The sequence below is a fragment of the Imbroritus primus genome (assembly GCF_964332355.1).
In the GTDB taxonomy this organism is placed as follows: domain Bacteria; phylum Pseudomonadota; class Gammaproteobacteria; order Burkholderiales; family Burkholderiaceae; genus Imbroritus; species Imbroritus primus.
The window spans coordinates 2,331,975-2,386,815 of sequence record NZ_OZ201293.1 but is presented as its reverse complement, the minus strand read 5'-3'; the positions used below and the strand labels follow the sequence as shown (position 1 = coordinate 2,386,815).

Genomic DNA, 54,841 nt, shown 5'->3' with positions numbered 1-54,841 from the left:
CGCAAGATCGGCGCCGTGGTGCAGAACTACATGGTGATGGCTGCGGTCGCCGCCGAGGCCGGCTATCTTTGCCATGTGCCACGCCTACTGGTCGACAAGATTGCCCCGGTGCTCGACCTCGTACCGTACGAAGCGCCGGTGCCGATCAAGTCGTCGCATCTGATCGTTTCCTCGCACGCCACATTCAAGGCCGACCCCGCCGTGAACTGGCTCAAGACGCAATTGCGTGAAGTCGTCGAGGCGCGGCGCAACGGTCCATTCCGCTGAAAATCCAGGTGGCGATTAATTGCCCCAATATCGGATATGGGATTATCCAGATAATTAATTCCGTTCATATCTGGAATGAGAAAACGTCATTCCAGCCAGTTTTCCCGATGCTAACATTTCCATGAAATCGATGCCGCACCGGCCTCGTCATCGAAACAGCAGACGTCGGAGAGCAACAGTATGGGGAAAAATTCGCAGGTCCGCGTGGGATGGTTTTGCCCAACCAACGGCGATCGCTCGGCATTTGGCGATCCGGAGAAAATGATTCCGCGTAGCCTGGATAATTTCCTCGACGTCACGGCCGCCGCCGAGCAGGCCGGCATGGAATACATGCTCATTCCCGTCGGCCCGACATGCTGGGATGCCTGGACTGCGGCTTCCTTCATTGCCGCACGCCAGCCAAAAATCAAGCCACTGGTTGCTATGAAACCCGGATTTATCCATCCGGTGGCGCAGGCGAAAATGATTGCGTCATTCAGTCAATTTACCGGCGGGCGCATTTACATTAATCTGATCGCCGGCATCAGCGAGAAAGAAGCTGCCTCCGAAGGCCAGCTCGCTTCCAAGGAAGCCCGTTACCGTCAGCTCGAAGAAGAGGTGGTACTCATCAAGCGGCTGCTGACCGAAAAGAATGTCAAGTTCGACGGCGAGTTCTACCACGTCGACGCGCCCGCGATCATCCCCGAACTGCCGGGCGGCGCTCCGGATTTTTTCCTTGGCGGCGGCTCCCAGCAGGCACTCGAGATCTCGGCCCGCCATTCCGCCGTCCACCTGTTCTGGGGCGATTACCCGGAAGTGATCGCTGGACAGATCAAGCAGATCAAGGAACTCGCACGCAGCTATGGCCGCGAACAGGCCATCGAATTTGCCATGCGGTTGCAGATCATTTGCCGGGAGACCGAAGAGGAAGCCTGGGAGTTCGCACACCAGCTGGTCGCGGGCGCCGATGAGCAGCGCGCAAGCAAATCCGTGCGCGACGGGCATGTGGATTCCGTGGCCAACCAGCGGCAGAAGGAGCTTGCTGAAGTCGGTAGCAAACTCACACCGCATCTCTGGACCGGAATCAATGAGGTGCGACTGGGCGCCGGTGTGGCGGTGGTGGGCAATCCCCGGCAGGTGGCCGATCAGCTCAAGGAATTCCTCGCGGCCGGATGCAGCGGCTTTTGCCTGTCGGGCTATCCACATGCCAATGAAGCGGCGATCTTTGGGCGATTGGTGATGCCGCTGCTGCAATCGTAGCGAAGACCGCGGTTGCAGGGGCAGAGGCGACTGCAAGGCCGGGCTGCGTGCACGCCGGCGGTTGCCGTCCGGTCAGTGCAATCAAAGTACCCAGCGACCTGCTGGTGAATGACTCGCATGGAAACGTGTATGGATACCTTCGACAGCAAAGATTTTCGTGCCGCGCTGGGGCAGTTCATTACCGGTGTGACAGTCGTCACCACGCTCGATCCGGCCGGCCAGCCGGTTGGACTCACGGCGAACAGTTTCAATGCGGTCTCGCTGACGCCGCCAATGGTGCTGTGGAGCCTCGACAAGAAATCGTCCAGCCTGCAGAGCTTCATGGAAGGCGATCGTTTTGCGATCAATATCCTGAGCGACGCCCAGCGCGATGTCGCCATGCGTTTTGCTACCCGTGGCGTGGATCGCTTCGCAGGCATCGATATCCTGGAGGGACGCACCGGACTGCCGCTCATCGAGCATTGCGCTGCACATTTCGAATGCCGCACAGTCCATCGTTACGAGGGCGGCGATCACATCATCTTCGTGGGTGAAGTACTGACCTGCAAGCGCTACGTCAACGAGCCGCTGGGCTTCCACGCAGGACAGTTCGTGCAGCTCGAACGCGTGGCAGCCTGAGGGATGCCGCGCCGGGACAGGCCCGGCGCATAAGTCTACTTCGCAGCCGGCGACTCCACTGCCGGTTGCCTTGCCGATCCGCGTGTCATTGCCAGTGTGGCGAAAGCGATCAGCACCGGCGGGAACATCAGCCAGCACACCACTTCCCATCCATAGCGGTCCAGCAGGTCGCCCGAGGCGAACGAGCCGAGCGCCATGGTGCCGAACACGATGAAATCGTTCAGGCCCTGGACCCGCGTACGCTCCGCTGCGTTGTGGCATTCGAGCACGAGCGCCGAGGCACCCGCGAAGCCGAAGTTCCAGCCTACGCCGAGCAGGATGAGCGCAACCCAGAAGTTCATCAGTGCCACATCCATGAGGCCGGCGACGGCTGACATCGCGATCAGGGCCAGGCCGACCACCACCACCGGCTTCGCGCCAAAACGCGTGATCAGCTTGCCGGTATAGAAGCTGGGCGCATACATGGCAATGACATGCCACTGCAGTCCCAGGTTGGATGCTTCCTGCGAATGGCCATGCAGTTTCATCGCCAGCGGCGCGGAAGTCATCAGGAAATTCATCAGCGCGTAGCTGACCACACCGCAGACCACCGCCCCGATAAAGCGCGGCTGCCGCACAATCATGCCGAGCGGACGCCCGCCGACCGCATCTGCCTTGGCCGGGGTGTGCGGCAGCTGGATGCCGGCGAGCACGAATGACGCGATCAGCGCCACGGCGCCGGCAAGGATATACGTCAGCATGAACGCGGCCGGCGGATACAGATACATCGTGTAGGTGACCAGTTGCGGCCCGATGACCCCCGCGACCACCCCGCCTGCCAGTACGGTCGACAGCGCCTTGGCCCGGTCAGCCGGCGCTACGCATTCGGCGGCGGCGAAGCGGAACGACAGCACCACCGACGCATACGCGCCGCCGAACACCATCGCCAGGCAGAACAGCGCGAACGAGTGCAGGTACAGCGCCAGGCCCGCAATCACCCCCATGGCGATACCGCACGCGGTGCCTACCTGAAAAGCTGTCTTGCGCCCGAACCGTTCGGCAATCGCGCTGACTGGCAGGGTACCGGCTGCCATGCCAACCACGAAGATCGAGATCGGCAAGGTGGCCAGCGATTTGTTTGGCGCCAGCCCGTGGCCGATGACCGCGCCGGTGGCGAACACCACGGTCGAGTTTGCGCCAGCGAGCGCTTGTGCGATCGCCAGACGCCATACATTGTTCCTGGAATGGCTCAGATCCGTCACGCCGCTTCTCCTCTCTGCTGGACGGGTTATGGCTGGCGCGCTATGCGCTGCTGCCAGATACGATAGAGGTGGTCCTCATCCGGGACCTGCTGCGGTTCGTGACGCAGTGAAAGACCGGGCTGCTGATCGAGCGGTCTGGCCAGTTCCGCGGCGATGGCCGCGGTCGACAGGCCGAACGGTTCGGCCTGTGCATTCGAGTAAGCAAAGGTGATGTCGTGTATGCCCGCCATGCGCATGGCTGCCAGGCACATGGGGCATGGCTGGCCGCTGGCATAGACGGCGCAGCCGTCGAGCCGCGTACTGCGCAGCGCCTGCCCGGCGGCACGCAAGGCCAGCAGTTCCGCATGCGCGGTCGGGTCGTGATCCGCCTGCATGCGGTTGACACCGCGTGCGATGATGCGGCCTTCCTTGACCACCACGGCGCCGAAGGGCCGGCCTCCATCTTGTACGTTTGCCAGCGCCAGCGCGATGGCTTCATCCAGGAAGAGGTTGTGCGTCGTCATCGGAATATCGGTGTTCTGGTATCAGATCCGGCGAGGCATACTGTCGACTGCGCGGGGGCCGGATGGAAATCAATCTTGAATGGTGGGACATTACGTGTGTCGCGCCAGACCGCAGCATGCCGGCAATCACGGCGCCAGCATGCGCGTGCGCCCAGTATGCCACCAGATCGAACTTGCCGCTGAGACCACTCCAGACATGAATATCACCATCCGCCAGCTCAAGGTTTTCGTTGCGGCCTACCAGACGCGCAGCTTCACGCTGGCGGGCGAGCGCATGCACATGACGCAATCGGCGGTCAGCAAGATCTGCCGCGAGCTCGAGGATGCACTGGAGTTCCAGCTGTTCGAACGTTCCGCGCGCACCTTGATTCCGGTCGACGGCGCAGCGGAACTGTATGCGCTGGCGCTCGAGATCCTCGCGTCTGTCGATGTGGCCGAACGCAGTGTCCGCAGCCTCAAGTCGCTGGATCGTGGGCGCGTGCATATTGCCGCGTCGCCCCTCATCATGGCTAGCCTCATGGCGCCCGCCATCCAGGTCTTTCATGCCGAGAATCCCGCCGTGCATCTGGAGTTGTACGAGCTGACCACGGATGAGGGGATCGACCATGTCCTGAACGGCAAGGCCGATGTCGCGCTGGTTTCGATGGCCGAGCCGCATCCCAAGCTGCAGCGGCGGGAGGTGTACCGCAGCAGCATGTGGGTTGCCTGCCGTCCCGAACATACCCTGGCGGCAGCCCCCAGCGCCACGCTGGCGGCGCTCGCAGCCTATCCGCATATCGGCCTGCGCGCAGGCTATGGCTTCGGCCGCATCGTCAACCAGGTGCTGGCTGGCGAGGGGCTGGAATTCACCTCGGTGATCGGCGGCGGATCGCTGATGTCGAGCCTCGCGCTGTGCCGGTACGGCGCGGGTATTGCGCTGATTCCCGGCTACGTCACCGAGCTCGCGCAGTCGCTCGGGCTGGCCGTGGTGCCGATCGAAGGCGATGCGATTGCCCACAAGCTGTATCTCGTCAGCCGCATCAACACACGCCTGTCGCTCGCCGCAGCGCGCTTCCTGGCGATTGCGGAGGAGACGATCCTGGGCATTTCACATGCGGCGGATGGCGTAGTCGCAGATCAACCATCGTAGCGGCATTCCCGCCGCCAGCGGCTATGCCCGTATCGAAACGTACTCGACCTGATATTGCTGGAGCTTGTGCGGATCCACCATCGCACCCCAGCCAATGTGTCTTGGCACCTGCAGCGTACCGCCGGACAGGTCGAGCGGACTGACGCAGATATCGTCACGCATTTTCAACGGGCCTACGGCTTCAAGTCCGTCCATCACGGCGTGCGTGCTCGCGGCCACTGCCACTTCTGCGAGGGTGCTGATGCCCAGACCAAAACCGTGGCCGATCACGACAGGCATGCCTGCCGCCGCGGCCGTGTCGATCATGGCGCGCGTGCGCAGCAGGCCACCCTGCTTCATGACCTTGAGCTTGATGATGTCTGCCGCACCTGCACGGATGACATCGATCAGGCTCGCATGGTCCGTGATGGCCTCGTCCGCCATGATGGGCATCGGCACGGCACGGCGCACCTCCGCAAGTCCTGCCAGATCATCGGCTGCGACCGGCTGTTCGAGCAGTTGCAGTTCCGCCGGCGCGAGCGCACGGCCGAGCGCAATACTGTCAGCCACGGAATAGGCTGCGTTGGCATCCGCGCGCAGCGCCATGGTCTTCCCGACCGCGGCGCGGACCGCAAGCACGCGGGCGCAATCGGCATCGACGCCGCTGCCGAGCTTGATCTTGGCCGAGCGGAAGCCGCGTGCCTGCCACGCTTTTGCTTCGCGTGCCGCGTGGCCGGCATCGACCAGTCCGATCCACGCATTGAATCCGACTGTGTGCCGGACAGCGCCGCCGAGCAGCGTACACACCGGAACCTTCAGTGCGTTGGCCAATGCGTCGAGGCACGCCATCTCCAGCGCCGCCATGGCTTCGTAGCCCTGGGGGCATTGCGTCTCCATGGTGGCGAGGATAGCGTTGGGCTGGGCGGCGTCCATGCCCAGCAGGGCCGGTGCCAAGGTATCGCGCAACGCCGCCAGGGACTGATCGATGGAGGCCGCCGAGTATCCTGGCAGGGGGTCCACATTGCCATAGCCGATGCCTTCGTCCGTGGTGATACGGACGATGATGCTGTGCTGGTCGACACTATGGGCATAGGCATTGCGAAACCCCTCGCCGACCAGCGGCACGGCCACGCGGAAGATCTCGATCGCGCGGATGTGCAGCGCCGGGCGAGCGGTGGCGCTTCCGGTTCCGGCTTGATGCGCACTCATCGACTCAGTCCACTTTCGCACCGGAGGCTGCGATGATGTCCGCATACTTGCCGATCTCCGCACGCCAGAAGGTCGAGAACGCCTCGCGGCTGTTACCAACAGGATCCGCCCCGGCTTCGGTGATGCGCGCGCGTACTTCGGGCATCTGCAGCACTGCGACCACGTCGTGGTTGATCTTGTCGAGAATGGCGACAGGCGTTCCCTTGGAGGCGAACAGCCCGTACCAGTTGAGCACTTCGAAATCCTGGATCCCGAGCGCTTCATTCATTGTCGGCAGATTGGGAAGTGCTGCCATGCGTTTGGTCGAGGTCACCGCCAGGCCATTTAGCCGCTTGTCGCGAATGTACTGGACCACCAGTGGGGCAGAGGAGAACGAGGTATCGACGTGCCCAGCCAGGACATCGGCAACGGCAGGGGAGCCGCCGCGATACGGAATGTGGGCGAGCCCCATCTTCAGCTTGGTTTCCACCAGTGCCCCAGCCATATGCTGCACGCCACCGCTGCCAGCCGAAGCGTACGACACGCTCTTGCCGGCACGTTTCGCGGCCGCCAGCGCCTCGAAGTTCGTCAGGCCGGTCTTCGGGTGCGTCACCCAGATCAGCGGCGTCGTGGCGGTCAGCGTGATCGGCAGCAGATCGCGTGCCGGATCGTAAGACATGTTCTTGTAGAGGTTCTGGTTGATGGCCACCTCGGCCGTCGAGGACAGCAGCAGGGTCAGGCCATCTGGCGGCGATTTGGCGACCAGGTCAGCACCGATCATGCCGCTCGCGCCGCCCCGGTTCTCGACGATGACGTTCTGCTTCCATGTCGCGCCGAGTTTTTCGGCCAGCAGGCGCGCAATCAGATCGGTGACGCCGCCGGCCGGGAATGGCACGATGATGCGCACCGGCTTGGCCGGGTAGGTCTGTGCCATGGCAGATGGTGCGCCGCCCGCGCACAGGATTGCACCAAGGGCGGTGGCGCACAGCAGGGCACGTCGCTGACGGGAAATCTGTTGCATGTCTTCCTCCATGTTTTTAGTATGTGTGCTTGGCCGCAGCGGCACCATCAAGCGTGCGATGCGATCTCGCCGTCGCGTGCCTTGGCGGAGACCCACCCGCCATCCACCGTGAGCGTCGTACCGTTGACGTACGAGGCATCATCAGATGCCAGGTAGACGGCAGCCAATGCGATATCGCGCCCTTCACCCCAGCGGCCGACCAGGGTTTCCGCGCCCCAGTCCACATCGGTGTCGTTCTTGGCTTCCGCGTTCAGCGGCGTGGCAATCGATCCCGGTGCAATGGCGTTGACCGTCACACCGCGATGACGCAGGTCAATGGCGGTGCCACGGGTCAGTCCCAGTGCACCGGATTTAGCGGCGCAGTATGCGGCGCGGTCCGGGCGCCCCACGAAGCTGGCGATCGAGGCAATGTTGATGACACGGCCCCAGCCCGTGTCCACCATGGCGGGCGCGAAGGCGCGGGTGCAGAAGAAATGCCCGGTCAGGTTGATGCTGATCATCTTGTGCCAATCATCATCCGTGTGTTCCAGCACAGGTTTGACGATGCGCACGCCAGCGTTGTTGACGAGGATGTCGGCATGATGCCCGAACGCGGCGCGTACTTCGGCGGCCAGTGCGTTGACAGCCGTGGAGTCCGTGATGTCCACCGCAAATGCGCGTGCCTCGCCCAACTCTGCCAGTTCCGTGGCCAGGCGGACGGCGGCTTCCTGATTCCGGTCAGCAATGGCAACGCGCGCACCCTGCAGAACGAATTCGCGGCAGATCGCTGCGCCCGAACCGCTTGCACCGCCGGTGACGACTGCGACCTTACCTGCCAGTTTTCCTTGTGTTGCTGTCATTTCGCATCTTCCGTGTTGAATGGGATGCGCTGAAGCGTAGCAGTCTCCAATATTTTGTTTTTCTGTATTATTTTCTGATCAAGTTAATCAAAACCTAAAATGATGCGCAGGTGCAAGGCTGTGCGAGAGGGGATGGAAAGATGTCGATCAAGGAATTGAAGACACTGATCGCGGTCGCCGATTTCGGCAGCATCTCGGCAGCTGCCGAGAGGGTATTCGTCAGCGTGCCGGCTGCCGCCGCGCAGATTGCCAAGCTGGAGAGCGAATTCAAGACGGTGCTGCTGAATCGTGCGCGCAAGCCAGCGCAGCTGACCGCACAGGGACATGCGCTGGTCGTCCAGGCGCGCGCCGTGGTCGCGCAGTACGGGGAATTGTATGAAGCTGTCTCCTCCTCAGAGGACCTGACCGGGACACTGCAAATCGGCGCGATTCCCACGGCGTTGACCGGTGTGTTGCCGAAGGCGCTGCTGGCATTCCGGCGCGCGCACCCGCGGGCACAGATCCGCCTCGAGCACGGGTTGTCGCCATCGCTCGCGGATCGCCTGCGGCATCGTGAGCTGGATGCCGCGATCATCAGCGACCCCGGCGGTCCGCTCCCGGATCTCGAGTGGACCCCTTTCGCCGAAGAGCCGATCGTGGTGATTGCCCCAATGAATACCCCAACCATGACGGATCGCGAGTTGCTGGCGCGGTATCCCTACATCCGCTTCAATCGTAATTTCTGGGTGAACCGCCTCATCGAGGCCGATCTGCAGAAACGCAAGTTGCCGACCAATCTGGTCATGGAGCTGGACTCCTTAGAGGCGATTGGGCAAATGGTCCGGTATGGCCTCGGGGTATCGATTATCCCGCTGAGTAGCAAGACTTTCCTGAAGCTGCATCGCCTGCAGGCCGTACCGTTCGGCAAGAGCGGCATGATGCGTTCGATCGTCTTTGCCCAGCTTGCGGACAGCGGCAAGCAGCGGCTCAAGGCGGCTTTTCGCGAGTGCCTGATCCAGGCTGGCGGGCAGCACGCCGTGCGCGTTGCGCTCCTGGCGGGGCAACCGCGCCGCTAGGGTGCGTTAGGCGCGCGCCGCGCCACAGGAGGCGATTACCTCATCTTCGCCAGATCGACGCCGGGGTCTTCCAGCATGGCAGCAGCGGGTTGTGCACGCGCGGCAACCAGCTGTTTGCCGGCAAGAAAGTCCTTCGCGCGGTTGACCGCTTCCACGGCAACGACGATACCTTCGCGCAGATGGAACAGCGCGAACGATCCATCCTCGGCCGTACCGCGCTGCACGGTGGCATCGCTGCCGTGTGGCAGGCCAACCGTCTGGATCTTGAGCTTGTACTGGTCCGACCAGAACCACGGCGGTGTATGCGCGCGGGGGGCGTGCCCGGTCAGCACGCCGGCTAGCGCGCGTGCCTGTTCGAGTGCGTTGGGAATCGACTCGATGCGCATGGACTGTGCATAGAAGGCGTGATGCTGCCGTGCGCAGTCGCCGAGCGCGCGGATATGCGGATCGGATGTCCGGAAATGGTCATCGACCACGATGCCATCATCGACCGCCAAGCCGCAGTCCTGCGCCAGCCCGGTGTCAGGCACGATGCCGATGCCCACAAGCATGGCATCGACCTCAAGGTTTCCATGCCCATTCGCCGTATGCTCGAAATCCAGGTGCGCGAGGCATCCGTCGTCGCGGCATCTTGCGCTCGTCAACACCGTATCCGTATGCAATGCCACGCCTGCTCTTGCGTGGGCTGAGGCCAGGAACGTTGCCAGCGCGGGCGATGCGACGCGTGACAGCAGGCGCGGCTGCTGCTCGAAGACATGGACCTCGACATCAAGCGCACGCGCGGCGGCCGCAACTTCGAGGCCGATATAGCCTGCACCGATGATGGCCAGCGTCGCGCCTGCGCGCAGTTGTCCCCGCAGCGCGGTGGCATCGGCCAGTGTCCGGAGCGTACCGAGATTCGGCACACTCGCGGGCAGCCCCGGCAGTGCCAGCGTGCGCGGTGTGCCCCCAGTCGCAAGAACGAGGCAGCCATAGGCGACAACTTCCCCGGTCTCCAGCCGGACCTGCTGCGCAGCCCGGTCGATGTGGGCGACACGCGTGGCGGTGCGCAGGGTGATGTTCTTTTCCGCATAGGCACTGGCGGCACGCAGCGGTTGTGGATCGTCCGCCGTGCTCATGAGGAATTGCTTCGAGAGCGTTGGCCGGTGGTAAGGCAAGGCCGGGTCGCTACCCAGCACGGTGATGGAGCATACGTCATCAAGCTTGCGCAACTCGAACGCCAGCTCGATGCCGGCATGTCCGCCGCCTACGATGACCACGGGGCCCAGCTCAGTTGGATTCGTCATGAATAGTCAGGAGAAGCAGCAGACAGGCCCGCGCGCGGTGCGGGCCCCGGGAGAATGCATCAGCGTATGTCGGGATCGAAGTCGCCCTTGCCGGCGCCGCATTCGGGGCAGGCCCAGTCGGCCGGTACGGCCTCCCACGGCGTACCGGCAGCGATGCCATGGTCTGGCGCACCGGCGGCGGGGTCGTAGGAATAGCCGCACAGCAGGCAGTCCCACACGCGGGGATCAGCGGGTTGCGACATGCGAGGCTCCTTCGCGGGTGGGCAGGTAGGCTGCATCGGTCGCCGGCGAACGCATCACCAGGACGGTCGCGCCTGCATCGCCGGCGTGGAGGGTGATCGACGGTTCGCCGGCAGACAGGAATGCACTTTCCCATCGCGCGAGTTTTTCGCCTGCGACATCGAGTTCGCCATCGAGCACGAGATAGAACGTGCCACCGCTCTGCAGGTGACATTCCGTCTGGAACTGTCCGCCACCCGGCATGGACTCGACACCGCAGTACAGGCCATCGGCCTCGGGTGATATCAGTACCTCGCTGCGCGCGGAGTCTTGCGCCTGGCGCGACTGGATGGCATAGGGTCTGGCATAAGCCTGGCGCTTGGGTCCGCGAATCATTTGTGTCCGCGCTTCGGATGCCAGCACGGCACCAGTGTCGAACACCGGACGGATGGTGAAGTATGTGAGTCCGTCTTCCCCGGCAGTGACGGGACCATATCCCGTATAGGCGCCCGCGTAGTGCACGGAGATGGGCGCCACCGCATGCGTGCCGATGGAACCGCTGCCACGGATGACGACCTGGAACTCGTTCTGGCGATGGAAGTGAGTCGGCAACTGCGAACCCGGCGGCTGCTCGACCATGAAAATGGTCGGCGACAGCCATGGGTCCTGTCCGCACGACATCCATTCGCTCTTGTAGTAGGGTGCTTGCGCGCCCAATGCCAGCGCGCGGCGGCTCTTCTCGCCGAGCGCGCGCTTTCCATACGCAATCATGATGCTCGTCCTGTGCGTCTAGTCGAACTTGATGCCGGTTTTTTCGGTGACCTGCTTCCAGCGGATCAGGTCGGCCTTCACATACTTGCGAAAGCCGTCGGCGGTCATGTTCGGTTGCGTTTCGATGCCGTTGGCGACCAGGCGGGCATGGACGTCCGGCTGCTTGAGCACCGTGCGAATGGCCTCGTTCAATTTCTGGACGATCTGCGGCGGCGTCTTGGCTGGCGCGAATACGCCCATCCACACCGACACGTCGTAGCCGGGGTAGCCGGATTCGGCGATGGTCGGCAGTTTCGGCAGCAGCGGGCTGCGCGTGGCGCTTGTCAGGGCAATGGCCCTGGCTTTGCCGGAGTCGATGTGCGGCTTGATGGTCATGAGGTCGATGAAGCCGGACGGCGCCGAACCGGCGATCAGGTCGGTGGCGGCGGGCGCTGCACCTTTGTACGGAACGTGCACGAGCTTGGCGCCGCTCATGTCCTGCAGGATCACGCCCGCGAGGTGATTGGCGCCACCGGTGCCGGCGGACGCGTACGGCAGCCCGCCCTGCGACTTGCTGTATGCGACCAGGCCCTTTACATCATTGACGGGCACGGACGGATGGACGACCAGCACATTCGGAGCGCTGCCAAGCAGGGCCACCGGCTCGAAATCACTCTCGGGATCATAGCCAACCGGCTTCTGTGCCGGCGCCATGGCATAGCCGGAGGCTGCGACGAGCAGCGAGTAGCCATCTGGCGGCAGGCGTTTCACATACTCCGTGCCAACCTGGCCGCCTGCGCCCGGGCGGTTGTCGACGATCACGTTCTGCTTGAGCAGCTTGCCCATTTCGGCAGCGACCAGCCGGGTGATGGAATCGGTGATGCCGCCCGGCGCAAACGCCACGATCAGCTTGATCGGCTCGGCAGGGTAATTCTGGGACTGGGCCGTTGCGGCGCCGGTCATGGCAACACACGCAAGCGCACCGCACAGGGCGCGGAACCGGGGCGTGAACTTCATGGCAGGGTCTCCTTATCTGTCTGATGGCTGCGGGGGCGTAGAACGCCGCCAGCGCAGTCGGGCCACTGCATCATACGGTTGAGGCCGCGCGCGGCACAAACGACAATCGCTCATGCATCCAGTCCATTCTGGAATGGCGGGGAAGCGGAAGTGTTGTCCGTGATCAGCGAGCGGCTGGTGTTTTCTGGCAAGATGCCTGCATTGGACGGACGGAGGCACCGCGTGCGCATGCTCGATTTCTCTTCGTGGCAGACCTTGCTGACCACGCTGCTGGGGCTGGCGGTGATCACCCTGATTGGCGTCGGCATCCGGCTGCTGATCATGCAGACCGTGCAGCAGCGGCGCGAGCGCGAGAATCGCCAGATCAACGAGCGGCTGCGCACGCTGATCGCCGCCTACAAGGTGCTCGGCGGTTCTTTCACCGGCAACCTGTCGGTCGACCCGACTCACTTGCGCGATATGCGCCTGCGGCAGGTCGCGTCCGCGCGTGCCGAAGAGGGCGATGTTTCCGCTGAGTCGCCTGCGACATTGCCGCCGCCATCCGGCATGGCGGTCGATCCCCATGCGGGCAGTGACCGTGCGCGTCGCGTGCGCGATGCTGTCGAGGCGGCGCTGTCAGATGTGATCCTGCTCGGCACCGAGGAACAGGTCCGTCTCGCGGCCAATGCCGCGAGCGATCTTGCCGCCGGCCGGGCGATTCGCACGGATGCGCTGGTGGTATCGCTGCGTGATTTCATCCGCCGCGTGCTTGATCTCGATCCAGTTCCACCTGATCTGGCCATTCCCAGCCAAGGGCCGACGCGACCCGCCAACGCATCGGGCAAGGGTGGCAATCAGGGCGCGCGCAACGCCGGCGGACAGGAGGGCGGCCGTGGCGGCGGCGGTGGTGGAGGGAGAGGAGGCGGTGCGGCAATGGGTGCCGGCATGGGCGCCATGGGTTTTGGGCTTGGCGCTTCTGGCGACGAGCCTGCCGAGCGCTAGCTGTCGACGGCTCTCGGCAAGCCTGCCCGCAAACCGGTGCGCCTAGGCCGCGTCGGTCGATGTCTTGGGGCGGCTGACTACGACAAGCGCTTGCGCCTGTGTCTTGCCGAGCGAACGCGAGCGGTGCGGAATCGATGCGTTGAAGTACAGCGAATCGCCTGCGACCATATGGATGGTCCGGTCTTCGAACACCACTTCCATCTCACCAGACACGACAAAGATCAGTTCCTCCCCCGTGTGGCTCGACATCGGGCCGTCCTTGATTGCGAATGGCGGCATCATGATGAACGGCATCATGGATTTGTCCGCGCGCTCGGTGGCGATGGCTTCGTATGTGTATCCTGGCCGCTCGGCCGAGCGGCTGAACGGCACGCGGTCGGTCGCCTTCACGTGCAGGATCTCGCTTTCCTGGCGTCGCGGGGTGATCAACTGATCGACGGTTACACCCAACGCTTCCGCCAGCTTCAGTACCGTGGCAATCGTCGGGGACGACAGTCCGCGTTCCAGTTTCGACAGATAGCTCTTGGTCAGCGATGCGCGCCGGGCCAGTTCCTCAAGGGTCAGGCCGTTCAGCTTGCGGTGTTCGGCGAGCCTGTCGGCGATTGGGTTGGCGCTGAGCGGAGTGGCTTTGGTCATCGAAATAGCGGGTTGGCATGCCGCTTCTCCTGGGACAAAAGTACAACCCGGATGCACTTGCGGCACGCCTCATTCTAATGGTCCCGGAAGCACATGACAATCTCGTTGCCTTTAGGACACAAAGGTGTCATTATCGACACCGTTGTTTCTTTGGCGATTCGATTGATCGCTGTGCCCCCGTCACCTGTCCAGGAGCGTGCCCAATGCGTCTACCATTTCCCCTGCCATTTCCCCAACTTGCAGCGGCTGTGACACTGCTCACCCTCGTGGGCGCCGGCCCTGCCGCGGCTGCCTATCCCGAGCGTCCGATCACGCTGGTCGTGCCCTTCGGCGCGGGCGGTATTACTGACCTGGTGGCGCGAGCCACCGGCAAGGCGCTGTCGGAACAACTCAAGCAATCCGTGGTCATTGAAAATCGTCCGGGCGCAGGCGGCAACATTGCCGCGGAGTACGTGAAGCGTGCCCAGCCAGATGGCTACACGCTGCTGTTTGCCACCGTCGGTGTGCTGGCGGTGAATCCGCATACCGACATGCAGGTACGTTTCGATAGCGCCAAGGATTTCACCTATATTTCAACGGTCGCATCTACACCGCACGTCATCGCCGTAGGTGCGAATGTCCAGGCCAAGACCTTGGCCGAACTGGTCAAGCTGGCGCAGGCCAAGCCGGAATCCGTCAGCTTCTCGACGGCCGGTGTCGGTAGCTCGCCGTACCAGGGAATGCGCATCCTGCAGGACACCGCCAAGGTCAGTTTCCTGCATATTCCGTTCAAGAGCGGTGCCGAATCCGTCAGTAATGTGGTTTCAGGACAGGTCGACATGACCTTCGAAGGGTCGCCGCAAGTGATGCCGTTCGTGATGTCTGGAAAATTGCGAGCGCTCGCCATCGCCAATCCTCAGCGCGTGCCGACAGCCCCTGATCTGCCATCGACCGCTGAACTTGGTTTCCCGAAGCTGGTGTCTGGTTCGATCTCCGGCGTGGTGGGACCGGCCGGCGTGTCGCCAGCCATCGTCAAGCAACTGAACGGCGCGATTGGCAAGGCGCTGGCCGATCCGGAATTCAAGGCAACGTTGCAAGCGCAAGGGACGGAAGTCATGGCATCGACACCGGACGGATTCCGCAAGCTGATCGCCACCGAAGACAAGCGCTGGGCCGGTTTGCTGAAGCAGGGCGCCAAGTAACGATATCGAGAATCACAGCCGGGTGGGCGCCCTCGTTGCGCCCCCGGCATTGCAAGACCACTCAAGGAGTACCGACATGGCTGACACCATGCACCTCAAGAAAGACGAGATCGTTGCCTCGTCACTGCAGCAGATGCAGTCGCAGCTCGCCGCAGAAAAAATGCCGCTGCGCGAAGCCGTGGCAGAAACGTGCCGCATCCTCTTCGCCTTCGGCCACGACTCTGGCCTCTCCGGCCAGATCACGGCACGCGCAGAGAAACCGGGCACCTACTGGACCCAGCGCCTTGGCCTCGGCTTCGACGAAATCAATGCCGACAATCTGTTGCTGGTGAACGATGACCTGCAGGTGCTCGAAGGTACCGGCATGCCCAACCCGGCAAACCGCTTTCACTCGTGGCTGTATCGTGCGCGTCCCGACGTCAACTGCATCGTGCATTCGCACGCACCGCACGTCTCCGCACTGGCGATGCTGGAAGTCCCGTTGATCGTCTCGCACATGGATGCATGCGTGCTGTACGACCAGTGCGCCTTTCTGCCGAAATGGCCGGGCATTCCGGTTGGCAACGAAGAAGGCGAGATTATCTCGAAAGCCATCGGCGACAAGAAAGCCATCCTGCTGTCACACCATGGTTTGCTCGTGACAGGGTCCACGGTCGAGGAAGCCTGTGTGCTCGGCGTGATGTTCGAGCGCGCCGCGCGTCTGCAACTGCTCGCCATGGCAGCCGGCGAGATCCAGCCGATCGATCCGGAACTGGGCCGTGAAGCCCAACGCTGGGTCAGCACGCCCAAGCGCATGGAGGTGACGTTCGCCTACTATTCGCGTCGTGCGAGCCGGGGGCATAGTCTGCCGCCGCTGTAATTTTGGAGGTGTGCCGCGCCCCGGGCGGGGCGCCGGTATGCCGGGCCAGAAAAACGGCTCGTAGAATCTGATGGTGCCCGAGGCCGGAATCGAACCGGCACGCCTTGCGGCGGGGGATTTTGAGTCCCCTGCGTCTACCAATTTCACCACTCGGGCAGTATTTCGCCGCGTGGGCGAAGTTCGGCATTATGCCGGAATTTATAGGTCCAGACAATGCACCATATAGCGCGCTGGCCCTACGGGCACTGTGCGAGCATGGTCAGGTTGTCTGCTGAAAAACGGAACTCGGCGTGCGCGCCAGCACTTCCATGTACGCTGAGACTCTTTCCGACCGGTCTTGCCGATAGTAGAACAACTCCGCCAGTTTTTTTGCGCCAACATCGAACAGATTTCGCTCGAAATCCAGATTACGGTATGACTGTGTATTGCGAGCTACAGGTTTCATTGCGTTGCACCAGATCTCCTCGAAATGGGCATCCAGATCACGGATATATTCCTGGGGAGTGCGTAACTCTTCCCGTCCGTTGCGCATAAGTGGTTTCTTCGATTTCGCGGCGAGCGCATACAAGTCGACGTAAGATTGGTATGCAGCCAGCATGTCGTTGATTCGAATATTGGCCAGCTGCTTTTCAACACTTTCAGCATAACGTGTTCCAATCAGTCGCTTGACCGTATCCACCTCGATGCGCCGATGGCCAGCATGATCAAGGTGTGAGAGCATATCGGCAGGAAAAAACTTGACCAGCCGATGAGCCGCGGAATAGCGGTTTGCTTGAGCCAGATGAATCGCCTCGCGGAATATGGTTTCTTGTGCCCGGTGTTTGTCGCGCAATGTTGGCATCATCCGTGGATCAAAACTCGAGGCGCCTATATCGTTGGAAAACGCCGCAGGGGCCAGCACTTCCGTGATGCCGTCTGTTGCCACCGCATCCGATTTCATAAGCGATTCTGCATGGCTCCCTATCGTTGCAGAGCAGGTCGCGAGTAAGGTGAGTTGATCAGTGAAGAAACGATGATCTGCCTCACGTTCCTTTTCATCCTGGCTGTTTTGTGACGTTTTCACAAAATGAACTGTATTGTTCGTCGGACTGTTCAGCGGGGCCGGAAAGATCGCTTCGTCGCCGCTATTACGTTCATCAGGGGTCGGGATGTCGTACCCTAGGTTTTCACCATATCCAAGTTGTAGCCTGCGTCCTTCCAGCAACGTATTGCGAAGCTGGCTCATTGGCGCCTTCCCCATATGGTTTCCGGCTCCCATTACGTAAAATTCCTCATTCGCCCATACCCCGCGATCATGCGCAGCGCATGCGTCACCATCCATCGTGAAAAACCGGGGCCAGAGATCCACGTATGCATGGTTAAGTTCGTGACACAGAACTTGTTCGACATCGCACAGCGTATCTGTTTTGAATCTAAATACGTTGATATAGATTCTCCCACCATAGTGACGTCCATTTCCGCCTCGCACTCGCTGCCAATAGTATGCATCGTGCTCGTTTCTGGGCGGGGCATAGAAATCGCACTCAAGAGGCAGTATTTGCAACTCGATGGCGGGATGAGCAAGGTGTGCTGCCGAGATCCCCGCCAGAAGCGCATGGCCCTCAGTCGTTGCTGCGAGGCGATTCAACCTGTCGGATACCATTTTCAGAAAATCGCCATTGCTATCTCGATGATGCGCACGTAGGTAGATGCCAGGGTAGGCTTCATTCCATAGAATTTTCTTGCCTGCTAGCGCCCGAATCTGTTTGGCGTCCCAGCGGGTCGGACGAAAGCGGGGTGCTGGCGAACGGCGAACGCGTGGCTCAGTGGTCGCTGGATGAGCTGGCGTGCTTGCAGAGTGCGCAATTGACGGCGATGTCGCACCGCTTGAAAAGTGATGACGCAACGTTTTGAGCATGATGCATTTCCGATGGTGATGGCTGATATTGCCCATCACAATACGGTATGCCATAGCGTACTGTTACGCGGCTGTTACTGTGTTTTGCAGTGTTTTAGTTAGTTTTCGGTGGGCGCGGTTAAGCCCGGCGTACTGGCGCCTCGCCTGAAATGCCATGTCCTTAAGGCGAATGGTCTCCCGATTTGAGCTGTGCGACACTTTGCCGCCTTATGCGATAGTTCTCGGTACATCGGTGGACGCCGGTGTATCCGATGTAGATGAGGTGTCGGCGCCCGCGTTCCTGTTTCACCAGTGTGCGCAGCTGCACGGCCACCGCTTCCATCGCCGGCATGTGCAGATGCTCAGCTCGTGGCACTACGCGTATCAGGCCGAATCTTTTCATGCAGGGGCTGTGATGCCACCCTTGAGATCGCGTTGTACCACCGGTGCTCAATTGCCGGGTTGTTCATGGCGACAAGGGGCAATACTCAGGGTTGCACACCAACAGGTTTATCCACGCCCTTGCATGGCACTGGATCAGCGCAGTCGATCGGATCTCTTGCGCAACAGCCGCACGGACGTTGTCGGAATGCTGGGCATGTTCCATCGTTGCTGTCCGCGCGTCGGAATGCTGGCGGGCGCCTATCTCTTCGTTGGCTGCTGACTCTCCAGCACCGGCAGCAACGACGAGGTGTCATCGCGCCCGCGTCCTTGCTCCACCAGAGTGCGTAGCTGCGCGGCCACCGCTTCCATCGCCGGCATGTACAGATGCTGTTCTCGGGCCACTTCGCGTACCAGGCCGAAATCCTTTTCATGCAGGCGCGCTTCGATGCCGGCCTTGAAGTCGCGCTGCGCCATCTTCGGGCCCATCAGGTCGAGCATGCGGCTGCCGGCGAAACCGGTGGCGATGGCATCGAGGATCTTCTGCGGATCGGTGCCCTGGCTGGTGGCGAACAGCATGGCTTCGGCGATGCCCTGAATGGTGGTGACCTGCACGATCTGGTTGCAGGCCTTGGCGACTTGGCCGCTGCCGGCAGCGCCGACATGGGCGATGGTCTTGCCGAGGCGTTCCAGCAGCGGGCGCGCCTGTTCCAGGTCGGCGCTGTCGCCGCCGACCATGATGGTGAGCGTGGCCGCTTCCGCGCCGGCGGCGCCGCCGGACACCGGGGCATCGAGAAAGCGCAGGCCGGCAGCCTGCAGGCGTTTGGCGATGTCCCGCGTGGCGACGGGCGAGATGGTGCTGTGGTCGATGCAGAGCGTGCCGGGCCGCGCGCCGTGGATGACGCCGTGTGCGCCGAGCAGGACGTCTTCCACATCGGCGGTCGAGGTGACATTGGTGAACACCACGTCCGCATCGCGGGCAGCTTCGGCAGGCGAGCTGCATGGCTGCGCGCCGAGCGCCCTGACGGCATCGGCCGCTTCCGGGCGGCGGACGGAGACGTTGATGTGGTGTCCGGCGGCCAGCAGGTGGCGCACCATGGGGCGGCCCATGGCGCCAAAACCGATGAATGCGAGAGTCGTCATGCGGAAAGCTCGTGGAGGGATGTTGATGTAGTGAGGTAGTGCACCAGATGCGGTTTCAACGCGTACCGAGGCGCGCTTTCTTCTTCAGGGTCCAGGCGTCGAGACGTTCGCGCACCCCGGCGGATTCGGCCTGCATCTGCGCATCCGGTACGGTCATTGCCGTCAGTTCGAGGCGGATGCCGTTGGGGTCGAAGAAGTAGATCGACTGGAAGACGCGATGGTCGGTGGGGCCGAGGACTTCGATGCCATGCTGCTCGAGCCGCTGCTTGACGGCCTGGAGTGCAGGCAGATCATCCACCATGAAGGCGATATGGTTGACCCACGCCGGCGTGTTGGGCGAGGGCGCGGCTGCTTCGTTGTCGCCGAGATCGAAGAAGGCGATGAAAGAGCCGTCGTCGATCCGGAAGAAGATATGCGTGTAGGGACAGAACTCGCCGGTCGAGGGAACGTAGTCGTTCTCGATGTAGTGGTACAGCGGCAGGCCGAGGATGTCTTCATAGAAATGCCGGGTTTCCTCGGCATCGCGGCAGCGGTAGGCGTAGTGATGCAGGCGGCGGATCGGGGCGGGTGGCACAGGCTGGTTCATGGCGCTCTCCGGAAATCAGGTCGCGCACAGGCGGCGCCATGCATGCGCCGCCTGCCGGCGGAATGAAATCACTCTACCGCAATTTGCGGTGACTGGCATGCCGCGCCGTGCATGCCAGCCGGGGTGCCGCGTGGCCTAGAATCCCGCCGCCAGTCCGTCACGGCGGCTGTCGCTGGCCGCCACGTAGCCGTCTTCGGGATCGTCCGTGAGGCGCCAGATGAACTGGCCGGAGCCGAAGTCCATGTACGGATCTTCGATCGACTTCAACTGGTGGCCGCGCGCCTGGAGTCCGGCCACGGTGTCGGCGCGCATGGTGGATTCCACATCGAGCGTGAAGTCGCGGTTGACCTTCCAGCGCGGGGCGTCGCACGCCGCCTGCGGTTGCTGGTGGTAATCGAGCATGCGCGCCACGGTCTGCACGTGGCCCTGCGGCTGCATGTCGCCGCCCATCACGCCGAAGCTCATCACCGGGGCGCCGTCCTTGGTGAGGAAGGCCGGGATGATAGTGTGGAACGGACGCTTGCCGCCGGCCACGACGTTGGCCGAGACGGGATCCATCGAGAAGCCCACGCCACGGTTCTGCAGGCTGATGCCCGTGCCCGGCACCACCACGCCTGAGCCGAAGCCCATGTAGTTGGACTGGATGAACGACACCATCATGCCGTTCTCGTCGGCTGCGGTGAGATACACCGTACCGCCGGCCTTGGGCATGCCCGGCGTGAAGTGCGTGGCGCGCTGCAGGTCGATCTGTTTGGCGCGCTGCGCGAGATAGGCGGGGTCGAGCATCTGCGCGGGCGTCACGTCCATGCTGCGCGGATCGGCCACGTAGCGATAGATGTCGGCAAAGGCGAGCTTCATCGCTTCGATCTGCAGATGCTGCGCGTCGATGCCGTCGAGCGCGAGGCCGCCCAGGTCGAACTGTTCGAGAATGCCGAGCGCGATCAGCGCGGCGATGCCCTGGCCGTTCGGCGGAATCTCGTGCACCTCATGGCCGCGATAGCGCTGGCTGATCGGCGTGACCCACTCGGGACGATAGTCGCGCAGGTCGGCCAGCTGCATGGCGCCGCCGCATTCCTTGGCGCACGCCGCCATGCGTTCGGCCAGCTCGCCCTCGTAGAACGCACGGCCGTTGGTCGCGCCGATCTTGCGCAGGGTTTCCGCTGCTTCGGCAAACACAAAGCGCTCGCCGATGGCGGGCGCGCGGCCGCGCGGCATGAAGGCCGACGCGAAGCCCGGCTGGTCGTGCAGGGCGGGAATCGCGGCTTCCCACTTGTGCGCCACCACGGGCGCGACCGCGTGGCCGCGCTCGGCGATCTCGACGGCGGGCTGCAGCACGTCGGCAAACGGCAGCCGCCCGAATTTTTCATGCAGGGCCACCCATGCCGAAATGGCGCCCGGCACGGTGACGCTGTCCCAGCCGCGTTGCGGCCGCTTGGCGATGCCCCGGGCATCCTCGCCATACTTGCGCTTGAAGTATTCGGGGTTCCACGCGGCCGGCGCCGTGCCGGAGGCGTTCAGGCCGTGCAGTTGCCGGCCATCCCACACGATCGCAAAGGCGTCGCTGCCGAGTCCGCACGACACGGGTTCGACGATGGTCAGCATGGCGGCCGCGGCAATCGCCGCATCGACCGCATTGCCCCCGCTGCGCAGCATCTGCAGGCCCGCCTGCGCTGCCAGCGGCTGCGAGGTGGCGACGACATTGCGTGCGAACACGGGGATACGGGTCGTGGGATAGGGGTTGTTCCAGTCGAAGGTCATCGGGGTCTCGTGTCATGCGTGTACCGGCCTCCGGAGCCTGCCGGCACGTCGGTCCGTTATCCTGGACTGCGGTACAGAAAATTCGTGCGGATGCGTTGATTATAGACCACCGCTTCGCCATGGATTTTGCGCAAACGCTTGCCTGTCGCGGCTTGGCAGGCAGTTTGCACGAAAATGTGGAGGCGCCGGAAATGCAACCAGCCGGCAAGTCGCATCATGGCTGGGTGTGCTGAAAAACAATCGCCTCGGCTTGGGCACGGCCGTGGCCGGCGGCGGACGCCGGGCCGAATATCTGGCATGATCTGTTGCGGGCGGCGAGGCTGCCCGGAACATGAATCAATCAGTTGGGGAAAGGCATGGAACTCGGTTTGCAAGGCAAGGTAGCAATCATCACGGGCGGCTCGCAGGGCATCGGCAAGGCGACGGCGGAGCGGCTCGCGGCGGAAGGCGCGGCAGTGGTGATTGCGGCGCGCGGGGCGGAGCGTCTTGCCGAAGTCGAGCAGGCCATTCGCGCCGCTGGAGGCAAGGTGCTGGCGGTGGCGCAGGACATCAGCACGGAAGCGGGCTGTGCCGCCCTGATCGAAGCCGCCGTGGCAGCCTTCGGCCGGCTCGACATTCTCGTCAACAACGCCGGCACATCGGCGACCGGCGCCTTCGAGAGCGTGGCCGATGCGACGTGGCAGGCCGACTTCGACCTCAAGCTGTTCGCCGCCATCCGGTTGGCGCGGCTCGCCATTCCGCACATGAAGCGGCAGGGCGGCGGTCGCATCATCAACCTCACGGCCATTGCCGCCAAGCAGCCGCGCGCCGGCTCGATGCCGACCTCGGTGACGCGCGCCGCCGGGCTGGCGCTGACCAAGGCCCTGTCGAAGGAACTGGCGCCCGAGAACATCCTTGTCAACACCGTGTGCATCGGCCTGGTGCGCGCCGGCCAGCACGAGGCGCGCGCCGCGCGTACCGGTACGGATGTGGAAACGCTCTATGCCAACATGGCAAAGGACATTCCGCTGGGCCGCGTCGGTGATGCCGAGGAGGCGGCCAATGTGATCACCTTCCTGGCGTCCTCGGCCGCGAGTTTCGTCACCGGCACCAGTATCAATATCGACGGCGGCGCCTCGGCCGTGCTGTAAACCACTACGCGCACCGCATTCAGGCGGGTGCGCGCTTCGCTTCGGCTTTCAGCGCGCAGACGATAGTTGCCCGTTTTCTCCCCTTGTTTCTTCACGCCTGCGCGTCGTGGCCGGCCCCTGGGAAGGCATGCGCGCTGCCCCCGCTCCAGTCTCGCACAGTGCCTACAACTCGTAGATTTCGTGCTCGCCCGCCATCAACTGCTCGATGAGCTTGCGGTTGAGCGTCGGTGAGAACAGCTCGATGAAGGTGTAGACAAAACTGCGCAGGTACGCCCCCTGCTTGATAGCCAGATGCGTGACGTTGGTGCCGAACAGGTGGCCGACCGGCACGCTGCGCAGGTTCTGGTCGCGCGCCGCGTCGAAGGCCACGCCGGCGACGATGCCGATGCCCATGCCGACTTCCACATAGGTCTTGATCACGTCCGCGTCGATGGCTTCCAGCACGATGTCTGGCTGGAGCTGGCGCAGGGCGAAGGCCTTGTCGATCTTTGGCCGGCCGGCGAAGTGGGCGTCGTAGGTGATGATCGGGTAGGCCGCAAGATCTTCCAGCGTGACGTGCTTCTTCTCCAGCAGCGGATGTCCGGGTGGCGTGACCACCACATGCTGCCACTGATAGCTCGGTAGCGTGATCAGGTCCTTGAGGTGCACGATGCCCTCGGTGGCGATGGCCAGGTCGGCCTGGTCGCGCACCACCATGTCGGCGATCTGCGCGGGATTGCCTTGCTGGATCGACAGGCGCACCTTGGGATATTTCTTGGTGAATTCCGCAATCACGCTCGGCAGCGCGTAGCGCGCCTGCGTGTGCGTGGTGGCAATCACCAGGTTGCCCTGGTCCTGCGCGGCGTAGTCCTTGCCCACGCGCTTCAGGCTTTCCACCTCCTGCAGGATCTTCTCCACCGAGGCCAGAATCCGCTGGCCCGGCTCCGTCAGGTTGCGGATGCGCTTGCCATGCCGCGTAAACACATCGACGCCCAGCTCTTCCTCCAGCTCGATGATGGCCTTCGAGACACCGGGTTGTGATGTATGAAGCGCTTTTGCGGCTTCCGTCAGATTGAAGTTCTGGCGAACGGCCTCCCGCAGGAAGCGGAACTGATGCAGGTTCATATAACCGTCCTCGTATAAACAAACAACTTCTTATTAGTTTGCGATATGAGCCTAGTTTATTACGATTTCCGAACTTTGTTGATAAGAAGGCCAAGTCCGTCGCCATGTTTCTCGCCTATACCGTGTCCGGCCTGTTTGTCGGGGTGCTCGTCGGTCTGACCGGCGTGGGCGGGGGCTCGCTCATGACACCACTGCTGACCCTGCTGTTCGGATTTTCGCCGGCGACGGCCGTCGGCACCGACCTGGCCTTTGCATCGATCACGAAAGGTTTTGGCACGCTGGCACATCGCGCCCACGGGCATGTGCGCTGGGACATCGTCCGACGACTGTCGCTGGGCAGCCTGCCGGCGGCGGCACTCACCATCGGCGTCCTGAAAAGCGCGGGTGAACTGGACGGACCGGTGCTGCATGCGATCCGCGTGACCATCGGCGTTTCGGTCCTGCTGACGGTGCTGTCGCTGCTGTTCCGCCGCCAGCTGCTCGCCTGGCTGGCGCGCCGCCCGCAGTACCAGTTGACGGGCGCGCGGCAGGCCAACGCCACGGTGCTGGTCGGCGCGGTGATCGGCGTGCTGGTGACGCTGTCGTCGATCGGTGCGGGCGCGGTGGGTGCCACGTTGATCCTGTTGCTGTATCCGCAGCTGCGCGCCGCGGAAGTAGCAGGTACCGACATCGCCTACGCGGTGCCGCTGACCGCCGTGGCCGCACTCGGCCACGTGTGGCTCGGCACGGTGCACTGGAATTTGCTGGGCGCCTTGCTGGTCGGGTCGATTCCCGGCATCTGGCTCGGCGCGCAGCTCTCGAAACAACTACCCGAACGTCTGGTGCGCGGCGCGCTTGCCACGGTCCTCACGTTCGTCGCCATCAAACTCGTATCGTAAGCAATCGGGGTCCCCCATGTATCAGTATGACCAGTATGACCAGCAGCTTGTCGAAGAACGCGTCGCGCAGTTTCGCGACCAGGTGCGCCGGCGCGTGGCGGGCGAGCTGACCGAGGAAGAGTTCCTGCCGCTGCGCCTGCAGAACGGCCTGTACTACCAGCGCCACGCCTACATGCTGCGCGTGGCGGTGCCATACGGCATGCTGGCGTCGAAGCAGCTGCGCATGCTGGCGCACATCGCCCGCACGTACGACCGCGGCTACGGCCATTTCACCACGCGCCAGAACATCCAGTTCAACTGGATGGATCTCGAACGCGTGCCTGATGCGCTGGCCGATCTTGCCTCGGTACAGATGCACGCCATCCAGACCTCGGGCAACTGCGTGCGCAACACCACCACCGACCAGTTCGCCGGCGTCGCGCCGGATGAATATGTCGATCCCCGCCCGCTCGCGGAGATCCTGCGCCAGTGGAGCACCTTCCATCCGGAATTCGCCTTCCTGCCGCGCAAGTTCAAGATCGCCTTCAGCGCCGCCGAAACCGACCGCGCCGTGGTGCAGATGCACGACATCGGCATCTACGCCTACCGCAACGATGCGGGTCAGCTGCGCCTGCGCATCATGGCTGGCGGCGGCCTGGGCCGCACCCCAATCCTCGGTTCGATCATCAAGGAAGACCTGCCCTGGGAGCACATGCTCACCTACGTGGAAGCCGCGATCCGCGTGTATAACCGCTACGGCCGCCGCGACAACAAGTACAAGGCGCGCATCAAGATCCTGGTGAAGGCCATCGGGCCAGAAAAATTTGCCGAGGAAACCGAGGCCGAATGGCAGCACAGCAAGGACGGCCCTGGCACCATCACGCAGGCCGAGTTCGACCGCGTGGCCGCGTTCTTCCAGCCGCCTGCCTATGACAAGCTGCCGGACACCGATGCCGGCTTCGAGAAACACCTGCTCGAGGAGAAGGCATTCGCCCAGTGGGTGCGCCGCAATGTGCGCGGCCACAAGGTGCCGGGCTATGCCTCGGTTACGCTCTCGACCAAGCCAGGCATCAGCTCGCCTCCTGGCGACGCGACCGACAAGCAGATGGAACAGGTGGCCGACTGGGCCGACAAGTACGGCTTTGGCGAACTGCGCGTGGCGCACGAGCAGAACCTCATCCTGCCGGACGTCAAGAAGCGCGACCTGTACGCGCTGTGGCAGGAAGCCCGCGCAGCCGGTTTCGCGACCGCCAACATCGGCCTGCTGACCGACATCATCGCCTGCCCGGGCGGCGATTTCTGCTCGCTGGCCAACGCCAAGTCGATTCCCATCGCGCTGGCCATCCAGCAGCGTTTCGACGATCTCGATTTCGTGCACGACCTCGGCGACCTGTCGCTCAATATCTCGGGCTGCATCAACGCCTGCGGACACCATCACGTCGGCAACATCGGTGTGCTCGGCGTCGACAAGGATGGCGAGGAGTGGTACCAGGTCACGCTTGGCGGTGCGCAGGGCAATGACAGCGCCATCGGCAAGGTGATCGGCCCGTCGTTCAAGGCCGAGGAAATGCCGGACGTCGTGTCGCGCGTCATCGACGTGTTCGTGGAGAACCGTGTCGACGGTGAAACATTCATCGAAACCTTCAAGCGCATCGGGCTCGCACCGTTCAAGGAGCGCGTGTATGCAGACAAGGCCAGCAAGGCGGAGGCCACGGCCTGAGCCGGAGAGACGACCATGACGAAAATCATTACCCTGCAACAAGACAAGCGCCCGGTGATCGTGGAAGACAGCTGGCTGGTACTGCGTCCCGAACTGGACGACAACAACCAGAGCGGCCACGTGTCGCATGACGCCATCGCTGCCGCCGCCGCTCAGTCCGGCAAGGTGCTGTTCCCGCTGCATGCGTGGGAAGCGCATCGTGATGGCCTGCTCGCCCAGCGCAAGCCTGAAGACACTGGCGTGTGGCTGGCGCCGGATGACGATCCGCTCGCCCTTGAGGGCCAGCTCGATCGCCTGGGCCTCGTTGCCATCGATTTCCCGGTGTTCCGCGATGGGCGCGGCTATTCGTCGGCCTATCTGCTGCGCACGCGCCTGAAGTACCAGGGTGAACTGCGCGCCATCGGCGATGTGTTGCGCGACCAGCTCAACGCCATGCGCCGCTGCGGCTTCGACAGCTTCGCCGTGCGTGCCGACAAGAACATCGAGGATGCGCTCAACGGCTTCAGCGAACTGACAGTCCAATACCAGGGCACGCTCGACGAGCCGCTGCCGCTGTTTCGCCGCGCCCGGGGCATTGCCGGTGTGCAGGAGCACGCATGACGCAGGGCGTGAGCGCGGTCGCCAGCACCCTGCGGCGCCCCGCCTTGTGGACCATCCCGGTTTACACAGGCAGCGCCGAGGCGCTCGATGCCAAGGCGCATGCGCTGGGTGAGCGCCTGGCGCTGATCGCTAGCCGCCATGCACAGGCGCGCTTTGCCTCAAGCCTTGCCGCCGAGGACATGGTGATTGCCGACGCGATCCTGCGCAGCCCGGCAGCGGTGCGTGAACGTTTCTCGATCTTCACGTTACAGACCGGACGGCTGCATGCGGAAACGCTGGCGGTGCTGGACGCGACTCATACGCGCTACGGCTATGCGGTGCAGGCCTATGAGCCCGATCTGCAGGCGGTGGAGCAGTTCGTGGCGCAGTACGGCCTGAATGGCTTCTACGACAGCGTGGAAGCGCGCAAGGCCTGCTGCGGCGTGCGCAAGGTCGCACCGCTGAACCGCGCGCTCGATGGCGCGCAGGCCTGGCTGACCGGCCAGCGCCGCGAACAGGCGGTGACGCGGCTGGACCTGCCGTTCGAGGAACAGGATGCCGCACGCGGCATCCCCAAGTACAACCCGCTGACGGACTGGACGGAAGCGGAAGTGTGGGCCTATCTGCAGCGCCATGACGTTCCGGTCAATGCGCTGCATGCAAAGGGTTATCCGAGTATCGGCTGCGAGCCGTGTACCCGGGCAGTGCGGGTCGGCGAGGATGTACGCGCCGGACGCTGGTGGTGGGAGAGCAAAGACACCAAAGAGTGCGGCCTCCATGAGCAGAACATCAAACAACACTGACGTGCATTTTTAACGCCGCTTTTGCGGCAAGCGAGAGAGCAACATGGGCAACATGACCGAGATTCTTGGCGCTGCATCCGGACAGGTGCAGAACGACCACCTCGATTGGCTCGAAGCGGAGTCGATCTACATCATCCGCGAAGTCGTGGCGGAGTGCCGCAACCCTGCCATGCTGTTCTCCGGCGGCAAGGATTCCATTGTCATGCTGCATCTCGCGCTCAAGGCTTTCCGCCTGGGCAGTCGCAAGATCGAGCTGCCGTTTCCGCTGGTGCATATCGATACCGGCCATAACTACCCGGAAGTCATTGCCTTTCGCGACCAGCGCGTGGCCGAGATCGGCGCACGCCTGGTGGTCGGCCATGTCGAGGAATCGATCCGCCGTGGCACCGTCAAGCTGCGCAAGGCCACCGACTCGCGCAATGCCGCGCAGGCCGTGACGCTGCTCGAAACCATTGCTGAACACCGCTTCGATGCATTGATGGGCGGCGCGCGTCGTGACGAAGAAAAAGCCCGCGCCAAGGAACGCATCTTCTCGTTCCGCGACGAATTCGGCCAGTGGGATCCGAAAGCCCAGCGGCCCGAACTGTGGAGCCTCTACAACGCCCGCATCAGTGCCGGTGAGCAGATGCGCGTGTTCCCGATTTCCAACTGGACCGAGCTGGACGTCTGGCAGTACATCGAACGCGAGCAGCTGGCGCTGCCGTCGATCTACTACGCACACGAGCGCGAGGTGGTGCGCCGTAATGGCCTGCTGGTTCCGGTGACCGACGTCACCCCGAAGCAGGCTGGCGATGCCAGCGAAGTGTTGTCGGTGCGCTTCCGCACCGTGGGCGACATCAGCTGCACCTGCCCGGTCGCCAGTACGGCCGCGACGCCCGCCGAGATCATCGCCGAAACCGCCATCAGCGAGATCACCGAGCGCGGTGCCACGCGGATGGACGACCAGACGAGCGAAGCCTCGATGGAGCGCCGCAAGAAGGAAGGTTACTTCTGATTGTTCCTGCACGCCGGATACCCCGGCATGCAGCCACGGTCCCCGGCAGGAAGGATCCCGCGGGTACGAAAAAGGGCGTAACACGCCCTAGCCAAGGACATTGCAATGACACACCAAGCATCACACCAGGGCCTGCTGCGCTTTATCACCGCCGGTTCCGTCGACGACGGCAAGAGCACGCTGATCGGCCGCCTGCTGTATGACAGTAAGTCGGTCCTCTCGGACCAGCTCACCGCGCTCGCCAATGCCAAGCACAAGCGTACCGCGGGCGAACAGATCGACTTCTCGCTGCTGACCGATGGCCTTGAAGCCGAGCGCGAGCAGGGCATTACCATCGACGTCGCCTACCGCTATTTCTCCACAGCCAAGCGCAAGTTCATCATTGCCGACACGCCCGGCCACGAGCAGTACACGCGCAATATGGTGACCGGCGCATCGACGGCGCATGCCGCCATCGTGCTGGTTGATGCCACACGTGTCGAAACGCGCGACGGCAAGGCGCAACTGCTGCCACAGACCAAGCGCCACTCGGCCATCCTCAAGCTGCTCAACCTGCAGCATGTGATCGTCGCGGTCAACAAGATGGACCTGATCGACTTCAGCGAGGCGCGCTTCAACGAAATCCGTGCTGCCTATGCGGATCTCGCCGACCGGCTGGGGCTGCAGGACGTGCGCTATGTGCCGGTCTCCGCATTGCGCGGCGATAACATCGTGCATGCCAGCGACGCCATGCCGTGGTACCAGGACGGGCCGTTGCTCGACCTGCTGGAATCGCTGCAAGTCGCCGAAGCCAGTTCCGAGAGCGGCGATGCGCTGCGCTTCCCGGTGCAACTAGTGGTGCGCCAGGACGGCTCCCAATCCGACGATTTCCGTGGCTACATGGGCCGCGTAGAAGCCGGAACGGTCACGGTCGGCCAGAAGGTCCGCGTGCTGCCCGCCAACCGCACAGCCACCATTGCCGGCGTGTTCACGCCGAACGGCGCCGCCCACGGCGCCGGCGCAGCCGATGTGGTGACGTTGACATTCACCGAAGACGTGGATGTCTCGCGCGGTGATACCATCGTCGCCGACCAGACCGACGCCATTGCCGCCCGCCAGCTCGAAGCTGATCTGTGCTGGTTCGACGAGGAGGCGCTGAGCCCCGCGCGCAAGTATGTGCTGAAGCACACCTCGACCTCGGTGTTCGCACGCATCAACGGCGTGGAGCGCGTATTCGACGTGCACACGTTGCTCGATGAAACCGGCCGCTCGGAGATCCGTCTCAACGATATCGGCAGCGTGCGCATCAGCCTGCAGAAGCCGATCGTGTGCGACGCCTACGACAGCAATCCGGCGACCGGCGCGTTCGTGCTGATCGACGAGGCCAGCAACCATACGGTAGCGGCTGGCATGATCCGTGCATTTGCACAATAACATCGGACAACCGTCCAGACGGCGCAGGCCTTTCCAAAGGATGCGCCACAGTATTCAGGAACGCAGGAGCAGGTGATGGGCAAGGTGACTCTCATTGGTGCAGGACCGGGTGCGGCAGACCTCATCACAGTGCGCGGCGCACGGATTCTGTCCGAGGCGCAGGTCGTGCTGCATGATGCACTGGTGTCGGAAGACATGTTCGCCTACTGCCCCAATGCTTTGCGTATTGAAGTCGGCAAGCGTTGCGGCAAACGCTCCACGGCCCAGTTGTTCATCAACCGGCAACTGGTCGACCTGGCCGGCAAGTACGAACGCGTAGTGCGCCTGAAAGGCGGCGACCCGATGCTGTTCGGCCGCGCCGACGAGGAAATGCAGGCGCTCGAGGCCGCCGGTATCGCATATGAGGTCGTGCCCGGCATCACCGCCGCGCTGGCCGCCGCCTCGTCCATCCGCAAGCCGCTGACCAAGCGCGGCGTGTCGCGCAGCGTCGCGTTCGCCACGCAAGCCAAGGGCAAGGAAGGTGTGGATGTCGAATTGGCGGACGAAGCCGTGAAGGCCGATTCGCTGGTGTACTACATGGGCCGCGACCAGGCCGCGGCGATTGCCGCGCAACTGATCGCCGCTGGCAAGCCGGCCGATACCGCGGCATGGGTGGTCGAGGCCGTCTCGACGGCACAGGAGCGCTCGCACGGTTTTACGCTCGGCCAGATGGCGCGCGGCGATGCGTTGGCCTGGATCCATCCGGACCAGCCGTGCTTGCTGATGATCGGGCAGGCATTTGCGCGGCGGGCGGGAGAGCAACGGCACCCCGAGGGGCTGGCGGCGTTCGAATCCGCGGCATGAGGTGTGGACGTTGGCCTCAGTGAGTGTCAGCCGATGCCTGATGTCGCAGTCTGAGGCCTATATTTGATTCAGGCAGTACGCAACGATCGCGCGTAATACCTCGTCATCTTCCCCGACGGCTGTGGCGGCGCGCAATGCAATCCCGGGGTACTGGTGACGGCAGGTATCGAGCAGCGCCGGCAGGTCGCGGCGCAGATGGCCGCCCTGGCCGAAAAACACAGGGATCACTACCGCGCTTTGAATGCCCGCATCCGCCAGTTCGGCCACCGTCGTGGACAGATCCGGTGTCATCAATTCCAGAAAGCACAAGCGCACCGCCGTGTCGGGCACGGCCGCCTGCAGCATTGCCTGCAACCGGTCGAACGGTTCACGCCAGCGCGCATCGCGCGCGCCATGCGCGAACAGGATGATGGCACGCGTGTGGTCCATCAGTGACGATCCACCCAGCGCAACGCGCCCAGCGCCAGGAACAGGTAGAGGGCGCCGGGTAGCAGGGCCGAGATGATCGGCGGCCAGGTGTTGATCAGGCCGACATGCGAGAACAGCGTGTTGACGAGGTGGAAGCTCAGGCCGAGCATGATGCCACCGAATACCTTGATGCCGACTGCTCCGGCGCGTGCGTGCAGATAGGCGAACGGCAGCGCCAGCGCCATCATCACGAAGATCGTGAAGGGGTAGATCAGCTTCTTCCAGAAGGCAATCTCGTAGCGCTGCGTATCCTGCTTGTTGTCGCGCAGATGGCGCACGTACTGGAACAGGTCGATGGTGGACATGCGTTCCGGCCGTACCAGCAGCACGGACAAGATCTGCGGCGTCAGCTCGGAGTGCATGGGCAGCGTCGCGAGATTGTTCTGCTCGGCGCGAAAGCCCGGCGCCAGCGCATCGGCATTGCCGGGGGCGGGCGGCAGGTCGATGAAGGTCGTTTCCGTCACACCCGACAGCTTCCACACCTGGTTGCCTTCATAGTGGCCGGTGGCCGCCACGCGGATGGTGCGCAAACGATACTGGCTGTCGAACTCGTAGATCTTGACGTTGGACATGCTCTGGTCGGCGGCCAGTGCCCCGACGTTGACGAAGCGCGTCACCTCGCTGCCGCCTTCCTGCCCTGCTGCACGGTCCTTGACCCAAACGCCGGTGCGAAAGCCCGATGACACGGTGGCGCCGAGCGCCTGGAGGCGCACCTTCTGCGCGAACTCCTCAGCCTTCGGGCCAATGAACTCGCCGACCAGAAAGGTCGCGATGGCCAGCGGAATGCCGAGCTTGATCAACGACCCCAAGGCATGCCGGATATCAAGTCCGGCCACGCGCAGGATGGTGTATTCCGATTGGCTGGCCATCTGCGAGCACACGTAGATAGCGCTGATCAGCACGGCCACGGGCATCATTTCGTAGATGCGCGTGGGCGCCTGCAGCGCCACGTGGGCAAAGGCGATCAGCATGGTATAGCCGGCACCGACGTCTTGCAGTTCGTTCAGCAGATCGAAGAAGATGAACAGCGACAGCACCGCGAACAGGATGAAGGCAAAGACCGCATAGATCTGCCGCGCGAAATAGCGCTCGTAGAGGCGGAGCAGGTTCATGCCGCACCTCCCGCGGCGCCGGCTGTCTTGCGCTGCAGGCCGAAGATGCCGCGCCAGCCGCCGGTGCGGTTGAGGCGGAAGCGGAACAGCGCCAGCGCGCACAGCAGCGCCAGGACGTGGATCGGCCACCACGCCAGCCAGAACGAGACGTTGCCGCTGCGCACCCAGCCCTGCGCGATGTTCAGCAGGTTGCTATAGGTGAGGTAGACCAGCACGGCGAAGATCAGCGGCGTGTAGCGGCCCAGGCGCGGATTCACGTAGGCCAGCGGAATGGCAATGAGTACGAAGTTGAATGCCAGCAACGGCAGACCGATGCGCCAGATCAGCTCGGCCAGGTTCTCGGTATTGGGGTTGCGCAGCAGGTCGAGCGTCGCGCGGCTCTTGGCCGGCAGGCTGGTGTCGATTTCCTGTGGTTTCTCCTGCATCTTCACGCCGTAGCGCTCGAACTCGACGATGCGGTAATTGATCTTGCCCGGCTCGCCTTCATAGCGGCGGCCTTTCTCCAGCACCACGAAGCGGTCGCCTTCGGCAGTCGTCTCGAAATGGCCCTGACGGGCAAATGCCACGCCGAGCTTGTCGCGGGCAGCGTTGGCAACGAACACGTTGGTCACGTTCTTCATGCTGCTGTCGATCCCTTCGATGAACAGCACGTAGTTGGCGCGAGAGGGTTCGATGAAGCGGCCGGCAGCTACCATGGAGATGATGTCGCGCTGCTGGAAGCGGTCGCGGAACAGGGCGCTCTGCTGGTTGGCCCACGGCCAGCCGAAGGCGCCGAGCAGGGCGACCAGGATGATGAACGGCAGGGCGAATTTCATCACGGGCTTGACGAAGTCGCGCAGGCTGACGCCGGCGGCGAACCACACCACCATTTCGGAATCCTTGTACCAGCGCGTGAGGACGATCAGCGTGGAAATGAATAGCGTCGCGCACAGCAGAATGGCGAGATAGCCGAGCGTGGCCAGTCCGATCAGCATAAGCACATCGTTGGGGCTGGCGGTACCGTTGGCAGCCATGCCGAGCACGCGGATGACCAGCGACGTCAGCATGAACGTCAGCAGTACGAGGAAGACAGCGCCTGCGGTGTAAGACAATTCCCGGCGCAGGGCTTTTTCAAAGATCATGCAATGATGAGGTCCTGTGGCCGTCCACGCGGCGGGTTTTCTGGCCGTGCAGACCGCCTTGGGCAGGGCACGGGGGAACCTTGGAAAAATCGCGGATAATGACGGCTGTCTTTGACAAATCTCAAGAGAGAAGCGCGATGGAATTTAGCACAAAAGCCCTCGATTGGAGCGCAGCGGGTAAAAATGGTTTCCTGGCCACCAAGACGGATTGCCTGGTGATCGGCGTATTCGAGGGGCAGAACCTGTCCGCGGCGGCCAAGGCGCTGGATACGGCCACCAAGGGGTTGGTCAGCCGCCTGATCAAGCTCGGGGATTTCGAAGGCAAGGCCGGTACCTGCACGCTGCAGCACGATATCGCCGGCATCGGCGCGGCCCGTGTGCTGCTCGTGGGCCTCGGCAAGGAGGCTGCATTCGGCGACAAGGCATTTGCCGACGCTGCCCGTGCGGCGCTGGCGGCCCTGGCTGGTACCAGCGCGGCGAACATCGTGTGGTGCCTGACGGAGCACCCGGCGCGCGACCGGGACATTCCCTGGGGCGTGCAACTGACCACGATGCTGATGCGCGAGGCGGCCTACCGCTTCGCCGATCGCCATCCGGCGCTCAAGAGCAAGCGCGACAAGAACACGCGCGGTTTGCGCAAGGTGGTGCTGACTACCGATGCTGCATCGGCCAAGGCGGCTGCCACGGCTGCCATGCGCGGTGCGGCCATCGCCAGCGGCATGGACCTTGCCAAGGATCTCGGCAACCTGCCTCCCAATATCTGTACGCCGACCTATCTCGGCGATACTGCGCGCGGCATCGCCAAGGCGCACAAGCTGAAGGTCGAGGTGCTGGGCCGCAAGCAGCTGGAAGCCCTGAAGATGGGTTCCTTCCTGGCCGTGGCCAAGGGCACTGAGGAGCCGCCGCAGTTCATCGTGCTGCAGTACAACGGTGCGGCCGGTCTCGCCAAGTCGCGCCAGGCGCCGGTGGTGCTGGTCGGCAAAGGCATCACTTTCGACAGCGGCGGCATTTCGCTCAAGCCCGGCGAAGGCATGGACGAGATGAAGTACGACATGTGCGGTGCTGCGTCGGTGCTGGGTGCCATCCAGGCGGCCGCCGAGATGAAGCTCAAGCTCAACGTGGTCGCCATCGTGCCGACCTGCGAGAACATGCCCAGCGGCCGCGCCACCAAGCCGGGCGACGTGGTCACCAGCATGTCTGGCCAGACCATCGAAGTCCTCAATACCGATGCCGAAGGCCGCCTGATCCTGTGCGATGCACTGACCTACGCCGAGCGCTTCAAGCCGGCCGCGGTGGTCGATGTCGCCACGCTGACGGGGGCCTGCATCATTGCGCTTGGCCACGTCAACAGCGGCCTGTACGCGCGCAGCGATGCGCTGGCTGAGGAACTGCTCAAGGCAGGCAAGACGATGCTCGATACCGCCTGGCGCATGCCGCTCGACGATGCCTACCAGGAGCAACTGCATTCCAATTTCGCGGATATCGCCAATATCGGCGGACGTCCGGCTGGCAGCGTGACGGCCGCCTGCTTCCTGGCGCGCTTTACCGAGAAGTACGACTGGGCCCACCTCGATATCGCGGGCACAGCATGGAAGAGTGGCGGCAAGGCCAAGGGCGCCACCGGCCGCCCGGTGCCGTTGCTGACCGAGTTCCTGATCCAGCGCGCAGGCTGAGCGGAGCAGGGGGATGACGCGTATCGATTTCCATAGCAACGTGCCGGAACGCCTGGGCTACGTGTGCCGGCTGGTGCGCAAGGCCTATGGGGCCGGCAACCGCATGGTAGTGCATGGCGCGCGTGAGGATCTGGCGCGCCTCGACGGCATGCTGTGGAATTTCAGCCAGCTCGACTTCCTGCCGCACTGCCGGCTGGGATCGGCCAAGCCGGAGATGGTCGCGGCGACGCCGATCATCCTGGCCGAGACGCTCGATGACGTGCCCCATCACGACCTGCTGATCAACCTGCTGGATGAACCGCCCGCGCTGTTCGCGCGCTTCACGCGCATGATCGAAGTGGTGGGTGCCGATCCCGGGGCGGTGCAGGCTGGCCGCCTGCGCTACAAGCATTACCGCGATCATGGTTATCCGCTCGAGCATCATGACATGGGGAATGGGGGACGCAACGCATGAACGGGTTTGCATCACGGCCGGATGGCGACGGTATTCCACTGCTGACCGAGGTTGTCGATCTGACCGAGACGCCGGCCGCCGATCCTGAGGTGCCGTCTGACGCCACCGCATCTGTCGCGCCGCCGGGGTCGTCCATGTCGGAGCAGTCCGAGACCATGTCTGCCGCCAGCATGTCGATTGATATGCAGGCGCAACCGTTCCATCGCGAATTGCCGCAATCACCGGCCGGCATGGCGTTGTCCGGCAACGAGGCAGCCAGCCTGCCCGCCGAGGACATCCTGCAACAGTTCCGCGCTACCTGGCCGGCCATCATCGAGGCCGAATGCCAGGAAGCGGTACACGCCACGCTGCGCCAGTTTTCCGATCAGCTGGTGGAAACACTGTCAGTCCATCTGACGATTACCCTGCAGGCTCGCCTTGAGACCTGGCTGGAGGCGCGCTTACGGTCTTGATGGCAGCCGGCTGTCACCCGCCTGTATCGTGCACTACGTCGTGCAGCGCGGCGGGGCCGGCCACGGTGCCCTGCAGTCGAAACGAAGGAGAGGCGGGATGGGGCGTGGGCTGATCGGCTGGCTGGGTCCGGTGTGGACCATCGCCGTGGCGCAACTGTTCGGCACGTCCCTATGGTTCAGCGCCAACGGTGTGGCGCACGAGCTGATGGCGGCATGGCAACTCTCGCCGGCCGCACTCGGCTGGCTGACCAATGCCGTGCAGCTGGGCTTCATTGCCGGCACGCTGGGCATCTCCCTCAGCGGACTCGCCGACCGCTTTCCTGCCAGCCGGATCTTCATCGTCTCTGCCATTGTCGGCGCCGCCAGCAATGCTGCTTTCGCCTTTCTCGCCGCTGGCCTGCCCGCCGCCATCCTGTGCCGCTTCCTGGTCGGGATGTCGCTGGCCGGTATCTATCCGCTCGGCATGAAGCTGATCGTCAGCTGGGCCCCGCACGGCACCGGCGCGGCGCTGGCGCAACTGGTGGCCATGCTGACCCTCGGCACGGCGTTACCGCACCTGCTGCAGGCGGGGAGCGGCGGCCTGCCGTGGCAGGCTGTGGTCGGCGCATCCTCGGTGCTCGCCATGTTCGGTGCGTTGCTGATTGGCTGGCTTGGCGACGGCCCCCATCTGCCAAAGGGAGGCCGCCCGGGCACACGTGATGTCCATGCCGGCGCGGTGCTCGCAGCTTTCCGGCGGCCGGCATTTCGTGCCTCGGCATTTGGCTATTTCGGGCACATGTGGGAGCTTTACGCGTTCTGGACGGTGGTGCCGCTCTATCTGTTGCAGTCCGGTGTCGCGGCCGCAGTGCCCTTGGGCGGTGCCTCGGGGCTGGCGTTTCTGGTGATTGCGGCAGGGGCGCTTGGCAGCCTGCTGGGCGGCGTGCTGTCGCGCCGCCATGGCAGCGTGCGCGTGGCGGCGACCGCACTGGCCCTGTCGGGGCTGTGCGGACTGGTGTTCGTCTTTGGTTGGCGCAGCTTGCCGCCGGCAGCCTTGCTGGTGCTGATGGTCGTGTGGGGTGCGGCCGTGGTTGCCGACTCACCGCATTTCTCGGCCATTTCCGCGCAGGCCTGTCCACCCGGCCTGGTCGGGAGCGCGCTGGCGATCCAGAACGCGCTTGGCTTTGCCATCACGGTGGTATCGATTGCCATCGTTACGTCGCTGTTCGAACGATGGGCTCTCGACTCGGCCTGGTTGCTGCTGATGGGACCGATGCTTGGCCTGCTGGGATTCCGTCCGTTACTGCGCGATCCCGGCATGCTCGCGGCCTCCCGGTCCGAGGCCGCCCGGCAGTAGCTCGGCGGCCGTACCTCACGCGGTGTGATTGCGGCCGCAGCCGGGTAGCCGGACAGAGAGCGTGTTGCCGCGCAACGTGCGCCCCGCTGCATCGGCCCGCCAGGACGATCAGCCCGTGAGCGCCCCTTCATTGGCCGGTAGCGCCAGCCTGGCGAACTTGGCCAGCACGCCACGGGTATAGCGCGGGGCTGGCTGCTGCCATGCGGCCTTGCGCCTGGCCAGTTCTTCCTCGCTGACGTTCAGCTGCAGCTTGAGCTGATGGGCATCGATGGTGATCGAGTCGCCTTCCTGTACCAGGGCGATGGTGCCGCCGACAAACGCTTCAGGCGCGACGTGGCCGACCACCATGCCCCACGTGCCGCCCGAGAAGCGGCCATCGGTGATGAAGCCGACCGATTCGCCGAGACCCTTGCCGATGATGGCTGAGGTGGGCGCGAGCATTTCCGGCATGCCGGGGCCGCCCTGCGGACCGAGATAGCGCAGCACCAGCACGTCGCCGGGCTGGATCCTGTCGCCAAGGATGGCATCCATGGCGCTGCTTTCATCGTCGAAGACGCGCGCCGGACCGGTAATCACCGGATTCTTCAGGCCGGTGATCTTGGCGATGGCGCCGTCCGGCGCAAGATTGCCCTTGAGCACGGCAAGGTGTCCTTCTGCGTAGAGCGCTTTGTCGATGGGCATGATCACGTCCTGATCGGCGCGCGGCTGATCGGGCACGTTCGCCAGTTCTTCGGCGAGGGTGCGGCCGGTGATGGTGAGGCAGTCGCCATGCAGCAGGCCGGCGTTCAGCAGGAGCTTCATGACCTGCGGAATGCCGCCGGCCTGATGCAGGTCGGTGGCCACATACTGGCCGGACGGCTTGAGGTTGCAGATCACCGGCACCTTCTTGCGTATGCGCTCGAAATCGTCGATGTTCCATTCCACCTCGGCGGCGCGCGCGATGGCGAGATAGTGCAGCACCGCATTGGTCGAGCCGCCGGTGGCCATGATCACGGCCACGGCATTTTCGATCGCGCGGCGCGTGATGATGTCGCGCGGCTTGATGTCCTTCCTGATCGCTTCCACCAGCACGCGCGCCGATTCGGCCGCGCTGTCGACCTTTTCCTGGTCCGGGTTGGCCATGGTCGAGGAATACAGCAGCGACATGCCGAGCGCCTCGAATGATGAGCTCATGGTATTTGCCGTGTACATACCGCCGCATGAGCCGGTCGAGGGGCAGGCATTTTTCTCGATGCCTTCAAAGTCTTCATCGCTCATGCGGCCTGCGGTGAATTCGCCTACGGCTTCGAACGACGACACGATGGTCAGGTCCTTGCCCTTCCAGTTACCCGGCTTGATGGTGCCGCCGTACACATAGATGCCCGGTACATTGGTGCGCGCCAACGCGATCATGCCGCCCGGCATGTTCTTGTCGCAGCCGCCGATCACCACCACGCCATCCATCCACTGGCCCTGCACGCAGGTCTCGATGCAGTCGGCAATCACTTCGCGCGAGATCAGCGAATATTTCATGCCTTCCGTACCCATCGACATGCCGTCGGAAATCGTCGGCGTGCCGAAGATCTGCGGGTTGGCGCCGGCCTCCCTGACCGCCGCCACGGCAGCATCGGCCAGCCTTTGCAGGCCAGCATTGCAGGGCGTGATGGTCGAATGGCCGTTGGCAATGCCGACCATCGGGTTGTTGAAGTCTTCCTTCCTGTAGCCGAGCGCGTAGTACATCGAGCGGTTCGGCGAGCGTGCCACGCCTTGCGTGACATGGCTGGAGCGTTTGTTGTGGGGCATGGCGTCCTCCTGGGGGAATCTGCAGGATGGCGCTTGCGATATTACATGTCCAATATATTATTCAGGCTATATTGAGTTGAAAAACATATCAATGGACTTGCGGCAGTTACGTTACTTCGTCACCGTGGCCGAGGAACTGCATTTCGGCCGCGCCGCCGAACGCCTCGCCATGACCCAGCCACCACTTAGCCAGCAGATTCAGGCCCTAGAGCAGGAACTGGGTGTGCAGCTGTTTGCGCGCACGCGCCGCTCGGTGGCCCTGACAGCCGTGGGTGCACAGTGGCTGCCCGAGGTCCGGCGCGTGCTGGCCGACGCTGCCGCCTTGCCGGCACTCGCCCAGCGGCTGGCGCGCGGCGAAACCGGCTCGCTGACCCTGACATTCGTCAGTACCGCCGACTACGGCATCCTGCCCGGTCTGCTGCGTCAGTTCGGGGAGCGGCATCCCGATGTGTCCCTGCAATTGCGCGAAGCGACCAGCGACGTGCAGATCGATGCGCTGCTCGCTGGCGAAAGCGATGCGGGCCTCGTCATTCCGCCGCAGCCGGTGAGTTTTCCGGCCACGCTCGGCTACTTGCCGCTGGCGCGCGAGCGTCTGGTGCTGGCTGTGCCTGAAAGATGGCGGCCGGCGTCGCGCCACGGGCAGGCGCGCCTGCGTCGTGGCGAGGTGGCATTGGCCGAGGCGGCCGATGCGCCGCTGATCCTGTTTCCGCGCCGGAGCGCCCCCGCGTTTTATGACATCATTACGGGCTGCTATGCGGCGCAGGGGCTGACGCCACGCGTGGGACAGGAGGCGATCCAGATGCAGACCATCGTCAGCCTGGTGTCCGCGGGCATGGGCGTGGCCCTGGTGCCTGAATCGCTGCGCCATCTGCGTCGCACCGGCGTGCGCTATCTCGACCTGTCGGCAGATCTTGCGCCGCATGTGACGCCATACGTGGAAACCGGCCTGATATGGCGGCGGCAGGCCATGACGCCTGCGCTGCAATCATTTGTGGAGATTGCCCGCACCATGTCATCGTGACGTGGTCCAATGCCTCCGTGTGGTGGCGTGGCCGTGGGTGAACGGTCTACGCTGCTTTCCGATTCTGACAATTGCCTTCCGCTTATGCTGACCCATCCTCAGTTCGACCCTATCGCCGTGCAGATCGGCCCGCTTGCGATCCACTGGTATGGCCTGATGTACCTGCTGGCCTTCGTCATGTTCCTGTGGTTCGGACGCTTGCGCATCCGCCAACCGCATGTCGCGGCACAGGGCTGGCAGGCGCGCGATCTGGACGACATGCTGTTCTATGGCGTGCTCGGTGTGATCCTGGGCGGGCGGCTGGGATACGTGCTGTTCTACAAGCCTTCCTACTACCTGGCCAACCCGCTCGACCTGTTCAAGGTGTGGGAAGGCGGCATGGCCTTCCATGGCGGCTTTCTCGGCGTGGTCGTCGCCATGTGGCTGTTCGGGCGGGCCCGCCAGCGCTCGTGGCTGCAGGTCACCGATTTCATCGCGCCGATGGTGCCGTGCGGACTGGCGGCCGGACGCCTCGGCAATTTCATCAACGGCGAGCTGTGGGGGCGCCCCACCGATGTGCCGTGGGGCATGGTGTTTCCGCAGGCCGGCGACGGCATCGCGCGTCATCCCTCGCAGCTGTACCAGTTTGCCGGCGAAGGCGTGGCGCTGTTCGTTCTCCTGTGGCTGTTCGCCCGCAAGCCACGGCCCGTCGGGGCGGTGTCCGGGGCGTTCCTCGCGGGCTACGGCTTCTTCCGCTTTATCGCCGAATTCGCCCGCGAGCCTGACAGCTACCTCGGCCTGTTGGCGCTTAACCTATCGATGGGGCAGCTGCTCAGCCTGCCGATGATCGCCGCCGGCATTGCCATGATGGCGTGGGCGTACCGGCGCGCACCGGCGCCTTCCTCCGGCGCATGAGGCACGATTGAGGCGCCCTTGAGGCGCGATGTGGGGCGCGATGTGGGGTGGTTGGAACCGTGCATGGAACGATCGCCATGCTACGGTCACTGAACAGGACGGGCATCTGCCCGCCCTCGCCAGGAGCCCGCATGACGACGATCGGGGCATCGCCCCATCCAGCTTCCCAGCCTGACAGCGGCACACCGAAACGCAATAGTGACGTGGCGGATCTGCCGCCGGCGGCGCGCCCGGCCGTCGACAACGGCCAGTATGCGGCGCCCGCGCCGGCCGCGCGTACCGCATTCCAGCGTGACGTTCTCACTGTATTGCCCACCTTACGCCAACCGGCACCCATGCCGCTGGCAGGGCAGGATGCTGTCTGTCAGGCCGCGGAGACCGACCGCGACGCGGTGGCATTGCGGACCGAAGTCTCCACGGTCAATGGCGGGAGTGGTTTGTTGTCGCGTTTCGCATCACCACTGCGGCGCGTGCTGATGCGTGACAACGCCAGCGAAACGTTGCCCAGGGTGCTGGTGGAAGCCCCAGCCCTCCCGGTGCCCGACATGCTGCAATCCGTGCCTTCCCCCGCTGCGATGGCGGCCTTGCTGGCCCATCTCCCAACTATGCCCCGCCAGACCGGCCGGCGGCCCCGTCGCGCCACCGGTGATCCCGAGCGTGATGTGCGGGCCGATGAAGAGGCGGAACAGGCGGAGGCCGAGCGGCAGGCGGCGCTGGCGCGGACGCGCGTGTCGCGGAGAGTATAGGGCACAAGCAGAGCAGAAGCGTAGTCACGCAAAGGCCGGCCTTTGCCAGCCGCGGCGTTGCCGTGCGCATGGTGAGGGCTCACAGTCCGATTCCCGATTCCCGATTCCCGATTCCCAGAGCCCAGAGCCCAGAGCCCAGAGCCCAGAGCCCAGAGCCCAGAGCCCAGAGCCCAGAGCCCAGAGCCCAGAGCCCAGAGCCCAGAGCCCAGAGCCCAGAGCCCAGAGCCCAGAGCCCAGAGCCCAGAGCCCAGAGCCCAGAGCCCAGAGCCCAGAGCCCAGAGCCCAGAGCCCAGAGCCCAGAGCCCAGAGCCCAGAGCCCAGAGCCCAGAGCCCAGAGCCCAGAGCCCAGAGCCCAGAGCCCAGAGCCCAGAGCCCAGGCCCAGGCCCAGGCCCAGGCCCAGGCCCAGGCCCAGGCCCCAGGTGCTGTGGCCATATTCCACCCACCCTAGACCCGCCCGGTCACCGATCCCGCCATCCGGGATTTTACTGCTTGCTTATTTGCATTAATTATTCATAATTATGAATAACGAATCAGGGAGCAGGCATGCGAATCGTCCGGCAGGCGTTGTACCAAGAGGTAGCAGACCGGCTGCGGCAAATGATCGATGCCCAGGAGTTGGCCCCGGGCGCATGGATCGACGAACTGCGGCTGGTGGAGGTCATGGGCATTTCCCGCACGCCGTTGCGCGAGGCCCTCAAAGTGCTCGCCTCCGAGGGGCTGGTGCGCCTCGAGCCGCGTCGCGGCTGCTTTGTCAATGCGCTCACCGAGCGTGATCTCGACGACATCTTTCCACTGATGGCATTGCTGGAGGGGCGGTGCGCCTTTGAGGCAGCCACGCGTGCCACGGATGCCGACCTGCAAGCCCTTGAAGCGCCTCACGCCAAGCTGTGCCGGCATGCCGAGGCCGGCGAGATCGACGCGTACTACGAAACCAACTACGAAATCCACGAAACCATTCAGCGGCTTGCCGGCAACGTCTGGCTGAGCGGGGTGATCGACGACCTGCGCAAGGTGCTGCGCCTGTCCCGCCACAAGAGCCTGATGCTACCCGGCCGGATGGCGCAGTCGTGCGCCGAGCACCTGGCGGTGTTTGCCGCACTCAAGGAGCGTGATCCGGTGCGCGCGGAAGCGCTGATGAAAACCCACCTTCTGAACCAACGCGTGGCGTTGCGGGTCCTGGATGGTGAGACCGAGCGCGCCGCCGCGACGGACTCGACGGCTCATCCATCCGCTCCCGTGCTGCCCCATTCACGCAAGCGGCGCCTGACGCTTGCGGCATCTACGACGTCCGATGAGTGAGAGTGTCATGAGCGCGCCCGAGGTAGCTGAAGTCGATATGAAGATCCCTGTTTCCGTCCCCGAGTCATCCGGCACCTTGCTGTCCCGCCTTGGCAAGTGGTGGACCCGCAAGGTCGATGTGCCGGCAAAGGAAGCCGCGCCTATGGCCGCGCCGGTTGCACTGTCGCCGCGCGAGATCCGGCGCATGCGCGAGCAGTTGCGCCGCTGTTTCGATGCGCGCCTCACCGATGTCGCCGCCAACGAAGCGGCGCGCGAATGGCGCGACCGTTATACGGCCGCCGATGCGGACCTGCGCCAGGCGATGCTGGCCGTGCTGGCCGAAGTGGCTGCCGAGACCGGGAGCAGTGACGGTGCGCGCAGTGGCGCTTCGCAGCTGACGCAGGCACTGTCGCATGCGCGTATCCGTTTCTTCAAGCGCCTCAACGGGCTGGCAGCCGGTGGGGGCTTGCGCTTCCTCCTGCAACTGCGTGCCGATATGCTGCGTGCGCGCAAGCAGATTCCCGCACTCAGGCCGCTCGATGAAGACCTCGAAGGCCTGTTCTCGAACTGGTTCGATGTTGGCCTGCTGGAGTTGCGTCGCATCAGCTGGGACTCGCCGGCCTCGCTGCTGGAGAAGCTGATTGTCTACGAGGCTGTGCACGAGATCGCCTCGTGGGCCGATCTGCGCAACCGGCTCGACTCCGATCGCCGCTGCTACGCCTTCTTCCATCCGCGCCTGCCGGACGAGCCGCTGATTTTTGTCGAAGTGGCCTTCGTGCCGGACATGGCTGGCAACGTGCAGACGCTGCTCGACGAAGCCGCGCCGCTCGAGGATCTGAAGAAAGTACGCTGGGCCATTTTCTACTCGATCTCGAATACGCAGACCGGCCTGCGCGGCGTCAGCTTCGGCAATTTCCTGCTGAAGCGCGTGATCGAGGAAATCCAGAACGAGTTTCCCAAGCTCAAGCAGTTCGCCACGCTCTCGCCGATCCCCGGGTTTGCCGACTGGCTGCGCAAGCAATCCGCGTCACAGCTCGACGACGTGTTCGCGGTCCGGTCCCTGGTCCGTCACCGTCAGGTGCGCGGCAAGGAAGCGGCAGGACAGGACTGGCTGGCCTGGCTGCAGTCGGAAGAGGGCGATGCCGAGCAGGCGGCGGCGCGGCAAGCGGTCGGCATTGCGCTGGCAGCGCACTATCTCGTCAAGGTTCGCGATGGCACGTTGCCGGTCGATCCGGTCGCGCGTTTCCATCTCGGGAATGGGGCACAGATGGAGCGTCTCAACTGGCAGGCCGATGCGTCGAAGAAGGGGCGTGCGCAGTCATGTGGAATGATGGTGAACTATCTCTATGAACTCGATGCGCTCGATGACAATCTGGCGCAGTTGGGCGAAGGCAGTCCGCGCATCGGACGCGCGATTGCCAAGTTGCTGTAGTTGCAGTCGGTGCTGTAAGCAGTTGCATCAGGATAATTCCAATAATCTGGAGACAATGTGATGAAACGACGTCAGCTTTTGCTGGGCGCCGCGACCGTGCTGTGCGGTACCGTGGCTGCCCCTGCCTCTGTTCTTGCCGCTGATCCGTGGCCGGCCAAGCCCGTGACGGTGATCGTGCCGTTCCCGGCGGGCGGCGGTACCGATGCCTTCGCGCGCCCGTTGGCCAATCAGCTGAGCAAGCAGACCGGCAAGCAGTTCGTGGTAGACAACCGTGGTGGTGCGGGTGGCACGCTGGGTGCCAGCCTGGCGGCGAAGGCAGCGCCGGATGGCTATACCTTCCTGATCGGCGGAGCGCATCACGCCATTGCACCAGCCATGTACAAGAAGCTCGACTATGACATCGAGAAGGATCTCATTCCGGTCGCGTTGATCGCCACACCACCGCAGGTCGTGGTGGTCAATCCCAAGGTGCCGGTTTCGACGCTGCAGGAGTTGGTGCGCTATGCCAAGCAGCACCCGGGCAAGTTGAACTACGGTTCGGCCGGCAACGGCAGTTCGCATCATCTGGCGGGTGAGCAGTTCAAGGGCATTACCAAGACATTCATCACGCATATTCCCTACAAGGGCGCGGGACCGGCATTGTCGGACCTGATCGCGGGACAGGTAGACCTGATGTTCGACGGCCTGGGTTCGTCCGCGCAGCATATCCGCAGCGGCCGCATCAAGGCGCTGGCCGTGGCCGCGCCGCGCCGTTCGCCGGCCTTCCCGAATGTGCCGACAGCTGCGGAAGCCGGCGTGCCGGGGTATGAGGTCTCGACGTGGTATGCCGTGTTCGCACCGAAAGGCACGCCGAAGGAGATTGTCGAGCGCATGCACAGCGAGGTCCAGAAGGCCCTGGCGACGCCGGAACTCAAGCAGACGTGGCTCAACAACGGCTCGGAGACGCCGAACCTGAGCCAGGAACAGTTTGCGACGTTCGTGGGCAGCGAAGTAAAACGCTGGGCGCAGGTGGCCCAGGCCTCCGGCGCGAAACTGGACTGAGCATGCGTACCGTCGACCTGCACCCGCCAGGCGGCAGCGTGACCGTGATGCGCGATGGCGACATCGCCACGGTTACGCTGTTTCACCCGGACCGCCTCAACGCCATCAGCGTCGCCATGTGGCGCGGCCTGCGCGAGCATTTCGAACGTCTGTCGACGGACGAGACGCTGCGCTGCATCGTGGTGCGCGGCGCCGGCGGCAACTTTGCCGCTGGTGCCGACATTGCCGAGTTTCCCGAGGTGCGCCATGGCAGTGCCGGTGTGCGCGCCTATCACCTCGACATCATCAAGCCGGCGCTGCAGGCCGTGCGTGATTGCCCGCATCCGACGGTGGCGGCAATCGATGGCGTGTGTGTCGGTGGCGGGCTCGAAATCGCCTGCCATTGCGATCTGCGTATCGCCACGGCGTCGGCGCGTTTCGGCGTGCCGATCAACCGCCTCGGTTTTCCCATGGCCCCGGATGAGCTGGCCGGGCTGCTGGCGCTGGCCGGACGTGCGGTGACGCTGGAAATCCTGCTCGAAGGCCGTGTGTTCGGCGCGCGCGAAGCCCTGCAGAAAGGGCTGCTGACGCGTGTCGTGGCCGACGGCGAACTGGCGCGAGAAATCAGCCTGACCACGCAACGGATCGCACAGGGTGCGCCGCTGGCGGCGCGCTTCAACAAACGGATCATCGAGCGCCTGAGCCCCGCGGTCGAGCCCCTGACGGCCGAGGAGCTTGATCAGTGCTTTGCATACTGCGACACTGCCGATCACGCCGAAGGGATTCGCGCTTTTCTTGACAAGCGGTTGCCGCGTTTTGTGGGCCGCTGATTATTTTCGACCGGCCCTGGAGCCGCAACTTCACATCGACTGACTCATGAACGCCAACCTGTACGCCCTGTTCGAAGCAGCCTTTCCCGACGATCGTCAACGCTGCTGCATCGAAACTCACGATGGCCTGTATTACAGCTGGGACGACCTCGACCGCGCCACCGCCAAGCTGGCGAACCTGCTGCGCGCGCTCGACCTGCCGGAAGGCTCGCGTGTCGCGGTGCAGGTCGAGAAATCGCCTGAGGCGCTATTTCTCTACCTGGCCACGCTGCGCGCCGGCTATGTCTACCTGCCGCTGAACACGGCATACCAGGAAGCGGAGATCGAGTATTTCATCGGCAATGCCGAGCCGGCCGTGGTGGTGTGTTCGAGCAAGAACTTTGGCTGGGTATCGAAGCTCGCGTTCCGTCTCGGTACGCGTCATGTCTTCACGCTCGACGAGGACCGCACCGGCTCGCTGCTGCAGCGCGCCGCCGAGCACTCCAGCGCCTTCACTACGGTGGCGTGCAAGGATGCCGATCTCGCGGCGATCCTCTATACCTCGGGTACCACTGGCCGAAGCAAGGGTGCGATGCTGTCGCATGGCAATCTGTCGTCCAACGCCAAGGTCCTGCACAAGGCGTGGGGCTGGCGCAGCGACGACGTGCTGCTGCATATGTTGCCGCTGTTCCATGTGCATGGCCTGTTCGTTGCCTCGCACGGTGCATTGCTCGCGGGCGCCAAGACCATCTGGCTGCCAAAGCTGGATGTCGCGCAGGCACTCAAGCATCTGCCGCGGTCCACTGTGATGATGGGCGTGCCGACGTACTATGTGCGCCTGCTGGCCGAGCCGCGCTTCGATGAACTGGCGTGCGAGAACATGCGCCTGTTCGTCTCGGGTTCGGCGCCGTTGCTGATGGAAACCTTCGAGTCGTTCAAGGCGCGGACGGGCCAGACGATCCTCGAGCGCTATGGCATGAGCGAGACTGTGATGCTGGTGTCGAATCCGTACGATCCCAAGGATGGCGAGCGGATTGGCGGCACGGTCGGCAAGCCGCTGCCGGGCGTGTCGGTGCGCGTGGTGGATGGCGAAGGCAAGGCCTGCGCGCCGGGTGTGATCGGCAATGTGGAAGTGCGCGGCCCGAACGTGTTCTCCGGCTACTGGCGCATGCCAGAAAAGACCAAGGAAGAGTTCACGGCCGATGGCTGGTTCAAGACGGGCGACGTCGGCCGCTTCGGCGGTGCGATCGGCGACCGCACCGTGCCCGACGATTATCTGACCATCGTCGGCCGCAGCAAGGACCTGATCATCTCGGGCGGTTACAACGTCTATCCCAAGGAAATCGAGAGCTTCATCGACGACCTGCCAGGTGTGGTGGAGAGCGCGGTGATCGGCGTGCCGCATCCCGATTTTGGCGAGGCGGTGGTGGCCGTGGTGGTCCGTCAGTCCGGCGTCACGATGGAGCCGTCGGCCGTGATTGCCGCGCTCAAGGGCCGCATCGCCAACTTCAAGGTGCCCAAGCAGGTGCATGTGGTCGACGAGTTGCCGCGCAATGCCATGGGCAAGGTGCAGAAGAACGTGCTGCGGGACCGTTACGCGGCCTGAGTTCTTTTTCTCGTGGCCCCAAAGAAAAAGCCCGCGCATGCGGGCTTTTTTGCTGGCGGAATGTTGCGGCGATCAGCGCAGCATCTGCACCGAGCCAGACACGGTCACCGTCACCTGGGCCTTGCCGCCTTCGACCGGCACGGGCGCAGCCATGGCTTCGGCCGCCATGGTCTTGGCCATGTAGGCGCGCGGCATCGGCGTCACCGCGCCGGCTTGTCCGACATGCACATTGCGGATGGTATAGCTGCCGTAGCCGAAGGCCTTTGCGGTGTGCTGGGCCTTGGTTTTGAACGAGGCAATGGCTTCGTCGATCAACTTGCTTTCTGCTGCATCACGCGCTTCGCGCGACAGCGAGAAGGCGATGTTCTGCACCTGCATCTGGCTGGCCAGCTCGCCCGCCAGCTTTGATACGGCCGCGAAATCCTTCGATTCGAGCCGCACTTCGGCACGACCGCGCCAGGCGCTGATGCGGCCATTCTTGTCGTTCGAAGGATAGATAGTGAAACCGCCCGATTCGGCCGTGACGCCCGGCGTACGCTTGGCTTCTGCAATCACGCGTTGCGCGCGCTGCGACAGGGCTGCCGAGATCGGGCCGGGCTCGGCGCCTTCCTGTTCCACGGCCAGCGTCATCGAGACGACGTCAGTCGGTACGTCGGTGGTGGCGCGGGCGTCGAGATTCAGTACACCGGCCGGTTCACGGCCATGTTCCATCGGCATGGCCGGCTGCGCGGTGGCGACAGCGGCGCTGGAGGCCAGCAGCGTGGCGGCAAGCATGTGTTTCATGGTGAGCTCCCTATCATGTGGTGCAACGATAGACGATCACCACGCAGGTTCGTTCAGCGTACGCGTGGCGGCCTTGTATCGATTTGTAAGCAGTCCGCCGCCCCGTCGTGCCTACAGCGTGCGAATGGCCTTGTACAACATATAGCTCGCCAGGCAGAACAGTAGCAGGGCGAATGCCTTCTTCAGTTGTGCCACGTTCATGCTGTGTGCCACGCGCGCACCAAATGGTGCCGTGACCACGCTGGCGGAGGCGACGGCGGCCAGTGCGGGCAGGTAGATGTAGCCGAACGATCCCGGCGGCAGGCCGGTCTGCTGCAAGCCGCTCCATACGTAGCCGATCACGCTGGCGACGGCAATCGGAAAGCCGAGCGCCGCGGATGTGGCCACCGCATTGTGGATAGCGATATTGCACCACGTCATGAAGGGCACGGAGATAAAGCCGCCGCCCGCGCCGACGAGGCTCGACACGAAACCGATCACGGAGCCTGCCGTGAGCATGCCGGCGGTGCCGGGCATCTGGCGCGTCACGGTGGTCTTGGAGGAACGCAGCATCTTGAACGCAGAGAACCCGACGAAGCAGGCGAACACCAGCGACAGGTAGCCCGTCTTGAGCACCGCGAATACCGCACCGCCGCCGATGATCCCGCCAATCAGGATACCGGGTGCCAGGCGCAGGACGACAGGCCACAGCACTGCGCCGCGCTGGTGATGCGCGCGGACCGAGGACAGCGAGGTGAACAGGATCGTTGCCATCGAGGTGGCGATGGCCATATGGACCACCGCTTCAATCGGAAAACCGATGGCAGTGAAGAGGATGGTCATGAACGGCACGAGCATCATGCCGCCACCGACACCGAGCAAGCCCGCGAGGAAGCCGGTGCAACAACCGAGAACAACAAGACTGACGATGAGCAGGAGGGACATGGAAAGGCCGCGGAGGGAGAGAAGAAAGCGGAGGTGTCATGCGCGGGGCATCAGTTCACGGGTGATGATGCGCCATTCGGCCGGCGTGACAGGGGTGATGGAGAGGCGATTGCCGCGCCGCAGGACGATCATCTCCTCCAGGCCGGGATGCGCGCGCAGGTCGGCCAGGGAGATGAGCGGTGTCTTGCGGATGAAGCGCACGTCCACCAGCGTCCAGCGCGGCGTGTCGCGCGGCGACTTGGGATCGAAGTAGGGGCTGTCCGGATCGAACTGGGTGGGATCGGGGTAGGGCCCCGAGCAGACTTCCGCCAGACCTGCGATGCCGGGTTCAGGACACGATGAGTGATAGAACAGCACGCCATCGCCAGGGCGCATGGTGTCGCGCATGAAATTGCGGGCCTGGTAGTTGCGCACGCCCGTCCACGGCAGCGTGCCCGCTGCCTGCAGCGTATCGATGCTGGCTTCATCGGGCTCGGACTTCATCAGCCAGAATTGTTGTTCTTGTTTTGCCATCGGTTCGGGTCGCGTCGTAGCGGTGCCGGTGAGGCCGCCGTGCGCGCCGTGCAGCACGGCGCGACGGGAAAAACAAAAGGCGGCCAGCGCTTGCAGGCTGCCGCCTTCGAGATGGGTCCCCGCCTCGGCCGCTAGGCCACAGTCCTGAACCCAAGTATGGTTCAGAGCGGTTACGGTAGCATCATTTCGGGTACATCAGCCGGACAGGGAGCCCCAGGTCGAGCCTGACGCTATGTCACGGGAGACGCGCGCGCCCACGATGCATGATCCCGTACCAAGCATTGCTTATCGGTTCAAGGAATGTATGACCTTGGCGAACCAGGCAGGGAAACTGTCATACCGGAACACGCCTGTCAGGCGTTCGCTCGACGCATGTTCGACGCTTGTTCGAGTATGGCAGCTTCAGGTGCCGGCGGCATCATGTGCCGCGATGGCCGTCGTGTATTGCAACGATGTTGCCACGATGGATGGCGCGGGAGCGATGATTCGGTGCCGGAAGCCTTGGGGATACTATACACCCGATCCCCGTCAGGCCCAAGTGAAACTCAATCGAGTCCGTATTGGCGCAGTGCCTCGTCAGCGCGCGCCTGCAATTCGCGCAGCCGATTCTGGATGGCCTCGACCGGCAGGGTGCTGTCTTCGGCCTGTTTTTGCTGCAGGTTCAGGAGATCCGAGGCAATGCTGATGGCCGCCATCACAGCGACGCGTTCGATGCCGCGCGACGCGGAACCGCCCTTGATCTTGGCCATGCGTCCGTCGACCAGTGCAGCGGCCTCGAGCAGGGCGGCCTCGTGTTCCGGCGCCACGGCAAACTTGTAAGACTGGCCAGCAATCTCGACGCCGATCTGGCGGGTATCCGAATGTTGTTCTGTTGCCTGGTTCATGCGGTGTCTCCGGAGCGGGGGGCCTCGCCGCCGTCGGTCGGGGCTTGCAGCAGATCGAGCTGGCGCGTATCGGCCGCGGTCGGCAGTTTGTCGAGAATGGTCTGGATGCGCTGCTGCGCTTCCTCGATCTTGGCGTTCAGCAGTTCGCGGTCGGCCGTCATGGCCTCGCGCTCCTCGCGCATGCGCGCGGCATCGGCCTGGGCTTCCTCGAGCGCTGCGCGCAGGCGCTGGTTGTCCGCCGCCAACTGGTCGGCGTGGAGCAGAATGCGTCCGAGGGTATCGGAGAGGTGTTGGATCTCGTTGAGCATAGCTGTCACTTCCGGTGTGAGCTTCCGATTTTAGCCCAAGCGCTCCGCGAGGCAGCAAAAAAAGGTGCAACAATGGGTTGCAGAGCACATGCGGCATCGGCGTGGAGCGATCCCGCGCCAGCGTTGACGCGCCAGCATGACCGCCTTACACTCCGTCCCGTCACTGGTGCTCGCGGGCTTGTCCCGCAGTTAAACGGGAAGCAGGAAGCCGGCTCCGCCAGGAGCGCGCGCCAACCTGCGCTGCCCCCGCAACGGTAAGCGAATGCTGCATCGGCGGTTCAACCGCCGGGCGGCGCACGGGATCCACATGTCACTGCGGTCACGCGGGAAGACGGTCACGTAGGCACGAAGGTGCAATTCGCCAGCCCGGATACCGGCCAGCGACAGCGGGATGGACCCGGCCAGGTGCGCCGCATGCCATCCTCTTTGCCGGAGATCCGCGGGGGAACGGGTCTGGCTGACGTTTCGTCATCACACAACAATATGGGTATTTCCACACTCCGGCCACTCTGCCTGGCCATGGGCGCGCTCGCCAGCGTGCAACCTCTGTTCGTCTCTGCACAGGAAGTCCAGCCAACCGAAACTGCATTGAGCCCCGTCGTGGTCACGGCGTCGCGCTCGGCGCAGCGCCTGCAGGATGCGCTACCGCATACTACGGTGATCTCGCAGGAGGAGATCGTGCGTAGCCAGGCGCTCGACCTGCGTACCCTACTGAAGCGGGAAGCCGGCGTCGAACTGACGCAGAGCGGTGGCCTAGGCGCCGGTACCAGTGTGTTCATGCGTGGTGCGAACTCGAACCAGACGCTGATTCTCGTGGATGGCGTACGCATCAGTTCGGCCACCTCGGGCAATGCCAATCTGGCTGACCTGCTGGCCGACCAGATCGACCGCATCGAGATCGTGCGCGGCAATGTGTCGGCGCTGTATGGCTCGGATGCCATCGGTGGCGTGATCCAGATCTTCACCAAGTCGGGCGAGGGCCGCAAGCCTGCGCCGAGTGCGCAGGTCAGCTACGGTACCCACGATACGCGCCGCGCCAGTGCAAACTATGGTGGCCAGGTGGGCGATACCGCGTTCAATGTAGGCGTATCGCACCTGCGTACCGACGGCTTCTCGGCCATCAATCAACGCCAGGTGCCGAACGTCAATCCGAATGACAACGGCTACGAGAACACCAGTGTGTCGGCCTCGCTCAAGCACACCTTCACGCCCGACTGGGAAGCCGGCGTGCGCCTGTTCCAGACCTGGAGCGAACTCAGCTATGACAGCGCCTTCGGCCGCCCGACCGACGAGTACGAAAGCCGCAACCAGGTGCGCACGCTGTCGGCCTTCGTCAACGGCAAGCTGACCGATCAATGGAAGACCCGCGTGGTACTGGCGCAAGGCAACGACCGCAACCGCAACACGCGCAATGGCGTGCACGACGGCACCTTCAACACCCGTACCCGTCAACTGACGTGGCAGAACGACTACACCTTCCTGCCGGGCCAGATGCTGCAGTTCGGGACGGAATTGCTGCGCCAGTCCATCGACACCAGTGCCTACACCGCCGACAATCGTCGCGTGAACAGCGTGTTCGGCGGCTATCAGGGAACGTTCGGCGCGCATCAGATCCAGCTGAATGCGCGGCGCGACAAGTACTCGGATTTCGGTGGCGCCAACAGTTACTTCGCTGGCTATGGCTATGCGATCAATGACACTTTCAAGCTGATCGCCAATGCCAGCAACGCCTTCCGCGCACCGACCTTCAACGAGCTGTTCTATCCTGGCTTCGGCAACCCGGACTTGCGCGCTGAACGGGCGCGCTCCATCGAAGCCGGCGTGCAGGCGACCGGCGTGCTCGGCATTTTGCGCGTGACAGCATTCCGCACACGCTACCAGGACCTGATCATTAACGCCGTCGGGCCGGGCGGATTGTTTGCGCCGTACAACGTCGGCCGTGCGCAGGTGCGTGGCATCGAGACGAGCTACCGCGGATCGGTGGCCGGTTTCGACATCCAGGCCGGCGTGACCCTCCAGGATCCGGAGAACCGCGATACTGGCGCGCAGCTGGTACGCCGCGCCAAGCGCTTCGGCAATCTCGGTGTCAGCCGGACCGTCGGCCCCCTCACACTGGGTGCGGACTGGTTCGTCACTGCCGAGCGCAAGGAGAATGGCAACCGGACGATTGGAGGCTACGGGCTGCTCGGGCTGAGCGCAAGTTATAAACTGACGCCCGAAGTATCCGTCGCAGCACGCGTGGACAATGTCTTCGACAAGGACCACCAGGTGATCTATCCGTACAACACGCCGGGCCGCACGGCCATGGTGACGCTGGCCTATCGGCCGAAGTAAGGCATGGCGCGCGCATGGTCGATCTGGCTGACGCTGGCGCTGGGCGCGCTGCTGGCGTTTGCTGCCTCGCTCACGCTCGGCAGCGTGCGTCTCGACCTGTCCGCGGTGCTGCATGCACTGGCCGGGCAGGGCGATGCGCTGGCCACCTCGATCGTGCTCGACCTGCGCCTGCCGCGCGCCGCCGCAGCCTTTGCCTGCGGCGGCCTGCTGGCGCTGGCCGGCGCGCTCATGCAGGTGCTGCTGCGCAATCCGCTGGCTGATCCGTATGTGCTTGGCGTGTCCGGCGGCAGTGCCGTCGGCGCGCTCTCGGCCATGCTGTTGACCCTGCCATGGTTGTGGATCAACCTCAGCGCCGCCGCCGGCGCGCTGCTGGCGATGCTGCTGGTGGCGTGGATCGCGCGGCGCGATTTCCGGCATGGCGAAGCCCATGCCACCGTTCACGAGGCGGGCTCGCGCCTGCTGCTCACGGGTGTGATCCTGGCGGCCGGCTGGGGCGCGCTCATTACCCTGATTCTGACCATTGCTCCGGAAGCCCAGCTGCGCGGCATGCTGTTCTGGCTGACGGGCGATCTTGGCGGCGCCGACCGTTTCGGGCTCAGCCTGGCTGTCTTGATCCTGGCGCTGGCCGGCATGCTGCCGCTGGCGCGCCATCTCAACGTCCTCATGATGGGCGAGCCGGTGGCGCGGGCGCTGGGCGT

55 protein-coding genes, 1 tRNA gene, 1 other RNA gene and 1 riboswitch (2 of these 58 only partly in view) are annotated in these 54,841 nt (G+C 63.8%); of the genes, 31 read left to right on the top strand and 26 right to left on the bottom strand.

The genetic code is table 11. From position 1 onward, the window contains the following. From ACQ3C8_RS10915 to ACQ3C8_RS10905, 3 genes are all read left to right on the top strand, one after another. A protein-coding gene (locus tag ACQ3C8_RS10915; protein WP_428851589.1) for a LysR substrate-binding domain-containing protein crosses the window boundary here: on the top strand, window positions 1-267 show its end. Its footprint begins 678 nt before the window's first position; the window shows 267 of its 945 coding nt (coding positions 679-945); its start codon lies beyond the left edge, outside the window; it ends in the stop codon at window positions 265-267. Between the two features lie 180 nt (window positions 268-447). Further along, window positions 448-1,506, top strand: coding sequence for an LLM class flavin-dependent oxidoreductase (locus ACQ3C8_RS10910; RefSeq protein ID WP_009523237.1), 1,059 nt, complete (start codon window positions 448-450; stop codon window positions 1,504-1,506). A 129-nt stretch (window positions 1,507-1,635) separates the two neighbouring features. Next, window positions 1,636-2,124: a flavin reductase family protein gene (locus ACQ3C8_RS10905; protein ID WP_009523236.1), complete on the top strand. Its 489-nt coding sequence runs from the start codon at window positions 1,636-1,638 to the stop codon at window positions 2,122-2,124. A gap of 35 nt (window positions 2,125-2,159) precedes the next feature. Here the strand turns inward: ACQ3C8_RS10905 and ACQ3C8_RS10900 are convergent, their stop codons facing one another. Together ACQ3C8_RS10900 and ACQ3C8_RS10895 are read right to left on the bottom strand one after the other, a co-directional pair. After that, the gene (locus ACQ3C8_RS10900; protein ID WP_428851588.1) at window positions 2,160-3,365 is read right to left on the bottom strand and encodes an MFS transporter; all 1,206 of its coding nucleotides are present in this window, start codon (window positions 3,363-3,365) and stop codon (window positions 2,160-2,162) included. Window positions 3,366-3,391: 26 nt separating this feature from the next. Beyond that, window positions 3,392-3,868 (bottom strand): nucleoside deaminase, encoded by a 477-nt coding sequence (locus ACQ3C8_RS10895; protein WP_428851587.1) that lies wholly within the window; start codon window positions 3,866-3,868, stop codon window positions 3,392-3,394. 196 nt (window positions 3,869-4,064) lie between these two features. Here ACQ3C8_RS10895 and ACQ3C8_RS10890 point away from each other — a divergent pair, with 196 nt between their 5' ends. Further along, on the top strand, window positions 4,065-4,997 hold the full coding sequence (locus tag ACQ3C8_RS10890) for a LysR family transcriptional regulator (RefSeq protein WP_428851586.1): 933 nt from the start codon (window positions 4,065-4,067) through the stop codon (window positions 4,995-4,997). A gap of 21 nt (window positions 4,998-5,018) precedes the next feature. Here ACQ3C8_RS10890 and ACQ3C8_RS10885 read toward each other — a convergent pair whose 3' ends face one another. From ACQ3C8_RS10885 to ACQ3C8_RS10875, 3 genes are read right to left on the bottom strand one after another with little or no spacing between them, the layout of a single operon-like run. After that, window positions 5,019-6,185 carry a mandelate racemase/muconate lactonizing enzyme family protein gene (locus ACQ3C8_RS10885; protein ID WP_428851585.1) on the bottom strand — a complete coding sequence of 389 codons (1,167 nt, stop codon included), beginning with the start codon at window positions 6,183-6,185 and terminating at the stop codon, window positions 5,019-5,021. 4 nt (window positions 6,186-6,189) lie between these two features. Further along, window positions 6,190-7,185 (bottom strand): Bug family tripartite tricarboxylate transporter substrate binding protein, encoded by a 996-nt coding sequence (locus ACQ3C8_RS10880; protein WP_428851584.1) that lies wholly within the window; start codon window positions 7,183-7,185, stop codon window positions 6,190-6,192. A 47-nt stretch (window positions 7,186-7,232) separates the two neighbouring features. Beyond that, on the bottom strand, window positions 7,233-8,024 hold the full coding sequence (locus tag ACQ3C8_RS10875; RefSeq protein WP_428851583.1) for an SDR family NAD(P)-dependent oxidoreductase: 792 nt from the start codon (window positions 8,022-8,024) through the stop codon (window positions 7,233-7,235). Between the two features lie 140 nt (window positions 8,025-8,164). Between ACQ3C8_RS10875 and ACQ3C8_RS10870 the strand changes: the two genes are divergently transcribed. Continuing rightward, on the top strand, window positions 8,165-9,079 hold the full coding sequence (locus tag ACQ3C8_RS10870) for a LysR substrate-binding domain-containing protein (RefSeq protein ID WP_428851582.1): 915 nt from the start codon (window positions 8,165-8,167) through the stop codon (window positions 9,077-9,079). A 35-nt stretch (window positions 9,080-9,114) separates the two neighbouring features. Here ACQ3C8_RS10870 and ACQ3C8_RS10865 read toward each other — a convergent pair whose 3' ends face one another. From ACQ3C8_RS10865 to ACQ3C8_RS10850, 4 genes are read right to left on the bottom strand one after another with little or no spacing between them, the layout of a single operon-like run. Then, window positions 9,115-10,365 carry an NAD(P)/FAD-dependent oxidoreductase gene (locus ACQ3C8_RS10865; RefSeq protein WP_428851581.1) on the bottom strand — a complete coding sequence of 417 codons (1,251 nt, stop codon included), beginning with the start codon at window positions 10,363-10,365 and terminating at the stop codon, window positions 9,115-9,117. Between the two features lie 59 nt (window positions 10,366-10,424). Further along, window positions 10,425-10,607, bottom strand: coding sequence for a rubredoxin (locus ACQ3C8_RS10860; RefSeq protein ID WP_428851580.1), 183 nt, complete (start codon window positions 10,605-10,607; stop codon window positions 10,425-10,427). Further along, the gene (locus ACQ3C8_RS10855; RefSeq protein WP_428851579.1) at window positions 10,591-11,355 is read right to left on the bottom strand and encodes a hypothetical protein; all 765 of its coding nucleotides are present in this window, start codon (window positions 11,353-11,355) and stop codon (window positions 10,591-10,593) included. The genes ACQ3C8_RS10860 and ACQ3C8_RS10855 overlap by 17 nt, the downstream gene beginning before the upstream one ends. An 18-nt stretch (window positions 11,356-11,373) precedes the next feature. Continuing rightward, window positions 11,374-12,351: a Bug family tripartite tricarboxylate transporter substrate binding protein gene (locus ACQ3C8_RS10850; protein WP_428851578.1), complete on the bottom strand. Its 978-nt coding sequence runs from the start codon at window positions 12,349-12,351 to the stop codon at window positions 11,374-11,376. 222 nt (window positions 12,352-12,573) lie between these two features. On the opposite strand from ACQ3C8_RS10850, the gene ACQ3C8_RS10845 reads away from it, so the two are divergent. After that, window positions 12,574-13,332, top strand: coding sequence for a hypothetical protein (locus ACQ3C8_RS10845; protein WP_428851577.1), 759 nt, complete (start codon window positions 12,574-12,576; stop codon window positions 13,330-13,332). Between the two features lie 42 nt (window positions 13,333-13,374). On the opposite strand, the gene ACQ3C8_RS10840 is transcribed toward ACQ3C8_RS10845, so the two are convergent. Continuing rightward, entirely contained in the window at window positions 13,375-13,968 is a 594-nt protein-coding gene (locus tag ACQ3C8_RS10840; protein WP_428851576.1) for a helix-turn-helix domain-containing protein, read from the bottom strand. Window positions 13,969-14,216: 248 nt separating this feature from the next. Here ACQ3C8_RS10840 and ACQ3C8_RS10835 point away from each other — a divergent pair, with 248 nt between their 5' ends. Together ACQ3C8_RS10835 and ACQ3C8_RS10830 are read left to right on the top strand one after the other, a co-directional pair. After that, complete coding sequence (locus tag ACQ3C8_RS10835) at window positions 14,217-15,149, top strand: Bug family tripartite tricarboxylate transporter substrate binding protein (protein WP_428851575.1); 933 nt, start codon at window positions 14,217-14,219, stop codon at window positions 15,147-15,149. A 76-nt stretch (window positions 15,150-15,225) separates the two neighbouring features. Next, window positions 15,226-16,008 carry an aldolase gene (locus ACQ3C8_RS10830; protein WP_428851574.1) on the top strand — a complete coding sequence of 261 codons (783 nt, stop codon included), beginning with the start codon at window positions 15,226-15,228 and terminating at the stop codon, window positions 16,006-16,008. Between the two features lie 71 nt (window positions 16,009-16,079). Here the strand turns inward: ACQ3C8_RS10830 and ACQ3C8_RS10825 are convergent. From ACQ3C8_RS10825 to ACQ3C8_RS10805, 5 genes are all read right to left on the bottom strand, one after another. Next, window positions 16,080-16,164: transfer RNA gene (locus tag ACQ3C8_RS10825), tRNA-Leu, on the bottom strand. Window positions 16,165-16,267: 103 nt separating this feature from the next. Further along, window positions 16,268-17,905: a hypothetical protein gene (locus tag ACQ3C8_RS10820; RefSeq protein ID WP_428851573.1), complete on the bottom strand. Its 1,638-nt coding sequence runs from the start codon at window positions 17,903-17,905 to the stop codon at window positions 16,268-16,270. A gap of 621 nt (window positions 17,906-18,526) precedes the next feature. Further along, on the bottom strand, window positions 18,527-19,408 hold the full coding sequence (locus ACQ3C8_RS10815; RefSeq protein WP_428851572.1) for an NAD(P)-dependent oxidoreductase: 882 nt from the start codon (window positions 19,406-19,408) through the stop codon (window positions 18,527-18,529). A gap of 55 nt (window positions 19,409-19,463) precedes the next feature. Beyond that, window positions 19,464-19,994: a VOC family protein gene (locus ACQ3C8_RS10810; protein WP_009523217.1), complete on the bottom strand. Its 531-nt coding sequence runs from the start codon at window positions 19,992-19,994 to the stop codon at window positions 19,464-19,466. 135 nt (window positions 19,995-20,129) lie between these two features. After that, window positions 20,130-21,752: a gamma-glutamyltransferase family protein gene (locus ACQ3C8_RS10805; RefSeq protein WP_428851571.1), complete on the bottom strand. Its 1,623-nt coding sequence runs from the start codon at window positions 21,750-21,752 to the stop codon at window positions 20,130-20,132. 356 nt (window positions 21,753-22,108) lie between these two features. Here ACQ3C8_RS10805 and ACQ3C8_RS10800 point away from each other — a divergent pair, with 356 nt between their 5' ends. Continuing rightward, entirely contained in the window at window positions 22,109-22,882 is a 774-nt protein-coding gene (locus tag ACQ3C8_RS10800) for an SDR family NAD(P)-dependent oxidoreductase (protein WP_009523205.1), read from the top strand. Window positions 22,883-23,044: 162 nt separating this feature from the next. On the opposite strand, the gene ACQ3C8_RS10795 is transcribed toward ACQ3C8_RS10800, so the two are convergent. Beyond that, complete coding sequence (locus ACQ3C8_RS10795) at window positions 23,045-23,986, bottom strand: CysB family HTH-type transcriptional regulator (RefSeq protein ID WP_009523204.1); 942 nt, start codon at window positions 23,984-23,986, stop codon at window positions 23,045-23,047. Between the two features lie 104 nt (window positions 23,987-24,090). Between ACQ3C8_RS10795 and ACQ3C8_RS10790 the strand changes: the two genes are divergently transcribed. The 7 genes from ACQ3C8_RS10790 (at window position 24,091) to cobA (ending at window position 31,195) form a co-directional block, all read left to right on the top strand. Then, the gene (locus ACQ3C8_RS10790; protein ID WP_428851570.1) at window positions 24,091-24,864 is read left to right on the top strand and encodes a sulfite exporter TauE/SafE family protein; all 774 of its coding nucleotides are present in this window, start codon (window positions 24,091-24,093) and stop codon (window positions 24,862-24,864) included. A 16-nt stretch (window positions 24,865-24,880) separates the two neighbouring features. Beyond that, on the top strand, window positions 24,881-26,563 hold the full coding sequence (locus tag ACQ3C8_RS10785) for a nitrite/sulfite reductase (protein WP_009523202.1): 1,683 nt from the start codon (window positions 24,881-24,883) through the stop codon (window positions 26,561-26,563). A 15-nt stretch (window positions 26,564-26,578) separates the two neighbouring features. Further along, window positions 26,579-27,163: a DUF934 domain-containing protein gene (locus ACQ3C8_RS10780; RefSeq protein WP_428851569.1), complete on the top strand. Its 585-nt coding sequence runs from the start codon at window positions 26,579-26,581 to the stop codon at window positions 27,161-27,163. Next, window positions 27,160-27,945: a phosphoadenylyl-sulfate reductase gene (locus tag ACQ3C8_RS10775; RefSeq protein ID WP_428851568.1), complete on the top strand. Its 786-nt coding sequence runs from the start codon at window positions 27,160-27,162 to the stop codon at window positions 27,943-27,945. The genes ACQ3C8_RS10780 and ACQ3C8_RS10775 overlap by 4 nt, the downstream gene beginning before the upstream one ends. Before the next feature lie 43 nt (window positions 27,946-27,988). After that, window positions 27,989-28,939 carry a sulfate adenylyltransferase subunit CysD gene (gene cysD / locus ACQ3C8_RS10770; RefSeq protein ID WP_428851567.1) on the top strand — a complete coding sequence of 317 codons (951 nt, stop codon included), beginning with the start codon at window positions 27,989-27,991 and terminating at the stop codon, window positions 28,937-28,939. A gap of 105 nt (window positions 28,940-29,044) precedes the next feature. Beyond that, entirely contained in the window at window positions 29,045-30,352 is a 1,308-nt protein-coding gene (locus tag ACQ3C8_RS10765; protein ID WP_428851566.1) for a sulfate adenylyltransferase subunit 1, read from the top strand. 75 nt (window positions 30,353-30,427) lie between these two features. After that, window positions 30,428-31,195: a uroporphyrinogen-III C-methyltransferase gene (gene cobA, locus ACQ3C8_RS10760; protein ID WP_428851565.1), complete on the top strand. Its 768-nt coding sequence runs from the start codon at window positions 30,428-30,430 to the stop codon at window positions 31,193-31,195. Window positions 31,196-31,252: 57 nt separating this feature from the next. Here cobA and ACQ3C8_RS10755 read toward each other — a convergent pair whose 3' ends face one another. Genes ACQ3C8_RS10755 through lptF form a run of 3 tightly spaced genes read right to left on the bottom strand, consistent with a single transcriptional unit; the run spans window position 31,253 to window position 33,896 of the window. Then, entirely contained in the window at window positions 31,253-31,624 is a 372-nt protein-coding gene (locus ACQ3C8_RS10755; protein ID WP_428851564.1) for a sirohydrochlorin chelatase, read from the bottom strand. After that, window positions 31,624-32,775, bottom strand: coding sequence for an LPS export ABC transporter permease LptG (lptG, locus tag ACQ3C8_RS10750; RefSeq protein WP_428851563.1), 1,152 nt, complete (start codon window positions 32,773-32,775; stop codon window positions 31,624-31,626). Before lptG ends, ACQ3C8_RS10755 begins: the two co-directional genes overlap by 1 nt. Further along, complete coding sequence (gene lptF, locus ACQ3C8_RS10745) at window positions 32,772-33,896, bottom strand: LPS export ABC transporter permease LptF (protein ID WP_009523194.1); 1,125 nt, start codon at window positions 33,894-33,896, stop codon at window positions 32,772-32,774. Before lptF ends, lptG begins: the two co-directional genes overlap by 4 nt. Before the next feature lie 137 nt (window positions 33,897-34,033). Between lptF and ACQ3C8_RS10740 the strand changes: the two genes are divergently transcribed. The 4 genes from ACQ3C8_RS10740 to ACQ3C8_RS10725 all read left to right on the top strand — a co-directional run bounded on the left by ACQ3C8_RS10740 (window position 34,034) and on the right by ACQ3C8_RS10725 (window position 37,808). Next, window positions 34,034-35,569 (top strand): leucyl aminopeptidase, encoded by a 1,536-nt coding sequence (locus ACQ3C8_RS10740; RefSeq protein ID WP_428851562.1) that lies wholly within the window; start codon window positions 34,034-34,036, stop codon window positions 35,567-35,569. Between the two features lie 13 nt (window positions 35,570-35,582). Beyond that, the gene (locus tag ACQ3C8_RS10735) at window positions 35,583-36,023 is read left to right on the top strand and encodes a DNA polymerase III subunit chi (protein WP_428851561.1); all 441 of its coding nucleotides are present in this window, start codon (window positions 35,583-35,585) and stop codon (window positions 36,021-36,023) included. Further along, window positions 36,020-36,475, top strand: a complete 456-nt coding sequence (locus ACQ3C8_RS10730) for a hypothetical protein (protein ID WP_428851560.1) — start codon at window positions 36,020-36,022, stop codon at window positions 36,473-36,475. Before ACQ3C8_RS10735 ends, ACQ3C8_RS10730 begins: the two co-directional genes overlap by 4 nt. A gap of 97 nt (window positions 36,476-36,572) precedes the next feature. Then, complete coding sequence (locus ACQ3C8_RS10725; protein WP_428851559.1) at window positions 36,573-37,808, top strand: MFS transporter; 1,236 nt, start codon at window positions 36,573-36,575, stop codon at window positions 37,806-37,808. A gap of 108 nt (window positions 37,809-37,916) precedes the next feature. Here ACQ3C8_RS10725 and ilvD read toward each other — a convergent pair whose 3' ends face one another. Then, window positions 37,917-39,590 (bottom strand): dihydroxy-acid dehydratase, encoded by a 1,674-nt coding sequence (ilvD, locus tag ACQ3C8_RS10720; protein WP_428851558.1) that lies wholly within the window; start codon window positions 39,588-39,590, stop codon window positions 37,917-37,919. A 91-nt stretch (window positions 39,591-39,681) separates the two neighbouring features. Between ilvD and ACQ3C8_RS10715 the strand changes: the two genes are divergently transcribed. The 9 genes from ACQ3C8_RS10715 to ACQ3C8_RS10675 all read left to right on the top strand — a co-directional run bounded on the left by ACQ3C8_RS10715 (window position 39,682) and on the right by ACQ3C8_RS10675 (window position 48,397). Beyond that, the gene (locus ACQ3C8_RS10715) at window positions 39,682-40,611 is read left to right on the top strand and encodes a LysR family transcriptional regulator (protein WP_428853065.1); all 930 of its coding nucleotides are present in this window, start codon (window positions 39,682-39,684) and stop codon (window positions 40,609-40,611) included. Between the two features lie 84 nt (window positions 40,612-40,695). Then, a complete protein-coding gene (lgt, locus tag ACQ3C8_RS10710) occupies window positions 40,696-41,505 on the top strand; it encodes a prolipoprotein diacylglyceryl transferase (protein ID WP_428851557.1) in 810 nt (269 codons plus the stop codon). Between the two features lie 131 nt (window positions 41,506-41,636). Next, a complete protein-coding gene (locus ACQ3C8_RS10705; RefSeq protein ID WP_428851556.1) occupies window positions 41,637-42,251 on the top strand; it encodes a hypothetical protein in 615 nt (204 codons plus the stop codon). After that, on the top strand, window positions 42,248-42,700 hold the full coding sequence (locus ACQ3C8_RS10700; RefSeq protein WP_428853064.1) for a hypothetical protein: 453 nt from the start codon (window positions 42,248-42,250) through the stop codon (window positions 42,698-42,700). Before ACQ3C8_RS10705 ends, ACQ3C8_RS10700 begins: the two co-directional genes overlap by 4 nt. Before the next feature lie 95 nt (window positions 42,701-42,795). Further along, entirely contained in the window at window positions 42,796-43,551 is a 756-nt protein-coding gene (locus tag ACQ3C8_RS10695; RefSeq protein WP_428851555.1) for a GntR family transcriptional regulator, read from the top strand. 7 nt (window positions 43,552-43,558) lie between these two features. Further along, window positions 43,559-44,962, top strand: coding sequence for a malonyl-CoA decarboxylase domain-containing protein (locus ACQ3C8_RS10690; RefSeq protein WP_428851554.1), 1,404 nt, complete (start codon window positions 43,559-43,561; stop codon window positions 44,960-44,962). Between the two features lie 60 nt (window positions 44,963-45,022). Beyond that, window positions 45,023-46,003 (top strand): Bug family tripartite tricarboxylate transporter substrate binding protein, encoded by a 981-nt coding sequence (locus ACQ3C8_RS10685; protein ID WP_428851553.1) that lies wholly within the window; start codon window positions 45,023-45,025, stop codon window positions 46,001-46,003. Between the two features lie 2 nt (window positions 46,004-46,005). After that, on the top strand, window positions 46,006-46,812 hold the full coding sequence (locus tag ACQ3C8_RS10680) for an enoyl-CoA hydratase/isomerase family protein (protein WP_428851552.1): 807 nt from the start codon (window positions 46,006-46,008) through the stop codon (window positions 46,810-46,812). A gap of 46 nt (window positions 46,813-46,858) precedes the next feature. Next, window positions 46,859-48,397, top strand: a complete 1,539-nt coding sequence (locus ACQ3C8_RS10675; protein ID WP_009523181.1) for a malonate--CoA ligase — start codon at window positions 46,859-46,861, stop codon at window positions 48,395-48,397. Window positions 48,398-48,469: 72 nt separating this feature from the next. On the opposite strand, the gene ACQ3C8_RS10670 is transcribed toward ACQ3C8_RS10675, so the two are convergent. The 6 genes from ACQ3C8_RS10670 to ACQ3C8_RS10645 form a co-directional block, all read right to left on the bottom strand. Beyond that, entirely contained in the window at window positions 48,470-49,180 is a 711-nt protein-coding gene (locus ACQ3C8_RS10670; RefSeq protein WP_009523180.1) for an SIMPL domain-containing protein, read from the bottom strand. 111 nt (window positions 49,181-49,291) lie between these two features. Continuing rightward, window positions 49,292-50,104 (bottom strand): sulfite exporter TauE/SafE family protein, encoded by an 813-nt coding sequence (locus tag ACQ3C8_RS10665; protein WP_428851551.1) that lies wholly within the window; start codon window positions 50,102-50,104, stop codon window positions 49,292-49,294. A 36-nt stretch (window positions 50,105-50,140) separates the two neighbouring features. After that, on the bottom strand, window positions 50,141-50,617 hold the full coding sequence (locus ACQ3C8_RS10660) for an EVE domain-containing protein (RefSeq protein WP_037030509.1): 477 nt from the start codon (window positions 50,615-50,617) through the stop codon (window positions 50,141-50,143). A gap of 112 nt (window positions 50,618-50,729) precedes the next feature. Then, window positions 50,730-50,949, bottom strand: a non-coding RNA gene (ssrS, locus tag ACQ3C8_RS10655) — 6S RNA. Between the two features lie 213 nt (window positions 50,950-51,162). Next, a complete protein-coding gene (locus ACQ3C8_RS10650) occupies window positions 51,163-51,501 on the bottom strand; it encodes a cell division protein ZapA (protein ID WP_009523177.1) in 339 nt (112 codons plus the stop codon). Further along, window positions 51,498-51,809 (bottom strand): hypothetical protein, encoded by a 312-nt coding sequence (locus tag ACQ3C8_RS10645; protein WP_009523176.1) that lies wholly within the window; start codon window positions 51,807-51,809, stop codon window positions 51,498-51,500. The genes ACQ3C8_RS10650 and ACQ3C8_RS10645 overlap by 4 nt, the downstream gene beginning before the upstream one ends. 147 nt (window positions 51,810-51,956) lie before the next feature. Beyond that, window positions 51,957-52,205: riboswitch (cobalamin riboswitch) on the top strand. A gap of 18 nt (window positions 52,206-52,223) precedes the next feature. On the opposite strand from ACQ3C8_RS10645, the gene ACQ3C8_RS10640 reads away from it, so the two are divergent. Continuing rightward, window positions 52,224-54,143: a TonB-dependent receptor domain-containing protein gene (locus ACQ3C8_RS10640; protein WP_428851550.1), complete on the top strand. Its 1,920-nt coding sequence runs from the start codon at window positions 52,224-52,226 to the stop codon at window positions 54,141-54,143. 3 nt (window positions 54,144-54,146) lie between these two features. Further along, window positions 54,147-54,841, top strand: partial view of a FecCD family ABC transporter permease gene (locus ACQ3C8_RS10635; RefSeq protein WP_428851549.1) — the 5' portion only. 301 nt of this gene lie beyond the right edge of the window; 695 of the gene's 996 nt are visible here — the first part of the coding sequence; its start codon is at window positions 54,147-54,149; the stop codon falls past the right edge of the window.

Excerpts from the sequence above, each read along its gene's own strand:
- ACQ3C8_RS10765 (WP_428851566.1), top strand. The coding sequence starts at position 29,045 with ATGACACACCAAGCATCACACCAGGGCCTGCTGCGCTTTATCACCGCC.
- ACQ3C8_RS10715 (WP_428853065.1), top strand. The coding sequence starts at position 39,682 with ATGGACTTGCGGCAGTTACGTTACTTCGTCACCGTGGCCGAGGAACTG.
- ACQ3C8_RS10670 (WP_009523180.1), bottom strand. The coding sequence starts at position 49,180 with ATGAAACACATGCTTGCCGCCACGCTGCTGGCCTCCAGCGCCGCTGTC.
- lptG (WP_428851563.1), bottom strand. The coding sequence starts at position 32,775 with ATGAACCTGCTCCGCCTCTACGAGCGCTATTTCGCGCGGCAGATCTAT.
- ACQ3C8_RS10645 (WP_009523176.1), bottom strand. The coding sequence starts at position 51,809 with ATGCTCAACGAGATCCAACACCTCTCCGATACCCTCGGACGCATTCTG.
- ACQ3C8_RS10730 (WP_428851560.1), top strand. The coding sequence starts at position 36,020 with ATGAACGGGTTTGCATCACGGCCGGATGGCGACGGTATTCCACTGCTG.
- cysD (WP_428851567.1), top strand. The coding sequence starts at position 27,989 with ATGGGCAACATGACCGAGATTCTTGGCGCTGCATCCGGACAGGTGCAG.
- ACQ3C8_RS10820 (WP_428851573.1), bottom strand. The coding sequence starts at position 17,905 with ATGCTCAAAACGTTGCGTCATCACTTTTCAAGCGGTGCGACATCGCCG.
- ACQ3C8_RS10850 (WP_428851578.1), bottom strand. The coding sequence starts at position 12,351 with ATGAAGTTCACGCCCCGGTTCCGCGCCCTGTGCGGTGCGCTTGCGTGT.
- ilvD (WP_428851558.1), bottom strand. The coding sequence starts at position 39,590 with ATGCCCCACAACAAACGCTCCAGCCATGTCACGCAAGGCGTGGCACGC.
- ACQ3C8_RS10870 (WP_428851582.1), top strand. The coding sequence starts at position 8,165 with ATGTCGATCAAGGAATTGAAGACACTGATCGCGGTCGCCGATTTCGGC.
- ACQ3C8_RS10690 (WP_428851554.1), top strand. The coding sequence starts at position 43,559 with ATGAGCGCGCCCGAGGTAGCTGAAGTCGATATGAAGATCCCTGTTTCC.
- ACQ3C8_RS10790 (WP_428851570.1), top strand. The coding sequence starts at position 24,091 with ATGTTTCTCGCCTATACCGTGTCCGGCCTGTTTGTCGGGGTGCTCGTC.
- ACQ3C8_RS10775 (WP_428851568.1), top strand. The coding sequence starts at position 27,160 with ATGACGCAGGGCGTGAGCGCGGTCGCCAGCACCCTGCGGCGCCCCGCC.
- ACQ3C8_RS10815 (WP_428851572.1), bottom strand. The coding sequence starts at position 19,408 with ATGACGACTCTCGCATTCATCGGTTTTGGCGCCATGGGCCGCCCCATG.
- ACQ3C8_RS10755 (WP_428851564.1), bottom strand. The coding sequence starts at position 31,624 with ATGGACCACACGCGTGCCATCATCCTGTTCGCGCATGGCGCGCGCGAT.
- ACQ3C8_RS10885 (WP_428851585.1), bottom strand. The coding sequence starts at position 6,185 with ATGAGTGCGCATCAAGCCGGAACCGGAAGCGCCACCGCTCGCCCGGCG.
- cobA (WP_428851565.1), top strand. The coding sequence starts at position 30,428 with ATGGGCAAGGTGACTCTCATTGGTGCAGGACCGGGTGCGGCAGACCTC.
- ACQ3C8_RS10810 (WP_009523217.1), bottom strand. The coding sequence starts at position 19,994 with ATGAACCAGCCTGTGCCACCCGCCCCGATCCGCCGCCTGCATCACTAC.
- ACQ3C8_RS10880 (WP_428851584.1), bottom strand. The coding sequence starts at position 7,185 with ATGCAACAGATTTCCCGTCAGCGACGTGCCCTGCTGTGCGCCACCGCC.
- ACQ3C8_RS10855 (WP_428851579.1), bottom strand. The coding sequence starts at position 11,355 with ATGATTGCGTATGGAAAGCGCGCGCTCGGCGAGAAGAGCCGCCGCGCG.
- ACQ3C8_RS10685 (WP_428851553.1), top strand. The coding sequence starts at position 45,023 with ATGAAACGACGTCAGCTTTTGCTGGGCGCCGCGACCGTGCTGTGCGGT.
- ACQ3C8_RS10735 (WP_428851561.1), top strand. The coding sequence starts at position 35,583 with ATGACGCGTATCGATTTCCATAGCAACGTGCCGGAACGCCTGGGCTAC.
- lptF (WP_009523194.1), bottom strand. The coding sequence starts at position 33,896 with ATGATCTTTGAAAAAGCCCTGCGCCGGGAATTGTCTTACACCGCAGGC.
- ACQ3C8_RS10800 (WP_009523205.1), top strand. The coding sequence starts at position 22,109 with ATGGAACTCGGTTTGCAAGGCAAGGTAGCAATCATCACGGGCGGCTCG.
- ACQ3C8_RS10895 (WP_428851587.1), bottom strand. The coding sequence starts at position 3,868 with ATGACGACGCACAACCTCTTCCTGGATGAAGCCATCGCGCTGGCGCTG.
- ACQ3C8_RS10785 (WP_009523202.1), top strand. The coding sequence starts at position 24,881 with ATGTATCAGTATGACCAGTATGACCAGCAGCTTGTCGAAGAACGCGTC.
- ACQ3C8_RS10805 (WP_428851571.1), bottom strand. The coding sequence starts at position 21,752 with ATGACCTTCGACTGGAACAACCCCTATCCCACGACCCGTATCCCCGTG.
- ACQ3C8_RS10675 (WP_009523181.1), top strand. The coding sequence starts at position 46,859 with ATGAACGCCAACCTGTACGCCCTGTTCGAAGCAGCCTTTCCCGACGAT.
- ACQ3C8_RS10665 (WP_428851551.1), bottom strand. The coding sequence starts at position 50,104 with ATGTCCCTCCTGCTCATCGTCAGTCTTGTTGTTCTCGGTTGTTGCACC.
- ACQ3C8_RS10890 (WP_428851586.1), top strand. The coding sequence starts at position 4,065 with ATGAATATCACCATCCGCCAGCTCAAGGTTTTCGTTGCGGCCTACCAG.
- ACQ3C8_RS10660 (WP_037030509.1), bottom strand. The coding sequence starts at position 50,617 with ATGGCAAAACAAGAACAACAATTCTGGCTGATGAAGTCCGAGCCCGAT.
- ACQ3C8_RS10740 (WP_428851562.1), top strand. The coding sequence starts at position 34,034 with ATGGAATTTAGCACAAAAGCCCTCGATTGGAGCGCAGCGGGTAAAAAT.
- ACQ3C8_RS10680 (WP_428851552.1), top strand. The coding sequence starts at position 46,006 with ATGCGTACCGTCGACCTGCACCCGCCAGGCGGCAGCGTGACCGTGATG.
- ACQ3C8_RS10795 (WP_009523204.1), bottom strand. The coding sequence starts at position 23,986 with ATGAACCTGCATCAGTTCCGCTTCCTGCGGGAGGCCGTTCGCCAGAAC.
- lgt (WP_428851557.1), top strand. The coding sequence starts at position 40,696 with ATGCTGACCCATCCTCAGTTCGACCCTATCGCCGTGCAGATCGGCCCG.
- ACQ3C8_RS10860 (WP_428851580.1), bottom strand. The coding sequence starts at position 10,607 with ATGTCGCAACCCGCTGATCCCCGCGTGTGGGACTGCCTGCTGTGCGGC.
- ACQ3C8_RS10830 (WP_428851574.1), top strand. The coding sequence starts at position 15,226 with ATGGCTGACACCATGCACCTCAAGAAAGACGAGATCGTTGCCTCGTCA.
- ACQ3C8_RS10875 (WP_428851583.1), bottom strand. The coding sequence starts at position 8,024 with ATGACAGCAACACAAGGAAAACTGGCAGGTAAGGTCGCAGTCGTCACC.
- ACQ3C8_RS10695 (WP_428851555.1), top strand. The coding sequence starts at position 42,796 with ATGCGAATCGTCCGGCAGGCGTTGTACCAAGAGGTAGCAGACCGGCTG.
- ACQ3C8_RS10910 (WP_009523237.1), top strand. The coding sequence starts at position 448 with ATGGGGAAAAATTCGCAGGTCCGCGTGGGATGGTTTTGCCCAACCAAC.
- ACQ3C8_RS10865 (WP_428851581.1), bottom strand. The coding sequence starts at position 10,365 with ATGACGAATCCAACTGAGCTGGGCCCCGTGGTCATCGTAGGCGGCGGA.
- ACQ3C8_RS10650 (WP_009523177.1), bottom strand. The coding sequence starts at position 51,501 with ATGAACCAGGCAACAGAACAACATTCGGATACCCGCCAGATCGGCGTC.
- ACQ3C8_RS10780 (WP_428851569.1), top strand. The coding sequence starts at position 26,579 with ATGACGAAAATCATTACCCTGCAACAAGACAAGCGCCCGGTGATCGTG.
- ACQ3C8_RS10705 (WP_428851556.1), top strand. The coding sequence starts at position 41,637 with ATGACGACGATCGGGGCATCGCCCCATCCAGCTTCCCAGCCTGACAGC.
- ACQ3C8_RS10640 (WP_428851550.1), top strand. The coding sequence starts at position 52,224 with ATGCCATCCTCTTTGCCGGAGATCCGCGGGGGAACGGGTCTGGCTGAC.
- ACQ3C8_RS10840 (WP_428851576.1), bottom strand. The coding sequence starts at position 13,968 with ATGACCAAAGCCACTCCGCTCAGCGCCAACCCAATCGCCGACAGGCTC.
- ACQ3C8_RS10725 (WP_428851559.1), top strand. The coding sequence starts at position 36,573 with ATGGGGCGTGGGCTGATCGGCTGGCTGGGTCCGGTGTGGACCATCGCC.
- ACQ3C8_RS10905 (WP_009523236.1), top strand. The coding sequence starts at position 1,636 with ATGGATACCTTCGACAGCAAAGATTTTCGTGCCGCGCTGGGGCAGTTC.